Annotated in this window: 61 protein-coding genes (1 of these 61 running past the window's edge); 26 read left to right on the forward strand and 35 right to left on the reverse strand. The window is 39.6% G+C overall.

Annotated features, from left to right (window positions below):
• The first annotated feature begins 194 nt into the window (after positions 1 to 194).
• The 6 genes from Q0779_RS13475 to glnG all read left to right on the forward strand — a co-directional run bounded on the left by Q0779_RS13475 (position 195) and on the right by glnG (position 6,760).
• Positions 195 to 782 (forward strand): TetR/AcrR family transcriptional regulator, encoded by a 588-nt coding sequence (locus Q0779_RS13475; RefSeq protein WP_298773301.1) that lies wholly within the window; start codon positions 195 to 197, stop codon positions 780 to 782.
• 40 nt (positions 783 to 822) lie between these two features.
• The gene (locus Q0779_RS13480; RefSeq protein ID WP_298773302.1) at positions 823 to 1,980 is read left to right on the forward strand and encodes an iron-containing alcohol dehydrogenase; all 1,158 of its coding nucleotides are present in this window, start codon (positions 823 to 825) and stop codon (positions 1,978 to 1,980) included.
• A 197-nt stretch (positions 1,981 to 2,177) separates the two neighbouring features.
• The gene (locus tag Q0779_RS13485) at positions 2,178 to 3,410 is read left to right on the forward strand and encodes a nitrate/nitrite transporter (protein ID WP_298773304.1); all 1,233 of its coding nucleotides are present in this window, start codon (positions 2,178 to 2,180) and stop codon (positions 3,408 to 3,410) included.
• A 158-nt stretch (positions 3,411 to 3,568) separates the two neighbouring features.
• A complete protein-coding gene (locus Q0779_RS13490; protein WP_298773306.1) occupies positions 3,569 to 4,084 on the forward strand; it encodes a DUF4124 domain-containing protein in 516 nt (171 codons plus the stop codon).
• Between the two features lie 159 nt (positions 4,085 to 4,243).
• Entirely contained in the window at positions 4,244 to 5,284 is a 1,041-nt protein-coding gene (gene glnL / locus Q0779_RS13495) for a nitrogen regulation protein NR(II) (protein ID WP_298773307.1), read from the forward strand.
• Between the two features lie 69 nt (positions 5,285 to 5,353).
• On the forward strand, positions 5,354 to 6,760 hold the full coding sequence (gene glnG, locus Q0779_RS13500; RefSeq protein WP_298773308.1) for a nitrogen regulation protein NR(I): 1,407 nt from the start codon (positions 5,354 to 5,356) through the stop codon (positions 6,758 to 6,760).
• 49 nt (positions 6,761 to 6,809) lie between these two features.
• Here glnG and Q0779_RS13505 read toward each other — a convergent pair whose 3' ends face one another.
• The 4 genes from Q0779_RS13505 to Q0779_RS13520 form a co-directional block, all read right to left on the reverse strand.
• Positions 6,810 to 7,388, reverse strand: coding sequence for a porin family protein (locus Q0779_RS13505; RefSeq protein ID WP_298773309.1), 579 nt, complete (start codon positions 7,386 to 7,388; stop codon positions 6,810 to 6,812).
• Between the two features lie 164 nt (positions 7,389 to 7,552).
• Complete coding sequence (locus Q0779_RS13510) at positions 7,553 to 8,125, reverse strand: porin family protein (RefSeq protein WP_298773311.1); 573 nt, start codon at positions 8,123 to 8,125, stop codon at positions 7,553 to 7,555.
• 244 nt (positions 8,126 to 8,369) lie between these two features.
• Complete coding sequence (locus Q0779_RS13515) at positions 8,370 to 9,023, reverse strand: OmpW family outer membrane protein (RefSeq protein ID WP_298773312.1); 654 nt, start codon at positions 9,021 to 9,023, stop codon at positions 8,370 to 8,372.
• A gap of 413 nt (positions 9,024 to 9,436) precedes the next feature.
• Positions 9,437 to 9,931, reverse strand: a complete 495-nt coding sequence (locus Q0779_RS13520; RefSeq protein ID WP_298773313.1) for a Spy/CpxP family protein refolding chaperone — start codon at positions 9,929 to 9,931, stop codon at positions 9,437 to 9,439.
• A gap of 280 nt (positions 9,932 to 10,211) precedes the next feature.
• Between Q0779_RS13520 and Q0779_RS13525 the strand changes: the two genes are divergently transcribed.
• The 4 genes from Q0779_RS13525 (at position 10,212) to Q0779_RS13540 (ending at position 14,618) form a co-directional block, all read left to right on the forward strand.
• Positions 10,212 to 10,895, forward strand: a complete 684-nt coding sequence (locus Q0779_RS13525) for a response regulator (RefSeq protein WP_298773314.1) — start codon at positions 10,212 to 10,214, stop codon at positions 10,893 to 10,895.
• The gene (locus tag Q0779_RS13530; RefSeq protein ID WP_298773315.1) at positions 10,895 to 12,262 is read left to right on the forward strand and encodes an ATP-binding protein; all 1,368 of its coding nucleotides are present in this window, start codon (positions 10,895 to 10,897) and stop codon (positions 12,260 to 12,262) included. The genes Q0779_RS13525 and Q0779_RS13530 overlap by 1 nt, the downstream gene beginning before the upstream one ends.
• Positions 12,263 to 12,627: 365 nt before the next feature.
• Entirely contained in the window at positions 12,628 to 13,089 is a 462-nt protein-coding gene (locus tag Q0779_RS13535) for a tRNA (cytidine(34)-2'-O)-methyltransferase (protein WP_298773317.1), read from the forward strand.
• Positions 13,090 to 13,400: 311 nt separating this feature from the next.
• Positions 13,401 to 14,618, forward strand: a complete 1,218-nt coding sequence (locus Q0779_RS13540; protein WP_298773318.1) for a dicarboxylate/amino acid:cation symporter — start codon at positions 13,401 to 13,403, stop codon at positions 14,616 to 14,618.
• A gap of 45 nt (positions 14,619 to 14,663) precedes the next feature.
• Here the strand turns inward: Q0779_RS13540 and nrfF are convergent, their stop codons facing one another.
• The 3 genes from nrfF to Q0779_RS13555 are packed head-to-tail and all read right to left on the reverse strand — an operon-like array spanning position 14,664 to position 17,702.
• On the reverse strand, positions 14,664 to 15,140 hold the full coding sequence (gene nrfF / locus Q0779_RS13545) for a heme lyase NrfEFG subunit NrfF (RefSeq protein WP_298773320.1): 477 nt from the start codon (positions 15,138 to 15,140) through the stop codon (positions 14,664 to 14,666).
• 11 nt (positions 15,141 to 15,151) lie between these two features.
• Complete coding sequence (locus Q0779_RS13550) at positions 15,152 to 15,706, reverse strand: DsbE family thiol:disulfide interchange protein (protein WP_298773322.1); 555 nt, start codon at positions 15,704 to 15,706, stop codon at positions 15,152 to 15,154.
• 13 nt (positions 15,707 to 15,719) lie between these two features.
• A complete protein-coding gene (locus tag Q0779_RS13555; protein WP_298773324.1) occupies positions 15,720 to 17,702 on the reverse strand; it encodes a heme lyase CcmF/NrfE family subunit in 1,983 nt (660 codons plus the stop codon).
• A gap of 423 nt (positions 17,703 to 18,125) precedes the next feature.
• Between Q0779_RS13555 and ccmI the strand changes: the two genes are divergently transcribed.
• Positions 18,126 to 19,346, forward strand: a complete 1,221-nt coding sequence (gene ccmI / locus Q0779_RS13560) for a c-type cytochrome biogenesis protein CcmI (RefSeq protein ID WP_298773326.1) — start codon at positions 18,126 to 18,128, stop codon at positions 19,344 to 19,346.
• A gap of 62 nt (positions 19,347 to 19,408) precedes the next feature.
• On the opposite strand, the gene Q0779_RS13565 is transcribed toward ccmI, so the two are convergent.
• Positions 19,409 to 19,708, reverse strand: a complete 300-nt coding sequence (locus tag Q0779_RS13565) for a c-type cytochrome (RefSeq protein ID WP_298773327.1) — start codon at positions 19,706 to 19,708, stop codon at positions 19,409 to 19,411.
• A 501-nt stretch (positions 19,709 to 20,209) separates the two neighbouring features.
• Between Q0779_RS13565 and ccmA the strand changes: the two genes are divergently transcribed.
• From ccmA to ccmE, 5 genes are read left to right on the forward strand one after another with little or no spacing between them, the layout of a single operon-like run.
• On the forward strand, positions 20,210 to 20,881 hold the full coding sequence (ccmA, locus tag Q0779_RS13570) for a cytochrome c biogenesis heme-transporting ATPase CcmA (RefSeq protein WP_298773329.1): 672 nt from the start codon (positions 20,210 to 20,212) through the stop codon (positions 20,879 to 20,881).
• 8 nt (positions 20,882 to 20,889) lie between these two features.
• A complete protein-coding gene (ccmB, locus tag Q0779_RS13575; protein WP_298773330.1) occupies positions 20,890 to 21,576 on the forward strand; it encodes a heme exporter protein CcmB in 687 nt (228 codons plus the stop codon).
• Position 21,577: 1 nt separating this feature from the next.
• Entirely contained in the window at positions 21,578 to 22,324 is a 747-nt protein-coding gene (locus Q0779_RS13580) for a heme ABC transporter permease (RefSeq protein ID WP_298773331.1), read from the forward strand.
• Positions 22,324 to 22,524 carry a heme exporter protein CcmD gene (gene ccmD, locus Q0779_RS13585; RefSeq protein WP_298773332.1) on the forward strand — a complete coding sequence of 67 codons (201 nt, stop codon included), beginning with the start codon at positions 22,324 to 22,326 and terminating at the stop codon, positions 22,522 to 22,524. The genes Q0779_RS13580 and ccmD overlap by 1 nt, the downstream gene beginning before the upstream one ends.
• Positions 22,521 to 23,003 (forward strand): cytochrome c maturation protein CcmE, encoded by a 483-nt coding sequence (gene ccmE, locus Q0779_RS13590; RefSeq protein ID WP_298773333.1) that lies wholly within the window; start codon positions 22,521 to 22,523, stop codon positions 23,001 to 23,003. The genes ccmD and ccmE overlap by 4 nt, the downstream gene beginning before the upstream one ends.
• Positions 23,004 to 23,056: 53 nt before the next feature.
• Here ccmE and Q0779_RS13595 read toward each other — a convergent pair whose 3' ends face one another.
• From Q0779_RS13595 to Q0779_RS13615, 5 genes are all read right to left on the reverse strand, one after another.
• Positions 23,057 to 23,896, reverse strand: a complete 840-nt coding sequence (locus Q0779_RS13595) for a fumarylacetoacetate hydrolase family protein (protein WP_298773335.1) — start codon at positions 23,894 to 23,896, stop codon at positions 23,057 to 23,059.
• Positions 23,897 to 24,090: 194 nt separating this feature from the next.
• Entirely contained in the window at positions 24,091 to 25,623 is a 1,533-nt protein-coding gene (locus Q0779_RS13600; protein WP_298773336.1) for a hypothetical protein, read from the reverse strand.
• Positions 25,624 to 25,650: 27 nt separating this feature from the next.
• Positions 25,651 to 26,106 carry a type III secretion system chaperone gene (locus Q0779_RS13605; RefSeq protein WP_298773337.1) on the reverse strand — a complete coding sequence of 152 codons (456 nt, stop codon included), beginning with the start codon at positions 26,104 to 26,106 and terminating at the stop codon, positions 25,651 to 25,653.
• A 396-nt stretch (positions 26,107 to 26,502) separates the two neighbouring features.
• Positions 26,503 to 28,059, reverse strand: a complete 1,557-nt coding sequence (locus tag Q0779_RS13610) for an MFS transporter (protein WP_298773339.1) — start codon at positions 28,057 to 28,059, stop codon at positions 26,503 to 26,505.
• 106 nt (positions 28,060 to 28,165) lie between these two features.
• Complete coding sequence (locus Q0779_RS13615) at positions 28,166 to 29,425, reverse strand: sugar MFS transporter (RefSeq protein WP_298773340.1); 1,260 nt, start codon at positions 29,423 to 29,425, stop codon at positions 28,166 to 28,168.
• Between the two features lie 207 nt (positions 29,426 to 29,632).
• Between Q0779_RS13615 and Q0779_RS13620 the strand changes: the two genes are divergently transcribed.
• Genes Q0779_RS13620 through Q0779_RS13630 form a run of 3 tightly spaced genes read left to right on the forward strand, consistent with a single transcriptional unit; the run spans position 29,633 to position 32,127 of the window.
• Positions 29,633 to 30,853, forward strand: coding sequence for an AGE family epimerase/isomerase (locus Q0779_RS13620; RefSeq protein WP_298773341.1), 1,221 nt, complete (start codon positions 29,633 to 29,635; stop codon positions 30,851 to 30,853).
• On the forward strand, positions 30,850 to 31,824 hold the full coding sequence (locus tag Q0779_RS13625; RefSeq protein ID WP_298773342.1) for a carbohydrate kinase: 975 nt from the start codon (positions 30,850 to 30,852) through the stop codon (positions 31,822 to 31,824). Before Q0779_RS13620 ends, Q0779_RS13625 begins: the two co-directional genes overlap by 4 nt.
• 30 nt (positions 31,825 to 31,854) lie before the next feature.
• Positions 31,855 to 32,127 (forward strand): hypothetical protein, encoded by a 273-nt coding sequence (locus tag Q0779_RS13630; RefSeq protein WP_298773343.1) that lies wholly within the window; start codon positions 31,855 to 31,857, stop codon positions 32,125 to 32,127.
• Between the two features lie 53 nt (positions 32,128 to 32,180).
• Here Q0779_RS13630 and rarD read toward each other — a convergent pair whose 3' ends face one another.
• Positions 32,181 to 33,077: an EamA family transporter RarD gene (gene rarD, locus Q0779_RS13635; protein WP_298773345.1), complete on the reverse strand. Its 897-nt coding sequence runs from the start codon at positions 33,075 to 33,077 to the stop codon at positions 32,181 to 32,183.
• 394 nt (positions 33,078 to 33,471) lie between these two features.
• On the opposite strand from rarD, the gene Q0779_RS13640 reads away from it, so the two are divergent.
• The 4 genes from Q0779_RS13640 (at position 33,472) to Q0779_RS13655 (ending at position 38,338) form a co-directional block, all read left to right on the forward strand.
• A complete protein-coding gene (locus Q0779_RS13640) occupies positions 33,472 to 34,761 on the forward strand; it encodes a DEAD/DEAH box helicase (protein WP_298773348.1) in 1,290 nt (429 codons plus the stop codon).
• Positions 34,762 to 35,411: 650 nt separating this feature from the next.
• Positions 35,412 to 35,888, forward strand: a complete 477-nt coding sequence (locus Q0779_RS13645) for a CesD/SycD/LcrH family type III secretion system chaperone (RefSeq protein ID WP_298773349.1) — start codon at positions 35,412 to 35,414, stop codon at positions 35,886 to 35,888.
• A gap of 28 nt (positions 35,889 to 35,916) precedes the next feature.
• Positions 35,917 to 36,858, forward strand: a complete 942-nt coding sequence (locus Q0779_RS13650) for a hypothetical protein (RefSeq protein ID WP_298773350.1) — start codon at positions 35,917 to 35,919, stop codon at positions 36,856 to 36,858.
• 280 nt (positions 36,859 to 37,138) lie between these two features.
• Entirely contained in the window at positions 37,139 to 38,338 is a 1,200-nt protein-coding gene (locus Q0779_RS13655; protein WP_298773352.1) for a YbfB/YjiJ family MFS transporter, read from the forward strand.
• 344 nt (positions 38,339 to 38,682) lie between these two features.
• On the opposite strand, the gene Q0779_RS13660 is transcribed toward Q0779_RS13655, so the two are convergent.
• Both Q0779_RS13660 and tnpA read right to left on the reverse strand, forming a co-directional pair.
• Positions 38,683 to 39,396, reverse strand: coding sequence for an SDR family oxidoreductase (locus Q0779_RS13660; protein WP_298773354.1), 714 nt, complete (start codon positions 39,394 to 39,396; stop codon positions 38,683 to 38,685).
• A gap of 154 nt (positions 39,397 to 39,550) precedes the next feature.
• On the reverse strand, positions 39,551 to 39,955 hold the full coding sequence (tnpA, locus tag Q0779_RS13665) for an IS200/IS605 family transposase (RefSeq protein WP_298773355.1): 405 nt from the start codon (positions 39,953 to 39,955) through the stop codon (positions 39,551 to 39,553).
• A 153-nt stretch (positions 39,956 to 40,108) separates the two neighbouring features.
• On the opposite strand from tnpA, the gene Q0779_RS13670 reads away from it, so the two are divergent.
• Positions 40,109 to 41,014 carry a LysR family transcriptional regulator gene (locus Q0779_RS13670; RefSeq protein ID WP_298773356.1) on the forward strand — a complete coding sequence of 302 codons (906 nt, stop codon included), beginning with the start codon at positions 40,109 to 40,111 and terminating at the stop codon, positions 41,012 to 41,014.
• A gap of 56 nt (positions 41,015 to 41,070) precedes the next feature.
• Here Q0779_RS13670 and Q0779_RS13675 read toward each other — a convergent pair whose 3' ends face one another.
• From Q0779_RS13675 to Q0779_RS13685, 3 genes are all read right to left on the reverse strand, one after another.
• Positions 41,071 to 41,766 (reverse strand): YafY family protein, encoded by a 696-nt coding sequence (locus Q0779_RS13675; protein ID WP_298773358.1) that lies wholly within the window; start codon positions 41,764 to 41,766, stop codon positions 41,071 to 41,073.
• A 29-nt stretch (positions 41,767 to 41,795) separates the two neighbouring features.
• Positions 41,796 to 42,116 carry a hypothetical protein gene (locus Q0779_RS13680; RefSeq protein ID WP_298773360.1) on the reverse strand — a complete coding sequence of 107 codons (321 nt, stop codon included), beginning with the start codon at positions 42,114 to 42,116 and terminating at the stop codon, positions 41,796 to 41,798.
• A 464-nt stretch (positions 42,117 to 42,580) separates the two neighbouring features.
• Complete coding sequence (locus tag Q0779_RS13685; RefSeq protein WP_298773361.1) at positions 42,581 to 42,751, reverse strand: hypothetical protein; 171 nt, start codon at positions 42,749 to 42,751, stop codon at positions 42,581 to 42,583.
• A 532-nt stretch (positions 42,752 to 43,283) separates the two neighbouring features.
• Here Q0779_RS13685 and Q0779_RS13690 point away from each other — a divergent pair.
• Both Q0779_RS13690 and Q0779_RS13695 read left to right on the forward strand, forming a co-directional pair.
• Positions 43,284 to 45,467 (forward strand): S8 family serine peptidase, encoded by a 2,184-nt coding sequence (locus Q0779_RS13690; protein ID WP_298773362.1) that lies wholly within the window; start codon positions 43,284 to 43,286, stop codon positions 45,465 to 45,467.
• A 42-nt stretch (positions 45,468 to 45,509) separates the two neighbouring features.
• On the forward strand, positions 45,510 to 45,977 hold the full coding sequence (locus tag Q0779_RS13695) for a hypothetical protein (protein ID WP_298773364.1): 468 nt from the start codon (positions 45,510 to 45,512) through the stop codon (positions 45,975 to 45,977).
• A 345-nt stretch (positions 45,978 to 46,322) separates the two neighbouring features.
• Here the strand turns inward: Q0779_RS13695 and Q0779_RS13700 are convergent, their stop codons facing one another.
• From Q0779_RS13700 to rplF, 16 genes are all read right to left on the reverse strand, one after another.
• Entirely contained in the window at positions 46,323 to 47,315 is a 993-nt protein-coding gene (locus tag Q0779_RS13700; protein WP_298773365.1) for a transposase, read from the reverse strand.
• A 532-nt stretch (positions 47,316 to 47,847) separates the two neighbouring features.
• Positions 47,848 to 48,534: a hypothetical protein gene (locus Q0779_RS13705; RefSeq protein ID WP_298773367.1), complete on the reverse strand. Its 687-nt coding sequence runs from the start codon at positions 48,532 to 48,534 to the stop codon at positions 47,848 to 47,850.
• A 3-nt stretch (positions 48,535 to 48,537) separates the two neighbouring features.
• Positions 48,538 to 49,641 carry a hypothetical protein gene (locus tag Q0779_RS13710; RefSeq protein WP_298773368.1) on the reverse strand — a complete coding sequence of 368 codons (1,104 nt, stop codon included), beginning with the start codon at positions 49,639 to 49,641 and terminating at the stop codon, positions 48,538 to 48,540.
• Positions 49,634 to 50,614 (reverse strand): hypothetical protein, encoded by a 981-nt coding sequence (locus Q0779_RS13715; protein ID WP_298773370.1) that lies wholly within the window; start codon positions 50,612 to 50,614, stop codon positions 49,634 to 49,636. Before Q0779_RS13715 ends, Q0779_RS13710 begins: the two co-directional genes overlap by 8 nt.
• A gap of 969 nt (positions 50,615 to 51,583) precedes the next feature.
• Positions 51,584 to 51,976, reverse strand: coding sequence for a 50S ribosomal protein L17 (rplQ, locus tag Q0779_RS13720; RefSeq protein ID WP_298773372.1), 393 nt, complete (start codon positions 51,974 to 51,976; stop codon positions 51,584 to 51,586).
• Between the two features lie 39 nt (positions 51,977 to 52,015).
• On the reverse strand, positions 52,016 to 53,005 hold the full coding sequence (gene rpoA, locus Q0779_RS13725) for a DNA-directed RNA polymerase subunit alpha (protein WP_298773374.1): 990 nt from the start codon (positions 53,003 to 53,005) through the stop codon (positions 52,016 to 52,018).
• 24 nt (positions 53,006 to 53,029) lie between these two features.
• Positions 53,030 to 53,650 carry a 30S ribosomal protein S4 gene (gene rpsD, locus Q0779_RS13730; RefSeq protein ID WP_298773376.1) on the reverse strand — a complete coding sequence of 207 codons (621 nt, stop codon included), beginning with the start codon at positions 53,648 to 53,650 and terminating at the stop codon, positions 53,030 to 53,032.
• A 35-nt stretch (positions 53,651 to 53,685) separates the two neighbouring features.
• A complete protein-coding gene (gene rpsK, locus Q0779_RS13735; RefSeq protein ID WP_012153476.1) occupies positions 53,686 to 54,078 on the reverse strand; it encodes a 30S ribosomal protein S11 in 393 nt (130 codons plus the stop codon).
• A gap of 17 nt (positions 54,079 to 54,095) precedes the next feature.
• Entirely contained in the window at positions 54,096 to 54,452 is a 357-nt protein-coding gene (gene rpsM, locus Q0779_RS13740; protein WP_012153475.1) for a 30S ribosomal protein S13, read from the reverse strand.
• Between the two features lie 112 nt (positions 54,453 to 54,564).
• Positions 54,565 to 54,678, reverse strand: a complete 114-nt coding sequence (gene rpmJ / locus Q0779_RS13745) for a 50S ribosomal protein L36 (protein WP_006083579.1) — start codon at positions 54,676 to 54,678, stop codon at positions 54,565 to 54,567.
• Between the two features lie 23 nt (positions 54,679 to 54,701).
• Entirely contained in the window at positions 54,702 to 56,042 is a 1,341-nt protein-coding gene (gene secY / locus Q0779_RS13750) for a preprotein translocase subunit SecY (RefSeq protein ID WP_298773385.1), read from the reverse strand.
• 7 nt (positions 56,043 to 56,049) lie between these two features.
• Positions 56,050 to 56,484: a 50S ribosomal protein L15 gene (rplO, locus tag Q0779_RS13755; RefSeq protein ID WP_298773386.1), complete on the reverse strand. Its 435-nt coding sequence runs from the start codon at positions 56,482 to 56,484 to the stop codon at positions 56,050 to 56,052.
• Position 56,485: 1 nt separating this feature from the next.
• Positions 56,486 to 56,668, reverse strand: coding sequence for a 50S ribosomal protein L30 (rpmD, locus tag Q0779_RS13760; protein ID WP_298773387.1), 183 nt, complete (start codon positions 56,666 to 56,668; stop codon positions 56,486 to 56,488).
• A gap of 6 nt (positions 56,669 to 56,674) precedes the next feature.
• Complete coding sequence (gene rpsE / locus Q0779_RS13765) at positions 56,675 to 57,178, reverse strand: 30S ribosomal protein S5 (protein ID WP_298773389.1); 504 nt, start codon at positions 57,176 to 57,178, stop codon at positions 56,675 to 56,677.
• A gap of 12 nt (positions 57,179 to 57,190) precedes the next feature.
• Entirely contained in the window at positions 57,191 to 57,541 is a 351-nt protein-coding gene (gene rplR, locus Q0779_RS13770) for a 50S ribosomal protein L18 (protein ID WP_298773391.1), read from the reverse strand.
• A gap of 10 nt (positions 57,542 to 57,551) precedes the next feature.
• Positions 57,552 to 57,671, reverse strand: partial view of a 50S ribosomal protein L6 gene (rplF, locus tag Q0779_RS13775; RefSeq protein WP_298773393.1) — the 3' end only. 414 nt of this gene lie beyond the right edge of the window; only the last 120 of its 534 coding nucleotides appear in the window; the start codon falls outside the window, past its right edge; it ends in the stop codon at positions 57,552 to 57,554.

Below are 57,671 nucleotides of genomic sequence, written 5' to 3' on the forward strand. Positions count from 1 at the left end.
AGCCCTCAACTCAATGCCTTGCCTAAACGCGTTTTAATTCCAGCTGAATCCTGCATCTTCAAGTGGTTTGGGTATAGCCGCCTCTTCTCAATTACTCTGAATAACTTCACAAGCAAAAGTCATCGCCATAATACGTCATTATTGAGTAAAAAAAAACACTAGACGACCGGTCTATTTTTGACTAACCTAACTCAATGAAAAAAACATCGCTTTCGACAAAACAGCAAATTATAGACTCTGGCTATGCCTTATTTTCGTTAAAAGGCTTTACCCATGTCGGTTTATCTGAAATTTTAAACGCTGCTAACGTACCAAAAGGTTCGTTTTACCATTACTTTTCATCAAAAGAGCATTTTGGCGAAATGGTCATTCAGCAATACTTCAAAGACTATTTGCACTCAATTGATGCCCTTTTTAATACTGTTAATAAAAGTGGCTACCTTCGATTGAATGACTATTGGCAACGATGGCAAGACGCTCAAGCCCCAGCACACCATTCTCAGCAATGCCTTGTTGTCAAGCTCAGTGCTGAAGTGGCTGATTTATCAGAACCTATGCGACTCGCCCTTAAAATAGGCGCGGATGAGGTGATAAGACGCCTTACTCGTTGTATTCAAACTGGCATACAAGATGGCTCGGTTAATCCAATCGATCCATCAAGCACTGCCAATATGTTGTACCAAATGTGGCTTGGAGCAAGCTTGCTCAATAAGCTATATCGAGATGGAAGCACAATAGATAAGGCTATGGAACGCACTAAAAAAATATTAAAACAAGAATAAGACATACGGCAATAATCAAATTTTAAATAGAGGATGTAGCATGCTAGATTTCGAATATTGTAACCCAACCCATATCAGCTTCGGCAAAAACAAAATTGCGGAATTAGATAAGCTGATCCCAGCTGATGCGCGAGTATTAATCTTATTAGGGGGTAATAGCGCTAAAAAAACAGGTACCTTAGATGAAGTAATCACGGCTTTAGGGAATAGAAACATTACCGAATTTAGTGGTATTGAAGCTAACCCAACGTATGAAACTCTCATTCAAGCAATTGACATAATAAAAGAACAAGACATCGACTTCCTCCTCGCTGTTGGAGGTGGTTCTGTTATTGATGGCACAAAATTCGTTGCCGCAGCGGCCTTATTTGAGGGAGAACCTTGGGATATATTACTTAACTGGGGTAATAACATCACTCAAGCTTTACCTTTTGGTAGCGTGTTAACTTTACCCGCTACGGGTTCTGAGATGAACAGTGGCAGTGTCATCACCCGTAAAGATATTCAATCCAAACGCTCTTTCATGAGCGATCATGTCTTTCCAAAATTCTCTATTTTAGATCCCAGTAAAACTTTTACGTTACCTGAAAGACAAGTGGCTAATGGCGTTGTTGATGCATTCGTTCATATTATCGAACAATATCTGACTTACCCCGTTAACGCACCAGTCCAAGACAGATTCTCTGAAGGTTTATTACAAACGTTAATTGAATTAGGGCCACAAGCCCTCAGCAACCCCAAAGATTATGATATAAGAGCTAACCTCATGTGGGTAGCAACCATGGCACTTAACGGCCTCATTGGCCGAGGTGTCCCTCATGACTGGGCGACTCATATGATAGGTCATGAGCTCACAGCACTTTATGATATCGATCATGCAAGAACGCTCGCAATTGTCTTACCAGGTCTACTAGACTGCCAACGTGAATCGAAAAAAGAAAAATTATTACAATATGGTGAACGTGTTTGGAATATCACTCAAGGCACAGAAACACAACGCATTGATGATGCTATTGCCAAAACTCGTACTTTTTTTGAAGATATGGGCATTAAAACACGTTTAAGTGATTACGATCTTAATTATACTCACGTGGAAGAAATTATTAAGAAATTAGAATATCATGGAATGACAGCATTAGGCGAACACCAAGACATTGATCTCGAAAAGAGTCGCCATATTCTAGAACGCAATTTGTAATAATAAACTGATACAACTCATATCCAAAGTATGCGACTCTCGAGCTACTTTGGATATTTTCTTTTCTAACAATCAATGTTTAGAAATAAAATCTAACCCAAGTGACTCAATAAACTACCTCTCAATAGGGATATTAAAATGCACTTATTTTACATAGGATCAAAACAAATGTGATTCATGGAAGATAAGGAGATGGCATGATTTCAGACAATATGAAAAAGGGGCAAGTTTTAGCCTCAAGTACCGCCGCTTTTACTATTTGCTTTATGATTTGGATCATGTTTGCTGTACTCGGGATCCCCATCAAAGAGATGCTTTCTTTAAATGAAACACAATTTGGCTTACTCGCAGCCACCCCTATATTGACAGGATCATTAACCCGCTTACCTTTAGGGGTCTTAGGTGATCGTTTTGGAGGAAGAATCGTATTATTACTCCTCATGCTAAGCACAACGGTTCCTATTTACCTTATTTCATATGCAACTGAATATTGGCAATTCCTATTATTAGGATTATTTGTCGGTCTAGCTGGAGGATCATTTTCCGTCGGCATTGCTTATGTAGCAAAATGGTTTGATAAACAACATCAAGGCTTTGCAATGGGAGTCTTTGGCGCTGGAAACGCAGGTGCTGCGTTAACAAAGTTTGTTGCTCCTGTCATCATCGTCTCCCTTGGCTGGCAAATGGTGCCAAAAATCTATGCGGGTATTATGCTTATTATGGCCGTACTGTTTTGGCTTTTTAGCTTTGACAACCCTAAACATAAGATCAATTCAAATACCTCGTTAAAACAACAGTTACAGGTTCTGAAAGATCCACAAATCTGGCGATATTGTCAATACTACTCCTTTGTCTTTGGTGGCTATGTCGCCCTTGCACTCTGGATGACTAAATACTATATAGGTGAATATGGTTTTGATTTAAAAACAGCCGCTATTTTTGCTGCTGCATTCTCACTGCCAGGCGGAGTCCTTAGAGCCTTAGGCGGTTGGCTCTCCGATAAGTATGGAGCTCATTGCATTACTTGGTGGGTTATGTGGGTCTGTTGGATCTGTTTATTCATCATGTCTTATCCAGAAACTGAATTTATCATAAAAACAGTACAAGGCCCTAAGACCTTCAATATACATCTAAATGCATCCATTTTTACAGCACTGCTTTTCACCATGGGGGTTGCTATGGCTTTTGGTAAAGCGTCTGTTTATAAATATATCTCTGAAGCCTACCCGGATAACATGGGCACAGTATCAGGCATTGTTGGACTGGCTGGCGGTTTAGGAGGATTTGTTTTACCTATCATGTTTGGTGCTTTACTAGATTTAACCCAAATTCGCACTTCAGCCTTTATGTTAATGTATGCCATCACTTGCGTTTCTTTATTACTGATGTATTTTACTGAAATAAAGCGTGCCCATATTATAAGTTCATAAATCTCCCATAAAATCAGTCAACTTTAAGATAAATATATATTTCACTCAATTATCATTAGCTTATGATGATTGAGTGAAAAAAATATCTTCAACTCCCTGCTTTTTTTGGATAAACAAGCTAAGCTACTCAGTATTCGAGTTTTGGGGACCATAATCCAATGCGATTATTCAGCCTATTTCTACTGCTCTTATTAAGCTCAATGGCTAATAGCACAGTCTACAAATGGGTCGATAAAGATGGGCAAATACATTACACCGACAAGCCTGTTAATAATGCTAACCCTGTAGAGTTTAAAGCTAATACCAACAACCATGTTAGCCTTCCTCCCGTTCCCGCCATCTCCACGAACACCCCACCTCCATCTAAGCCTGTTCAATACCAGCTCACTATCACTAAACCTATCGAAGAAGAAACAATACGCAACAACAACGGTGACTTATCCGTTATTGTCCAAATTAAGCCAAGGTTTCCATCAACATCCAGACTACAGCTCCATTTAGACAACCAAATACTCGGAAAGCCACAAACCTCCACAATGTTTTCACTGAAGAACATCGATCGAGGCGAGCATAACATCATCATTAAATTAATCGATAAAAACGGCAAAATACTTGCATCAAGTCTCCCTAGAACCTTTTTTTTACACCGAAGTATTAAAAATAAACCATCATAAGTTTACATAACTCTGTTATTGATTTGTATTCAATAGATTAGTCCTACATAAGTAGCAATCTATTATTATGTGGAGGCTTGCGTGGTGCACCATTATGGTGCATTATCAAAACGTAACCGCCAAATGCACTTAAAAAGGGCAATGAATTGGGCACTTTAAATGGATAATCACAGATTACTCAACCATCTCGTCACAGCAGTCGTTGTTATCAATCACGAGCTGAAACTGCTCTATGCTAATAATGCCGCCAAACAATTATTCAAAATTAGCAATAATCGATTATTTGAACACGCATTAACTGAACACTACCAATCTATCGGTATTAATCCTCAGCTATGGCAAAATGCCATCAAAAATCATCAAGGACTCACAATTAATAGTGTCTCACTCACAACACTTGATGGAAAACAACACACACTTGATATTAGCTTAAGCCCTTTTGAAGAAGAAAAAAGCTCAGCCTTATTAGAATTAAGACTGGTGGATCAACAGCAAAGGATCCATCAACAATTATCTCAAGATGCGCAACAACAAGCCGCTCAATTTTTAGTACGTAATCTTGCTCATGAAATCAAAAACCCACTTGCCGGCATAAGAGGAGCTGCACAATTACTATCGAGAGAATTGTCGGACAGTACACAAAATGATTTTACCGATCTCATCATTGAACAAGCAGATAGATTACGCAATTTAGTGGATCGTTTATTAGGCCCCCAACGGCCAACAGAGCATGGTATTTTTAATATCCATGAAGTGATTCAAAAAGTACTCTCTCTTATCAGTATTACACTGCCAAACAATATTCAAATACAACAAGATTACGATCCTTCGATCCCCAGCTTCAACATGGATCCTGAGCAGCTCCAACAAGCATTACTGAATATTGTTCAAAATGCCGTTCAAGCCCTCAAAGGTAAACAAGGAAAAATTCACATAAGAACCCGCACCCAACACCAAGTCACCATAGGTAATAATAGACACAAGTTGGTTTTAGCATTGAGCGTCACCGATAATGGCTCCGGTATCAACCCAAATCTAATCGACACCCTTTTTTATCCTATGGTAAGCGATAAAGAACATGGGTCAGGACTCGGCCTCTCTATTGCTCATAATATAGCTCGCCTCCATGGGGGAAGAATTGACTGCAACAGCAGCCACTTAGGGACAGAATTCACTTTATTACTGCCAGTGCTTCAATAAAGTAATGCATAACAGGACAACTGAACATTTAATCAATCTATAAGATCTCAGTAACATTAAGGCACAAACATGACAGAACAAGTTTGGATATTAGATGATGACACCTCAATACGCTGGGTTCTTGAGCGAGCCATACAAAGTATACCGCTAACTTGCACTAGCTTTGCCGCCGCTGAATCTTTATGGCAGGCACTCGAAATAAGCCAACCAAAAGTCATTGTGTCTGACATTCGTATGCCTGGTACAGATGGCTTAACCTTGCTCGAGCGACTTAAAAGCCATTATCCTCATATTCCAGTTATTATTATGACAGCACATTCAGACTTAGACAGTGCCGTCAGCGCCTATCAAGCAGGGGCATTTGAATACCTTCCAAAACCTTTTGATATTGATGAAGCAACCGCATTGGTTGAACGTGCCCTGAGTCATTCAAACGAGCAAGAACATAATAAAAAGCAACAAGAAAGTATTATTGACACACCTGAAATTATTGGTGAAGCACCCGCAATGCAAGAAGTGTATCGCGCTATTGGTCGCTTATCTCGCTCTTCTATCAGTGTGCTCATTAATGGTCAATCGGGCACAGGAAAAGAGCTCATTGCCAGTGCACTACACAAGCATAGCCCAAGAAAAAAGCAACCTTTTATTGCCATTAATATGGCTGCAATCCCCAAAGATTTAATTGAGTCAGAACTCTTTGGCCACGAAAAAGGCGCTTTCACTGGTGCACAGGGGATCCGCCAAGGTCGATTTGAACAAGCCAATCTTGGCACCCTGTTTCTTGATGAAATTGGTGATATGCCAGTCGATGTCCAAACACGCCTATTAAGAGTCCTTGCTGACGGTCAATTTTATCGTGTTGGCGGCCATGATCCCGTTAAAGTCGATGTACGTATTATCGCTGCAACCCATCAAAATTTAGAACAAAGAGTCACAAACGGTGAATTTAGAGAAGATCTTTTCCATCGTTTAAATGTCATTCGTATCCACCTTCCCACTCTGTCCCATCGTCGAGAAGATATTCCACAATTGGCTCATCACTTTCTCCATAACGCGGCTAAAGAAATGGGCGTCGACACAAAAGTCTTAACGGAAGAAGCCGCAACACAATTGTCTCAACTCCCTTGGCCTGGTAATGTCAGGCAATTGGAAAACACTTGTCGATGGTTGACGGTAATGGGATCAGGACAAGAAATATTACCTCAAGATCTACCACCAGAATTGCTAGACAAAACGGTCAATGATACGACAAATAATATCACTCATGATTGGGAACAGGCATTAACTCAACTTATCGATGAACGTTTAAGCCATGGAGACAGTGATTTACTTACTCAAATACAACCCACATTTGAACGTATATTACTGACGACCGCCTTAAAACATACCCATGGGCACAAGCAAGAAGCCGCCAAACGATTAGGCTGGGGCCGAAATACATTAACGCGAAAATTAAAAGAATTATCGATAGAATAAAATGGCGCAACACAAAAAGGGATCATTGCGATCCCTTCAAGTTTAAGCTTTAAAACTGATAATGCATGCCAACACTGAATTGCGATAAATCTGTGCTGATATCATCATAATAATAAAAGTCATGCTCAAATTCGAGATCGCCTGATGTTTTCTCATAAGCGACACGTAAGACAAGATTATCAGACACGGCCGCATTCACTCCCGCGCCGAAAACATAACCTACACCACTTAAATCATTAGTATAAGTGCCATAGACGGTATCAACTTCATTTGAAATAACCATGTATGCAAGCCCTGCTTTAACGTAAGCAGAAAAAATATCATTAAATGCTAACGTTAATTTTGGCGCAATAGAAAAAGCCGATGCATGACTATCAAAGTCACTATCATTACTATAATCACCGGTACCAAAGAGATGCCCTTCAACACCAAACCAATCATTAAAATGATAGCCGCCATACACACCGACACTGTATTCGGCGTCATGGCTTACTCCGCCATCAAAATCTAATTCAGTAGAACCAATATCACCACCAACATAAAAACCTTCTCTGTCTGTTTCAGCAACAACAGAAGCGGATCCTAAAAGACCCATTAACAACAAAGCTGAACCACAATATTTATTCATTACAACTACTTAAATAAAAAACAAATGACAATGTTAACATATTGAGCTAAATGTAAAAATAGCAATACATAGTGAAGGTTGTAGTGATACTAAATACAGACAAATACACTAAAAAAGCAACAATAATCGATTCATCATGCTGCTTTTGAATATGCCATATTCATTTAAAAAAGATAATGCACACCAAGACTAAATTGAGAAAGGTTCGTTTGATAGCTGTTATCATAGTAAAAATCATTATTATCAAACTCTAAATCACCTGAAGTAAATTCATAAGCTACACGAATGACAAAATGATCAGATACCGCTGCATCCACTCCCGCACCCAGTACATAACCCACACCGGTTAAATCATTGTTATAAGTCCCCCAATAAGTGGTGTCACGTTCAAAACGAATATCGATAAAAGATATCCCACCTTTTAAATAACCAGAAAACATATCATTAAAATTAAGCGTAAAAGTTGGCGTAATAGAGAACACTCCGGCATTCACATCTTCACCGCTCACATCACTATAATCTGTTGTACCATATACATGTCCTTCAATGCCAAACCAATCATTGAAGTTATAACCACCATATGCACCAAAACTAGCAGCTGAATCACTGCCGCTGAAATCATCAAAACTTATTCGCGTTGTTCCAATATCCCCACCCACATAGAAACCTGGATATTGAGGCTTAGCCAAAACGAAGAGGGGGAATAGGCATAAAGTTAATAACAGTATTTTTTTCATCACAACTCCTTGTGTCATAAATAAGATCATCAAAGGTACAGTAGGTTAAACTTGAAAGAATGTCGACTTTAATGCTAATTTCAATCTAGTCACTAGAATGAAAACAATCAAAAATAACGTCAATTTTTTTAATAAGAAATAAAAAAGCCGAAAAAAACACCTGTTTTCTTCGACTTAATATTTCACTAGCAACATATACTATGACTTAACATTTAAGGCATCGTAATATATGACCTGTGTTGCTTTAAAACTGGTAATGCAGACCTAAACTAAATTGAGATAGTTTGGTATCGTCTAAATCAATATTTTGTTTAGCCGACAACCCCATCACATTGACATTAACATCACCATCAATATCAGCATTCATGTATTCATAACCTAAACGAACAACTAAATGTGGTGTAATAGCAGCATTCACACCAGCACCCAATACATAGCCCCAACCATCAAAGTTTGCTGAAGTATTGATATTGACCCCGTTAGCAACGACACCAATCTCTGTATCAACTTTCATGTAGCTCAGACCCGCTTTTGCATAAGCAGAGAAGATTTCATTGATATGCCAAGTCACTTTTGGTGCAATAGTTAATCCAGAAGCAGACAGTTCTGTTTTCGTCACAGTAATTGTATCGCCATTAAAAGTTCCACTTTGCCCTTCAAGACCAGTATCATAATCGCCCGTCCCAAAAACATGACCTTCAACCGCAAACCATTCATTGAAGTTATAGCCACCATAAACACCAAGACTTGCAGCAGAGTCACTTTCACCCTGAATTTTTAGTTGAGTTGAACCAATATCACCACCCACGTAAAAACCATTATCACTGGTTTCAGCCATAACTGTATTGATACTGCCTAGAGTTAATAATAATACCGCAGCACTTGGAAAAGCTTTCATAACGCATCCTATAAAAAACAATTTAATTCTAAGGCGGCGGAGATTAGCACTGAGAAATATAAATAAATAGGCTATACCGACTAAAGCACTAGGGTAAAAATAATAAATAAAAGTGAAAAAAAATAAAATTAACAACATAATTAAAAAAGAAAAACTTTAATGTAAGCCAGTGTTTTAAATGTTATAAAAAACAAAGCTGAACACAAGCTTAATAGAGGGGGTGTTTATAGAAAATAAGTTGATGTTTTTTATAAGATGATGATATTAGTTATTAAATTTAAAGTTCAGTTTAATTGGATTGAAAAGACATTAATTTTTATTCATTAAAAATCTTAACCAATTAAGCTTGCATATAAAATAAACCCCACTGATAAAATCAAATGGGGTTTATCGCAGTCAAACAACTTGGAAAATTACCGAGTCGGCTGATGTGGCACTTTATTCATTCGATGTGGTTTATCAAAATTTTCTTTAAACTTCACTTTTTGCTCTGGCGTTAAAATTTGATAAACCTCATTTTGTAGTTTCAGCATATTCACTACACCCATTTCACGCTTAGACTGCTGTGATGCAATGAGTTCTTTGGCTTTTGCTTCATCAAAAGTAGGCGCTGAAATAAGACTATATATCTGTGCTTTCATTGCTTGACGTTCTTCATCTGAAGCTTTATTTTCCTTCTTAGCGGCTTTGCTAGCCTGAACGAGACTTTTCACTTGCGCTTTTTGTGCATCAGTTAAATCTAAATTATGCAGCATGCTCTTTAATTTACGATCTGGACCATGATCGCCTTTCATCCGCTTTTGCTCAGTTGATGTATTGCTACCATCTTCCGCATTGACTACACTGGACATCAAGGTAGTCGTTGCTAGAACGGCTATTAGGCCTGCTGTTACTGTTTTTGACTTCATGTTTATAGCCTCTTGGTTTATGTCACTTTACAAATTAAAAAATGAGCTGTCTTTATCTGTTATCTAGTATAGTCAGCTCTTTTGTCAATGTGGGAATAACTGAGGTAAAAGACTGTAAACATTACGGTATGCACTCTATTTTTAATTGCTCTAAACAATCTTGATTTCAATATTTACATATACTTACACAAGAAAACTACAATTGACACCCAACACAGTATACTGAATCACATCTCCGTCCATTTAGTAACTTGGGCAGTGTCAATATTAAGGGAGACATATGAACCGTATTTTATTAATTGATGATGATTTAGGTCTATCAGAATTACTGGCACAACTCTTAGAGTTAGAAGGTTTTCAACTTACGCTAGCCCATGATGGACAAATAGGATTAGATCTTGCTATAGAACAAGATTTTGATCTTATTTTATTGGATGTCATGCTGCCAAAACTCAATGGTTTTGAAGTATTGAGAGCATTACGTCAAAAAAAGCAAACGCCAGTATTGATGCTTACTGCTCGAGGAGATGAGATTGATCGTGTGGTCGGCTTAGAAATAGGCGCAGATGACTATCTACCAAAACCTTTTAATGATAGAGAGCTAGTGGCTAGAATTCGTGCAATTATTCGCCGCACCCACTCTCTTCCCCAAGATAATCCAAAAAGCATTCAAGAATTTGGCGACTTACAGCTCGATCCAGCAAGACAAGAAGTGTATTGCCAGGATGTATTAATTTTACTCACAGGCACAGAATTTAGCTTACTCTCTGAGCTCGTCCAGCATGCCGGAGAGCTTGTCAGTAAAGAAACATTAAGTGAAAGCGTTTTGGGAAAAAAACTTATGCCATTTGATAGAAGCCTTGATATGCATTTATCCAATTTACGTAAGAAAATGCCTGAACGTAAAGATGCAAGACCCAGAGTTAAAACGATCCGTGGTAAAGGTTATATCTGGCTCCCCTAATGAAAACAATACCCAATAGTCTATTTGTCAAACTGTTACTGAGTTTTTGGATTTGCAGCTCCCTTATTATAGCCACTGTTGGGATCTTACCTTTAATTCAGCAAAAACATGATGCTGGCGTACCACTCCCTCCACCACTGCATCATATGTTAGTTACGGTTGCCAATCGGATTATTGATAACCCTGAATTATTAAACTCACAGCAAGCTTGGCGTGGCATTAATCGCTTTCGTGATCCTCAAGGTAAGCCCGTTCGTTTATTTGTCGTCAACGAGCATGGTAAACTGTTAAATAATGCAAAAAACTCTAGAATGTTAAGGCGATTCGTCTTAATGGCTGACGGCTCAGATCACCCCATTAAGTACCAATTTAAAAATGAGCTCATGTTTGGCCCATATCAATTCTATGTTGCAGGCGAACAATACTCACTTTACGGTCATGCCCCTGATCATCGACCACAGCCTTGGTTCTTCTTTTTTACCGACAATAAATTATTGACCTTAAGTCTCGCTATTTTTCTTTCCGGTCTACTATGTGGACTCTTAGCATGGCATTTAGGTAGGCCATTACGCTCATTGAAGTCAAGCGCAGATGCGTTAGCCAGTGGTGATTTAAGCAGTCGTGTCAATGTTGAAACAACGTTGCGTCAAGATGAATTTGGACAACTTGCTAAGGCTTTTAATGGGATGGCTGATGCCGTTGAAGACATGATAAAAACTCAGCAACGACTCATTAGTGATATTTCGCATGAATTACGCACCCCTCTTACTCGGTTGCAATTATCACTTGCTCTGAATCGAAAAAAAGGCCAAGAAACCCAAGAAATGATCCGTATTGCCTATGAAGCTGAACAATTAGAAAAAATGATTGCAGAATTATTAGAGCTCTCACGTGTCAAACTCAACACGCAAGAGAGAAAAACCTCGTTAGAATTAGCAGAAACACTCGGCCAAGTCCTTGATGATGCTGAATTTGAAGCAGGACAACAACATAAACAATTAAATATTGAAATTCCAGAATCGATAACCTTACCCATTCATCCTAAACCTTTATCTCGCGCAGTTGAAAATTTATTGCGTAACGCCATACGATATGCAAAAAACAGCATTACCATTTGCGCAAAACAGCACAAGCATTTTGTTGAAATTGAAATATTTGATGATGGCCCAGGGATTACTAATGAGAGTGATCTAGAAGCCATTTTTAAACCCTTCTATCGCCCTCAATCAGCAAGAGAAAGAGAAACGGGTGGCTGGGGATTAGGCCTGGCAATTACGCAAGCAGGCATAACCGCCCATGACGGTCACATAAAAGCTGAAAATATTAAACCCCATGGTTTAAAAGTCACTATAAAACTGCCCAAATAACGTCACTTTGTGTCTTATACCCGTGATACTTGAAGATGCAGGATTCAGCTGGAATGAAAAGCCTTTTAGGCAAGGCTTTGAACAGCGTGCCTAGTCATTCTAAGCTGATGTTCAATAACGCAGTATAAAAGGCTTTGCTTTTACATATAAAGAGGCCAGCCCTTTGGGAGTCTGTAAAATCACCTACATCGAAGTTGTATCACCTTAAAAGGCAATAAGCATTCTTGCAATAATACGCCTTGAATTAGGCACTTTTACAGGCTCTGAAAACAGGCATCTTCAAGTATCACGGGTATAAGCGAGTTGTTTAAAATTGATGACACTATTGCTATAATCACCTTCCAATTTTTAAGAGTTAAGTTGTCATGTTCCATATTGCGCTCTATGAACCAGAAATCGCCCCTAACACTGGAAATATCATTCGCTTAATCGCTAACAATGGTTGCCAGTTACACTTAATTGAACCTTTAGGGTTTGATTTAGAAGAAAAAAAACTCAGGCGCGCAGGCTTAGACTACAGCGATTTAGCTAATATTACTCGCTATGCTAATTTCGATGCTTTTTTAACGGCCATGGCGGGTAAACGCATCATGGCTTGTACCACCAAAGGCAGTCGTCCTCATTCTGACATTCGCTTTAAAAAAGACGATGTTTTTCTCTTTGGCCCAGAGACTCGTGGCCTCCCTATGGACATTATTGATGCTACGCCTTTAGCGCAACGTCTTCGAATTCCTATGATGTCAAATAGCCGAAGCTTAAACCTCTCTAATTCTGTCGCTATCATTAGCTATGAAGCTTGGCGCCAATTAGATTATGACGGGATATAATACGTTTCCAAAAACATGAAGTATGATGTCTTAATACAGCGACATCATACTTCATGTAAAGCCCAATGCCCCTTTCATTACACCTTAGCAACCTCAACCATTTTCATATTTTCCAACTATCTAACGTTTATAGCTAAATATAGAAACAATATCAAAAGCCATAAAAACATTAACTATCATTAACATAGTAATGATTTTTTAAGATAATTACTATATTAATCAAATGCATGATTAGCTTTACAGACAAAAAACTATTCATTCGCTTGAAATGCTGGCAACGTATAAAAAATAGAGAATAAACGAGGTCTATTATGCAAATGTGGCTAAAAATATTAATGAGTGTTTTTCTTGGTGCCTTAGTGGGGTATTTAGTCGGTCCCCCCATTGAAATGATAAAGCCAATCGGCGACATTTTCCTTAACCTAATCAGAATGCTCGTTATTCCTTTAGTTTTTAGCTGCATTATTACCGCCATTACCGCTAATAAAGACTTATCCAACCTAACCCATCTTGGCTTACGCTCTGTTTCTCTTTATATTTTAACAACATTAATGGCGGCCTTAGTCGGACTCACATTTGCTTTAGTCTTCCATGTCGGTGACTTAGGCAATGGTTTACCTCTCATCAATGCTACTAATAATGACAATATGACTCCTCCTTCCATTATCAATATGTTAATTGATATCTTTCCCACTAACCCTATTGCGAGTATGGCTGAAGGCAATATGATCCAAACAATTGTATTCGCTATTTTTATTGGTATCTCTATTAATTTGAGCGGTGAAAAAGGTGAAGCATTTAAACGCGTCATTAATTCAATGGGCGATATCATGCTAACCTTGATGCAATTAATCATAAAAATTGCACCTGTGGGGATTTTTGCTATTATTGCAGTGATTGCAGGCACTCAAGGCGTCAATGTACTCACGCCACTCATCAAGCTTCTCCTTCTCGTTTACGTCGCTTGCTTAACACAAATTTATGGCATATATGCAATATTGCTGACATTCTTTGCTAAAATTTCCCCATTGCCTTTTTTCAAAAAGGTGATTAGCGCGCAACTTATGGCTTTTTCATCAAGCAGCAGCGTCGCCACTTTGCCCATGACACTCAATGTCGCTAAGGAGCGATTAGGGATATCTAAAGCAACAGCACATTTTGTCCTGCCTTTAGGCATGACGATCAACATGGATGGCTCATCACTAAACTATGTATTAAGCAGTATTTTTATCGCTAATATCGCAGGCATTGACTTATCCACATCACAATACATTCTCATTATCTTCGTCTCTATTATCACTTCAATCGGCGCTGCAGGCGTACCAGCAGTAGCCATGTCAGGACTTTTTGTAGTTGTCGCCACATGTGGGCTGCCTATCGAAGGAATAGCCATAGTATTAGCCATTGATAGATTAATGGATATGATACGAACGGCCACCAGTGTCACGGGAGATTTAGCCGTTGCGACGACTGTCGATAGCCTAAACCATTCTCTCAATAAAACACATTATTACAGTAAGAAAATATAATCAATCATGCAAAAGAGGAAGTTCATTCCTCTTTGTCATTATCACTCACTCTGACGCTTTATTTTGTTTGAGCAGCTCAGCTAACCTTGCCTGCTCTTCTTCAGTCATCGTTTGAGCAGTATTCACTTTCGCGCTATGCCTACGGATAAACATAAACCCAATCAAGAAAGCCATAATCAGCAAAAGAGAGGGACCCAACCAGAGTAAATAGGTTTTAGGCTCCATTTTAGGTTTATAAAGGACAAACTCACCATAACGGCTAGTCATAAATTCAATAATTTCACGATCACTCTTACCCGCATCCACCATCTTAAAAACGACTAAACGCAGATCCTGAGCAACAGGAGAATTTGAATCGATCAAATTTTGATTTTGACACTGTGGACAACGCAATTCATTGGCAATTGACAATGCACGAACTTGATTCACCTCTGATTGAAATTGATAAGTATCAACTGGGGTAGCCTGTGCCAACGTACTCACACCGAAAAAAAGCATCAAGCTCAGCACTAAAGATCTCATATTGAACACCATCATAAACGCTGTGCCTCTTTCGCCTCAGCTTGAAGCCGCTTCACCATGGGCAATAAAGTGTCAGTCCAAACCTGATTGTCAATGGGGCCAGCAAAGCGGAAACGAATAATGCCTTTATGATCCACCAGAAAACTTTCTGGCGCGCCATACACTCCGAGATCTAAGCCTAAACGTCCTTTATCATCAAACAGATTCAGTACATAAGGATTACCGTCTTTTGCGAGCAACTTTATCGCCGCCTCTCGTTCATCACGATAATTAATGCCATAAATAGGTAAAATATTTTGCTTTGCTAAACGCATTAAAAATGGATGTTCATACATACAAGAGGGGCACCAAGTTCCCCATACATTCAGTAAAGCAACTTGCCCTTGAATATCATCATTAGTGAGTAACTCATCAGGACTGTCTAAATCCTGTAACTGAAAATGCGGAACGGGCTTCCCTTCCAGTGCAGAATCCAGCTTTTGCGGATTTAAAAATAATCCGCGATATAAAAGAACGCCCATCACTAAAAATACGGCTAATGGAATAAATAATATTAATTTCTTCATCTCGCCTCACCTATTATACTGTCACTAATTCATTATCAATTGGGGCCGCTTTTTTTGCTTGAGCCACTGTTTTACGTTGACGATAACGCTTATCCAATGCTGCTAACAAACCACCTAATGACATGAAAATGGCACCAAACCATAACCAACGAACAAAAGGCTTATAGTTTAAACGAACCGCAAACTCAGTGCTATTTATCGGATCGCCCATGGTAATATAAAGATCGCGAAATATTCCCCAATCAATACCCGCTTCAGTCATGCTCATAACCTGAACCGTATATTGGCGTCTTTCTGGTTGCAATAATGCCACCGGATTACCGTTCTTTGATACCTGAATTTGCCCTTGCTGCGCCATGTAATTTGGCCCAGGAACCTGTTTTGTTTCAAGATAACTAAACTCATAACCCGCAAGCTCTTTAGTGATCCCAGGCCCCATACGCACACTTTTCTCAATGGAATAATTCGACACCATGGTCGCACCAACAATGGATACCGCTATTCCAATGTGTGCTATCAACATACCCCATTGGCTACCCGTTAAACGGCTAAATTGTAATTGCCCTTGGCTGTTTGTTAGTAAATGATACCCCGCCTTTAATGTAGCAAGCGTGACCCAAGTCGCGGCCGTGATACCTAACATCACCCAAAGGTTAAACGCGCCGCCAGCAATGAAAGGCACTGCGATACCAGTCAATAAAGCAACAACTGCAGGCAGTAATAACTGCTTTTTTAATTCACCTGCTTTGGATTTTTTCCAGCGGATAATGGGACCTATCCCCATGACGCCAAATAATACCAATACGATAGGCACAAATACGGCATTAAAATAAGGTGGGCCCACTGAAATTTTCCCCATCCCTAAACCATCAATAATCAGTGGATATAAGGTCCCTAATAATACTGTTCCACATGCAACGGTGAGAATTAAATTACACGCCAATAACATGGTCTCTTTTGAGTTTAATTCAAATCTTGCAGGGCTTTTCATATTACTTGCTCTAAACGCAAATAAGGTTAATGAACCACCAACCGTGATCCCAAGCAAGAGTAAAATAAACATGCCACGACTAGGGTCGGAGGCAAAGGAATGCACCGAGGTTAACACTCCAGAGCGGACAATAAAGGTGCCTAATAAGCTTAAAGAAAATGCAAAAATCGACAATAACACCGTCCAATTTCTAAAGGTGCCACGTTTTTCAGTCACAATGAGAGAGTGCACTAATGCCGTGCCAATTAACCAAGGCATAAACGATGCATTTTCAACCGGATCCCAGAACCACCAGCCCCCCCAACCCAATTCGTAATAGGCCCACCAAGACCCTAACGCAATACCAGCAGTTAAGAAAACCCAAGCCGTTAAGGTCCATGGACGCGTCCAACGAGCCCATGCAGAATCCAGTCTTCCGCTCATTAACGCGGCAATAGCAAAAGCAAAGCTTACCGAAAAACCGACATAGCCTAAATACAGCATAGGCGGATGAATAATCAGGCCCACATCTTGCAACATAGGGTTTAAGTCACGCCCTTCCATTGGCATGGGAAATAAGCGTTCAAAAGGATTTGATGTGAGTAGCATGAAAAACACAAAACCCGCGATCACTAGGGCCAAAATCGCCAGCACTCGCGCAACAAAAGCCGCTTCTAAATTCCGGCTCAATAACGCCACAGCAACAGTCCAAACCGATAAAGCAAACACCCAAAACAGTAAAGAACCTTCATGGCCGCCCCAAACGGCGGCTAATTTAAAGAAAAAAGGCAATAAAGAGTTAGAATGGTTGGCGACATAAGCAACAGAAAAATCATCGACAGCAAAACTATAACCTAATGCTAAAATAGCAAAGCTAATAAATGTAAACATGCCATAGGTTAAAGGGCGTGCGTAACCGACAAGATATTGATCTTTTCGGGCGACACCCACTAATGGGACTGTCGCCAATAGCAAGGCAAACGCCAAGCCTAAAATCAGCGAAAAATGTCCAAGTTCTGGGATCATGCTGTTACCTCTTTCATTTTGAATAGTCTCTGCTCAACAAAAGATGACCAATCGACATCCGTCATTATCGCTTCCCACTTTCTTATTTATGTTGCGGCCAATAGAGTAAATGCTTAAACAACATTATGTTACTCAATAGTTAACCAAAAAAGGTTATACTCTTTCGACTCGTTAACGATTTAGCGCGGGTGTTAATTTGCGCTATTTTAGTGTTTGTCACGCCCTATGTCTGCTTATTTCGCAAAAAACTGCGTGATCCGTCTCATATCAATATCGAAATGACGGTGATTTCCACTTGAAAATGTGAAGCAAAACTCAAGACTGAGAAATTAAGGTTATATTAGTGTGTAATGAATGTATAATCGGCAACCAATTCAGCGGTACTGCCGCCTTTGATCACTCAAATTTAAGCGAAATAAAATAATGACCACATTATGGATTTTTTTAGCGTTATTCATATTAGTCAGTATCCTATTGATCTGGTTACCCCATTTTCGTCAATCGACGCTATTGAAAACACAAACAAAAACCGTCCGTAACCAAACTAACCTCACTTTGTTTAATCAAAGAATACAAGTATTAGAGCAAGAATTAAAAGATAACTTATTAGATCAACATGAATTTGATTCTCTCAAACAAGAGCTTGAAATAGGGCTATTGCAAGACATTAAGCAAGGCGAAGACGAAGCATTACTGCCCCACACTCAAACTAAAGGCCTGTTTTGGCCTAGTTTAATGACCCTCATCGTGCTTGGAATATCGGGTTACCTTTATTCCTCCATTGGCGCCTATCAAGCCCTTGAATGGGCTAATTCTGTTCAACACCAGAAAAAAGGCCCTTTGAGCATGATGGACCGCATTGAAATGATGCAAGCACAAGCTAAAGTGCAACCTGATAACAGTCAATTATGGTTCAGTCTAGGTCACGCTTATATGGCAATCAATCAATATAAAAATGCCATCCATGCCTTTGATAAAGCCATTGCATTGGCTGGCGTTCATGCTGAATTACTCGGCCCAAAGGCCACGGCAATGTACTACGATGCTCAGCAACAGCTCACCCCTGAAGTTCAATCACTCATTAAACAGTCTTTAACGCTTAACCCGACCGATCCTTCAACCTTATTATTAGTGGGAATGGACGCTTTTCTCAATGGACAATATCAAGCAGCCATTGATGCATGGCAACTTATTCTCGATACCAACCAAGATAATATTGATAGAGAAGCTATCACTAACGCCATTAATAATGCCAAGGCACAACTTGAAGAAAATCATCCCCAAGTCACAAGTGAAAATGCTGCCGATACGTCACTGACAATCAATATTAGCGTAGATAAGGCATTACAAGCTCACGTAAACGCAGATGATACGCTGTTTATTTTTGCTCGCACCCTAACGGCGCCTAAAACCCCCTTAGTGGCCACAAAAATTTCAGCAAACCCACTGCCTGAACAAGTGATATTAAGCAACAATGATAGGATTGGTAAGCGAGCACTCACAAAAGGTGAAACACTTGAGATCATCGCCGTATTATCAAAACATAACACACTCCGACCTCAACCGGGGGATCTCAAAGGCCAGGTCATCAACGTACAAGTAAGTGAAACTGTAAAACTCACACTGGATACGCTGATAAAATAGAAAGTCAGGAACAAAAAAACCGGCAATTGCCGGTTTTTTAATGTAAAAAAGCAATCAAAATATTATTTTGCCTTAGACATAAATTCGATGGCATTTTTGTAATCTTCATCGGTACAATCCATGCACATTCCACCTGGTGGCATCGCATTTTTACCCGCTTTCACAGTCGCGATTAATGTTTCCATACCTTGCGTCAAACGAGGTTCCCATGCAGCAACATCATTCACTTTTGGTGCGCCTGCAACGCCCATACTGTGACATACTTGACATGCCTTGTTATACACTTCTTCGCCTGTTTGGGCGAAAACGCTAGCGGACAAGGTTAATGCTGCTACAGCAGTCATAGTTAACCGTTTTTTCATGATTTATGTTCCTAATGCAAATACATACAAAGCCCAACGCCGCTTTTTATTATAAAATTTGGGTCTTTCGATCCAATGAAGCGGACTCTTTTTTAGCGCGACAAGCCTACTACAAAAGGTAACAAATCTCACCTTTTTGTGACTAAAATGCCACCTAGATCTCGATTTTAGTACAAAAATAGCGCTATAATTGCACATTAGCTATTGCTGAATAACAGATGTGAACGCAATATAGCGCTCTTGCTTTAAGACACTAAAAGTCAAAAATGTGAAGTGTAATTAAGATACCCAGATCAAATATTCGACACACAAAGTTAACCAATACTAAACCCCTTGGCCTATTTATGTTAATATCGCCCACGGTTGAATACGCTAATGATTCGATATGCTGCGTTAACACAATCAATAAAATGAAATAGAGACACAAGGTCAATAAACAATTTCAGGTTTTATATTCACAATATGAATTAAAGCCATGAAATAAATAATAATATAAATGACATGATTGCATTAGGTGATAGCGTGGTAGTACCGACAAAACATAAAACACTCCTTAGTGCTACAGATCTCACCTGTATTCGTGAAGAACGTATTTTATTTGATGAGCTCAGCTTCGATATTAACAGCGGTGATATCGTTCAAATCGAAGGCCCAAATGGTGCAGGTAAAACCAGCCTATTACGCATTTTAGCAGGCCTATCACGCCCCTATTCTGGTCAAGTTCTTTTTAAACAGCAACCTATTACATCTTGCCGCGATGATTACCAAAATGACTTACTTTATTTAGGGCATTTACCCGGTGTTAAAAGTGAACTGACTGCAACAGAAAACCTCAACTTTAACCTCACACTAATGGGTTATTATAACTTTGACTCTGTTGATATTTTAAACAAAGTGGGCCTCTTTGGTTTTGAGGATAGTTTGACCGGACATTTGTCGGCAGGACAACATCGGCGCACCGCTTTAGGACGCTTATGGCATAATAATGCCAATATTTGGATTTTAGATGAGCCTTTTACTGCCATTGATAAAAAAGGCGTCTGTCAGTTAGAAAGCTTATTTATTGAGCATGCTAACCGAGGAGGATGCGTTATTTTAACGACACATCAAGATATGAATCTTATCGATTCACAGACACTGAAAAAAATCCAACTCGATTATCATATGCTATGAGAAATGTTATGCAAAAAAACATGAGTTATTCCCGCGCATTTCTAGCCGTCCTCTTACGTGATTTACATGTTGCGGTGCGTCATCGTAATGATATTTTCAATCCTCTATTATTTTTTATTCTAGTGATCGTGTTGTTTCCATTGGCCATTGGCCCAGAGCCACAAACATTAAGTAAAATAGCACCGGGATGCATTTGGGTCGCCGCTTTATTATCTTCAATGTTATCACTCGAGCGGCTGTTTAAGGCCGATCACCTTGATGGCAGCCTTGAACAAATGCTACTCAGCCCACACCCGCTAACCTTATTAGTTTCAGCAAAGGTCATTGCACATTGGATCCTGACAGGGATCCCGCTCATCATTATCGCCCCTTTATTGGCGCTATTGTTACACCTTGAGCCTCAAAGTTATAGCGCATTATTCATCACGTTAGCACTTGGAACACCGATTTTAAGCTTATTGGGTGCCATTGGCGCTGCATTAACAGTAGGACTTCCCAAGGGAGGCGTACTGCTCAGCTTACTGATTTTACCCTTATATATTCCTGTTTTAATTTTTTCAACCAGCGCAATAGACGCTGCAAGCATGAATTTAGTTTATAACGGGCAGCTCGCCATTATCGGCGCAATGCTAATAACATCATTGATTTTGGCCCCTTTTGCAATTGGTGCCTCATTAAGAGTGAGTATTAATTAATATGTGGAAATGGTTACATTCATATGCCGATCCTCAGAAGGCATACCGTTTATCAAATACCTTGCTACCTTGGTTTAGCTATTTGGCCTTAGTGTTTATTAGTGTAGGGACGATTTGGGGTCTACTTTTCGCCCCCAGCGATTATCAACAAGGTGATAGCTATCGTATTATCTTCATCCACGTGCCTGCGGCCTCCATGTCCATGACAGCCTATATTGCCATGGCCAGTGCCTCTTTTGTGGGCATAGTCTGGCAAATAAAATCGGCTGATTGGGTCGCCGCCTCTATCGCGCCCGTTGGTGCAGTCATGACGTTAATCGCTCTAGTGACTGGCGCTGCTTGGGGCAAACCTATGTGGGGCACTTGGTGGGTTTGGGATGCCAGACTGACATCAGAGCTCATTTTACTCTTCTTGTATTTAGGTGTCATTTCACTTTACGCTTCATTTGAAGACAAAACCCTTGCAGCGAGAGCCGCGGGTATTTTAGCCATTGTCGGTGTTGTGAATATTCCAATTATTAAATATTCTGTCGATTGGTGGAGCTCACTGCATCAACCATCAACTATTAAAATCACTGAAGAATCAACAATGTCTAGTGACATGCTCTATCCGTTGCTTATCAATATTGTTGGTTTTGGGCTGCTCTTAGGCGCTATCACATTACTGCGTTTTCGCACTGAGATCCTCACCAGAAACAGTATGCGCCCTTGGGTCAGAGAACTTGCTCAAATAGAAGGATCCCATTAATGCAATTTGACAGTATTAGCGATTTTTTCAACATGGGAGGCTATGCATTATATGTATGGTTATCTTATGGTATCACTTTGGCTTGTTTTGGATTATTGATCATCCTAAGCCGAACAAAAAAGAAACTCTTGTTTAAACAGATCAATCAAAAAATACAAAGAGAACAATTATTAAAAGCCAGACGGAGTAATAAACAGTGAATTCAAGACGCAAAAAAAGACTCACATTAGCCGTTACGCTTATTGCAGGGGTTGCAGCAGTCACTTCTTTATTGTTATATGCATTAAACAGTAATATGAATCTGTTTTTCACCCCGTCAGAGATTTTACACGGTAAACAAGATACCGGTATCAAACCCGAACTTGGTCAACGGATCCGTGTGGGGGGGATGGTCACTATGGGCTCAATGAACAGGGATCCAGATAGTCTCTATGTTGAATTTGCCATACATGATGGTTCAGGTGGCGAAGTGATCGTCACCTTTGATGATTTATTACCCGATTTATTCAGAGAAGGCCAAGGCATAGTCGCACAAGGGGTGTTAATTTCACCAAATCGCGTGGAAGCTACCGAAGTGCTTGCCAAACATGACGAAAATTACATGCCACCAGAAGTCGCTGAAGCCATGGGAAAAAAATATAAAAAAATCGATTATAGTAATGAACAGTTAAATCAATAAAAATGAATAAGCAATGCCTCAATGGTCTTCGATAAGCCATTGAGGCTATTCATCTAACTATAACAGCGTTGCTCTAAATGACCTAAACCCTCAATACTCGCAGTAACAATATCACCTGCATGCAAAAATTGTTGCGGTGTTAAAGAATAACCTATCCCACCAGGCGTACCTGTACAAATTAAATCTCCCGCTTCAAGTGACATAAACTGCGAGAGATAGTGCACTAGTTGAGCCGGGCTAAAAATAAGTTGCTTAGTATTACTGACTTGCTTAACTTGATTATTAACTGACAGTGAAAGGGTTAAGTTATCAACTTGCACATCTTCTTTAAAAGACATCCACGGGCCAACAGTACAAAAACCTGGGTAAGACTTGCCTTTGGTCCACTGACCTTGCCTATCAAATTGCCAATACCTGTCGGTAATATCATTGACTATGGTATAGCCTAAGATAGCATCCTCAGCCTCGGCAAGATTATTGAGATTAAAGGCGTCTTGACCTATAACTATCCCTAACTCTACCTCCCAATCCACCTGCTTAGCATGAGGAGGAAGATAAAGATCATCAAACGCCCCTGCAGTAATATTATTCGCCTTAAAAAAAATCAATGGTTCATCTGGGGGGGTTAAGCTTAACTCGCGTGCATGATCTAAATAATTTAACCCTATTCCGATTAACTTCGGCGGCCTAGCAACACAAGGAGCTCGACGCACTGTATCGCCAATCTGAACCAATTTACCTTGTTTAACCTGTTGCAATATTGCCGTTCGGTCAATCTTTGATAAGGTTTGGCCTTGCCAGTCATCCACTAAAGATGAGCAGTCATAAGCTTTATCATCAATGATCACACCAGGCTTTTCTTGACCTTTTTGGCCAAATCGCATTAACTTCATTCAGCTTTACTCCGATCAATATAGATCTTAAGTATTGTTCATCATTGATCGCGGTAACAGTTAATTTTCATTTAGTTTTGTAAGTTCTAATGGTGTTGACAATAAATAAATTAACACTAGTTACATTTAGCAGTTCTCTTTTTATAAGAGATACCTAACAATAAGCACCTCTTAAGGGATCACACTCATAAAATTTAGTCTTCACTCTCGCTATCACTTTCAAATAAATTGGAAATGACAGAATCATCTTCACTTTCATCTTCTTGAGTAACAGTCTGATTAACAAGAACCTGGGATACTGCTCGTTCTATCTCTTGTTGTAGTTCTCTCTTTCTATCTTGCAAATCTTCGAGCAATGAATGCCAACCATCCGGATAAGCATTAACATCTTCACTCAATATATCATTAATATTTTGAGTAATTGAAGCATAGTTAGCTTGCAAATCAGGGTGCAATAACTCCACCGCGCCCGCATACTGCTCCACTTCAGCTTGGCGGCTTGCTAATTGATCTATACTTGATTGTATTAAATTAATTTTATTTTGAACTTCCGATATATCAGTCAAGCGACTAATCTCAGGCAAGGTAGGAAATCCTAAAGATAATTGCTTAATATCGTTATTGACTAACAAGCTTAAACGATGAAGAGATGCAGCATCAAGTCCATCGTTATCAGGCTTCAGTGTTGTGGCAACTTCAAAAGCAGGCAATTGGGCAAGATGCTCAGATCGAAGACCTTCTGTTATTGTGCCTGTAACTTCATCATCACCAACTCGTCTATGAGGTAATATAATACAAGCATCGGTAAACTCATATGGGATCACCATTTCTATTTCTTTCTTCATTTGGTAATCACTTGAACGTGCCTCTAACATACCTGTTTTTTGCTCTAAGTGACCCTTACCTATTGTTCCCCAGCCCGTCATCTTCTTTTCTAATGCTTTAGGGATCCAAACTTCTAATATTTTCTTGTCGTTACTATCTCCATAACTATCATAAATTCCATCTCTTCCTTCAATATATTGACCGATATAGAATCCTGGTCCACGCTCGTCACCACCACCAAACGCATTGCTGATTCCATCGCTGACCATGGCATTCATTCCAGCTTGCCCAGTCCCATGGCAGCCTAACATCACATAATTATTTTGCACTAATGCTTCTCTAGAAGCCTTAATCGTTGCTTCATCTCTTGCAAGTAATTGTGGAATATCAAATCGAGCTCGGATCTGCGTAGCTTTTTCTGATAAACTATTAAACCTAAAGAAATCAGACATAACTCCCACCGAATGTGATCTCTGCAATCCACTTCCTAGTTTAGGAAAAGAACTATGCTGCATGATTTCTTCCTGACTATTTTGACGCGCTCGTAATTCAGGCTTCATTTTCACGTCTTTATACTTAGGATCTTCCAAAGCCGCTCTATTTGTTCCAATTTGCATAGGTAATCGGTATGCACGATTAAACATAGCCGTTTTTAAGTTATTGACTTTATTGATACTATATTGTTCAGTATGATGTATTGGCATCACATCTGTCACTCTAGGCTCAACGATTGAAGTATGACTAGATGAAACCTCTCTCATAGGCGTCATTTGTGTCTGTAATTGCTCACTCGCAGGACGTAATTCTATTTGATGCCCTTGTATATTAGTCGATGTATTTGCATTAGCACTTACTGATAAGCTGGTATTCGTACTTTGTGATCCTGAAAGAATTTGTGGCATTTTAGGCTATTCCCAATAAATAGTAAGTTAGGCAAACTGCATTGCATTAGATGTTAACGTTGGCATTCTGTTGGCTACTGAATTCATACTGAATTCTTTTATGTTTTGCTGCCACTGCGCAACCACTTTAGAAAAGCTAATAAGCTGTTCTAAAAATGATTCATGATTCTCGTATGTTAAACTTATTGAATGAGATAGCATCACAGCGTCTGCATCAGCATTTAAACCAAAAAAATATCCATTCGTTTCTCTTCCTAAATATTGAGCTTGCAATAGCTTGGAATAAAATTCTTCCGTAGTAGTGAGGTCCAATAACTCTGCCAAAACTGACGAAAAATGGACTTTACAACCGTCTTCATTTTGTTGTGAAATATACACCTCAACACTATTATCGAGCCGAATAACAAAACCATTATTACTGTCTAATGGTGGAATGACTAACCCGTAATGTTTAGATAGTTTATCAACAAAAATATCTATCATAATAATATCTAACTCACCTTATAAATTGAAACTGATTAAAAACAGCGGGGCATAATATATAAATAAAAAACAATGTCAAAAATAAATACGTCATAAAAATATACGTAAAAAGCAAAAAACATGATTAATTAAATCACATTGTAATAATAAAAGTTAAATTTAGCTCTAAATTAAACCAACCGACTCAAAATTCAACCAATTAGTTTGCGAAGTGTATTAAAATAAAACTAACATCATAATGAAAAACATAAATATATATTTTTTTCTATCATTAAAATAAAATACTTATATAAAACCTACTAAATTTAACAAGCTAAAATATATTAACCTTACCATTAAAATAGACCAACTAACTTAACTTTACCATGATAAGTCAATCAAGATACCAACCATTTCTTAGTCACCATGTAATAAATGTGACGTGTTCTTAAAAAGTAAACTGGCACACAATCCAATGAAAGATAAAAATAGATAAACCAACATTAGCGCATGAAACCCACTATGAAAAGCAGCCTTTCCCCATTCAAGAATGGGCGTATCAGCAGGTGTATCATGAAACAATGGTAAAATTTTATCTAAAGGCTGAGCACCTGTGATAAAAGGCAGTATACTTTCAACGCTTGGTGCTCCCGTTTGCGTCATCAAATCCCCCGCCAACCCCAAAAAGGTATTAAGCGTCACTGTACTCAATAATATACCCGCTCCAGCAATCCCACAGGCATACCATAAATACGTATGAGAAATAAACAAACCATAAGCTGCCCCTTTTTCACTTTTAGGCGCAACTTGGACGGCAGCTAAATTCGTTGATGCATACATTAACCCGACTGTAATTCCAACACATACCATTCCTGCAATTAAATATAACCAAGATAATGTTTCTGGCATTGAGACTAAAAATATCGCCCCTAAAAAACCAATAAACTGAGCAACAACGATGGAGGGTAACGGGCCAAAACGACTATTACATTGGCCCGCAACAATAGAAGCTAAACATAAAAAGCCTGTCATAATCAACATTACCAGACCAGCAGTTGCAGGGGTAAAGTGCAAAATGTTTTCTAAATACAGAGGTAAAATAAATAAAAATGAACCAAATAAGACTTGAAAACAAGCACGTGTTATTAACAAGCCTAAAAATAGCTTTTGCCTAAAAAGGGATAGATTTATCAAAGGCTGAGGCAAAAGCTTTTGCCAATACAATGTACTTGCAAGCACAATACAGCCAAGAATAAGTGTGATTAAAAAAGGGGAACTCAACACTCCAGTCATAGAGACAATATTAAAAGCATATAAAATCAATAAAAAGGCAACTAATACAAAAAAACTCGAAGGCAAATGAACATTAACTTGTCTGTTTCCTTTATCGTGTCTTGCTGTCAGAAACACAATAAGCAAACATAGTAAACACACTGGCACATTGATCAAAAAAGCCCAACGCCAGCCCCAATGCTCAACGATTAATCCACCAAGCGTTGGTCCTAATGATTGGGCTACCGCCGTAAACACAACCATGATACTCACAGCTAAGCCTTGCTGATGCTTAGGGAAATGCCCTGCCGCAATGACAAAAACCATACCGAAGGTTCCCGCCATTCCCACACCTTGTACAAATCTGCCTATAATGATGGTCCAGAGGTTAGGCGCAAAACTGGCCAATAAAGAACCCACAAGAAAAATGGTCACACCGAGCATCATGATCAATTTATGGCCAAAGCGGTCTCCCAACTTGCCCGTCGTGACCATTAAGCCACCCATTGCAATCAAATAAATATTATTAATCCATTGCAACTGAGACAAAGTCGCTGAAAAAACATCACCAATAACAGGCAAGGCCAAATTAATAATCGTGACATCAAGATTAATGATCATCAAGCCCAAGCCTAAACCTGAAAGCAACCACCAACGATAACGAAATGCATCGATGTCTTTACCGGTAACACGTGTCGTCACATTACGCCTACTTAAACTCAGCACTTACTTGACACTTAGTGTAGTTGACTGGAAAATTCATGAATAGAAATTGTACTGGCACACATGAAAAGTGTGCCCGAAAAGGTTAATTCACTTTTAACTGACGCCATTTATCCACTAATTTAGGGGCTTTAATCGCAAAACCAATAATCACTAAATAACTCAATGCAGGAACAATGAAACTGGCTTGCACATCTGTCATATCCGCGACACCTCCTTGAACTAAAGGCATAATAGCACCACCCACAATCGCCAAGCAAAGCAAACCAGAACCTCGACTCGTATGCTTCTCAAGCCCTTTAATCGCCAGTGAAAAAATCGTCGGGAACATAATAGAATTGAATAACCCTACAGCTAAAATAGACCACATAGCAATATAACCATGACTATTCATGGAAATACATAAGAGTAAAATTGCCATAGAACCATTAAACATGAGGGCAAATTGAGGTTTAACGACTCGTGTCACCACGGCGCCGATAAAACGACCAATCATAGCGCCTCCCCAATAATATCCAACAAAATGGGCTGCTTTTTCTGCTGGTATATTACCAATATGATGTAATTCAAAATAATTAATAAGAAAACTACCTATCCCCACTTCAGCTCCCACATAAAAAAAGATCGCGCACGCTCCAAAAAGCGTTTGTTTCGCTTGCCATATGCTTCTACCATCGTTGACCTCGACGATATCAACATCGTGATTTATTTCTGGTAACTTCAATGATTTGACAACAAAGGCGGCAATAATAAGAACGCCTGCCAACAGCAAATATTCCATCTTCACCGCCGCTGCGCCGGCAGCCACTCCAGCAGTCGACAGTAACATCATTCCGGCAAAAAATGGCCCAATTGTCGTGCCAAGCGAATTCAATGCTTGTGCTAAATTGAGTCGACTCGACGCCATACGTTCAGGCCCTAAAGCAGCCACATAAGGGTTTATGGATACCTGTAAAATTGTCAGTCCACTAGCAAGTACAAATAAAGCCAGTAAAAAGAATCCATAAATATGTAAAGAAGCGGCCGGATAGAAAAGTCCACAGCCTAATGCGGCTGTCAATAAACCTATCACAACGGTTTTTTTATACCCGACATTATGAACTAAGAAACCTGCAGGCACAGAAACAATAAAATAAGCACTAAAAAAACAAAACTGAATGAGCATTGCTTGGGTATAATTTAACGAAAACATTTCTTTTAAATGTGGAATTAACACATCATTTAATACGGTAATAAAACCGATAAAAAAGAATAAAACACACATAGAAGCTAATGGAAATCGATAATTAACCAATCTAGGTTCTTGAGACTGAGCAGATGATGAGAAAGTAGGAATTCCAGCCACAAGCATACCCCTTTGTATCAATGAATTAATGATAGATTCAGACTTGATAAGAAGCCATTATTTTTTGTTAACTAACGCACACTAGCAATTTAGACTATGATGTCAAGCTAATCAAAAACCATTTAAATAATGAGAATGTACATGAGTTAATCATTAAAACACACATTAACTTTGACAAAGAAAGCGAGTAAAATAATGAATAAACAAATGGATACATCCAAAAGCACACCCACTCCAGATTTTAAAAACTTACACTTTCTTAAAGATCACATTAAACAAACAATGGCCTTTTACCACCCCAAATGCATTGACAAAAACAATGGTTTTTTTCAAAATTTCACTATAGACGGTAACATATACAACAAAAAAGACCGCCATTTAGTTTCAAGTTGTCGATTTGTTTTTAACTATGCCATGGCAGCAATTGAATTTAATCAATCAGAATATCTTGAAGTAGTTCAACAAGGCATTGATTATATTGAAACCGTACATAGAAATCCCAAAACCGGTACCTATGCATGGCAATTATCTGATGACATCGTAATTGACGATACTAATCACTGCTATGGACTCGCCTTTGTGTTATTAAGTCATTCACTCGCCTATAAAGCGGGCATCACTTCCTCAAAAGCTAAACTAGAACAAGTATGGCTGCAACTCGAAGATTACTTTTGGGATGAAAAGTTTGGTTTATATCGAGATGAATATAATGTTGATTTTACCCAGCTTAGTGATTACAGAGGTCAAAATGCCAATATGCATATGTGTGAAGCTATGCTCACAGCCTTTGAAGTCACATCCGATCACAAATTTTTACAGCGTGCGTATTTAGTCGCCCGTAACATCACTGTCAGGCAAGCCACTATGAGTGATGGCCTCATCTGGGAGCACTACACTTCAGATTGGAAAATTGATTGGGACTATAATAAAGACGATCCTCATAATTTATATCGTGCTTGGGGTTATCAACCCGGACACCAAACTGAATGGGCTAAACTACTGTGCATTTTATACCGGCACCAACCTGAAAACTGGATGATTGAACGTGCAGAGTTTTTATTCGAGACGGCGTTGGAAACCGCATGGGATGATCTTAATGGGGGGATTTTTTATGGTTTTGCTCCAAACAAAGATATTTGCTATAACGATAAATATTTTTGGGTACAAGCAGAAAGCTTTGCAACGGCCGCCTTACTTGCCCTTACTACAGGGAAAGATAGCTATTGGGACTGGTACCAAAAAATTTGGTCTTATTGCTGGAAACATATGGTAGATCATCAGTATGGCGCTTGGTATTTCATATTAGATGCCCAAAATAATCATTATAATGATATAAAAAGCCCTGCAGGGGGTAAAACAGACTACCACACCATGGGCTCCTGTTACGAAGTTATCAAAGCTATACAACTAAAGGAACAAGCATTATGAGTTTACTTGCATTTGGGGAAGCCTTAATTGATTTCTTATCTAATGGCGATACACCAGAAACCTTTACCAAATACCCAGGAGGTGCTCCCGCAAACGTCACTGTTGCATATGCTAAATTAGGCGGAAAAAGTGCTTTTTGTGGTATGTTTGGACAAGACATGTTTGGCGATTATTTGCTAACATCACTCACCGAGCATCAGGTGGATACGCGTTACTGCTTGCAAACCTCCAAAGCCAAAACAGCACTCGCTTTTGTCTCTTTAGATGCTCATGGAGAGCGAAGTTTTAGCTTTTACCGCCCCCCCGCTGCAGATTTATTATTCCTTGCCAGTGACTTTACCCCACAAGCCTTCATAGATAATCGTTTATTTCACATCTGTTCTAATAGTCTCACCGAAGAAAGCATCTATGAGTCAACCATACATGGGTTAACCTTGGCAAAAACACATCAATGTTTACGCAGTTTTGATGTTAATTTACGCTTAAACTTATGGGAAAGCGATGTATTAGCCTTTGAACGAATATGGCAATGCATTCATCATTGTGACATCTTAAAACTGTCACAAGAAGAGCTGGATTTTTTATTATCACACAGGCATGAACAGCAAGAATCTGACTTTATTCAGCAGTGTTTCAAACAAGGTGTATCGATCATTATGATCAGTAACGGTCACCTACCTGTTCGCTATTACACTGCCAACTTTCATGGTGAGTGCCAAATACCAACAATCCAAGTTGTCGATACGACTGCAGCGGGAGATGCATTTGTCGGAGGCATGCTCTTTAAGTTGAATCAATATCTCAATGAAGAAAAGGTATTAAACCAACTAGTACATGAACAAAATAAGCTACAACATATCATTGATTTTGCAACTTTATGTGGTGCTTTTGCTTGCACCCAAAAAGGAGCCTTCCCTTCACTACCCACAATGGAAGATATCACACTTTTTAGCCAAAAAAGAGTATCATAAGTTAGATAATAAAATAGAGTAATAAAACACATGAGCAGTGACAATGAAACCTTGATGACTGGTGACGATTTAAAACAAATTGTCGAAAATCAACTCTCTGATAATGATCCCATTAAAGTTAAAAGCACACTCATGCGCTTAATGATGACGGGGACACCTCGTGATGAAGCGATTGAATTAATCGCCTGTGCTTTATCTGTTGAAGTCCTTGATGTGATGCAAAAACAAACATCTTTCAATTTATCACGCTATGAGTCTCATTTAGATATGCTTCCCGATATCTCTTGGTTAGAGGGGGAATAACATTGACTTCCCCTTTCACCTTCAAGTGGACGGGGGAAGCAAAAAGGCTAATATTAGGATTTCACACTCAGGTTTTGACGATTCCATATAAGCGGTCGTTTAATCATGCAACACGCGAGTCCCAACCAAATAAATGAAAAAGTAATTAACCTATGTATATCTAATACTTCACCAAATATCCAAGTGGCCAAAATAAACTGTAAACTCGGCTCCAGATATTGAATAAGACCAATTGCCGTCAATGAAGTTCGCCTCAGCGCCAACGAAAACAAGATCACAGGCACTAATGTCACTGGTGCCGTCAATATGAAATAAAACTGGGTCACTGGCGAACTGTGCATAAACACACTTGATCCTGTTGCGATTTCATATGTAACAAATCCCAATGCAAAGGGAAACAGTACAACAGACTCCACCATCACAGAAGTCATCGCATCATAACGAACCTGTTTTTTTAACACACCATACAAGGCAAAGAAACCTCCCATTAATAATGCAAGAATAGGTAACTTTCCTGTGGTTAATATCAAATATCCCACCCCTACAACACTCAACACAATCGCTAAAGCTTGCCCCGTCGTAGGCTTTTCTTTGAGTAATACAATACTGAGTGCAATGGTGATCAATGGATTAATAAAAAAACCTAAGCTTGCCGTTAACACTTGCTTATGTGTCACAGCATAAATAAAGGCATACCAACTCACACACATGACCGAAGCTGCTAGAAAACTATAAAATAAAGACCGTTTGTCAGCCAAAATTTGAATAAAATCAAAACGAATATTCATCAAATAGCCGAATAAAAAAACCACAGGCACAGACCAAATAATACGATGCGCGAGTAATTCAAACGTATTTTGACCGTCGAGCACGCCATAAAACAATGGCGTTAACCCCCACACAGCAAAAGCGGCAATCGCAATCAAGTTACCTTGCAAAGAACGATTCATAGCAAACTTCTCATAGCAAACTTCAATCCATAAAACCACAACATAAAAAAGCTTTTACGCTTACCAGGATGACATTGCAAGTCTATTTTTGTACAAAATCATCATTTATAGATTATTTATTGTTAATGGTTTTATTCATATTAAAAACATAGTGTTACAGCCATAATTACGAACCAATAAATAACAAAAACCATACAGATCCGACCATTTTCGCAACATAACCTTCTCCAGTGAGATCTATGCTTCGAATTCAAATCACCTATAAATTAATGTATAAAAATATTTATTACTCACTTACTGATATAATATGCCTACAATGCGGCTTTTGTACCTTAACGATGCAAATAGTCAGATATGTTAACGACTTACCATTAAATAACCTATTGAGATAAAAATGCCTTTTTCTAAACTGGGATTAAGTGATCCAATCATCACAGCCATTACTAAACAGGGTTACACCACACCCACTCCCATTCAGGAAAAAGCCATTCCTGTTATCTTATCGGGTAAAAATGTCATTGCAGCCGCGCAAACAGGAACAGGTAAAACAGCCAGCTTTGTTTTGCCCATACTCGAAAAATTGTGCACTGCAGAAACAATACGAAAAAAACGCGTGCGTGCATTAATTATCGCTCCCACACGAGAGCTTGCAGTGCAAGTTGATATTAATGTAAAAAAATACGGCTCTGCACTTAATCTCACCTCTTTAGCCATGTACGGTGGGGTAGATATCAAGCCACAAAAACAAGCGCTGATTGAAGGCGTTGATATTTTAGTGGCGACTCCAGGCCGTTTGCTCGATATGTACACCCAAAGAGCTGTTCATTTTGACGAACTGGAAATGTTGGTTTTAGATGAAGCCGATAGAATGCTCGATATGGGCTTCATTGAAGATATCAATAAAATCATGGATAAACTGCCTGCAAATAGGCAAAACTTGTTATTTTCAGCGACCCTTTCTCATCAAGTTAAAGCACTAGCCAAAACAGCAATTGCAAAACCCATCGAAATTTCAGTGGTGAATAAAGCCAATGGTCCACAAATCGATCAATGGTTGATCACCGTTGATAAAGATAAAAAATCAGCCTTATTAAGCCACCTTATTAATGAGTACAATTGGCAACAAACATTGATTTTTATTGAAACAAAACAAGGTGCAGCGAAACTTGTGAGTCAGCTAGAAAAACGTGGAATTAAAGCCGACTGTATACACAGTGGTCGTAGCCAAGAAATACGTGAAAATATTTTAGCAAACTTTAAAACCGGTAAAATAAACCTACTCATTGCAACAGGCATTGCAGCTCGTGGAATTGATATTAATGACCTACCAAGAGTTGTCAATTATGATTTACCTTACCCTGCTGACGATTACATTCATCGCATAGGCCGAACCGGACGCGCGGGTAATCAAGGGGAAGCGGTTTCACTAGTGTCAAAAGATGACTTTAAAAACTTATGCGCTATCGAAAGTAAGTTAGGTCACCTCATTATCCGTAAAGAAGTTGATGGTTTTTCACCTAAAAAAATGGTTCCCATCTCAATTTTAAATTATGTGCCAAAGCACAAAAAAGTCATCACTCAAAAAGAGAAAACCGCACCAAAACAAACATCGTCTTCAGCAAAGAAAAAGACAAAAAACAATCAAGCCCCCCTCCCGATCAACCCTTGGGGTAACAAACGTTAACTCACACTTTTTAAAAGGCACCAATAATTACATTGGTGCCTTTTAAAAATAATATTAATAAAGCTCACTGTAACCGTTATGACCTTTAGACACCAAACTAAAGTCTATACACCTAAAGACCCATTCTTACACTAAAGATTATTATTCTAAAGTCGCAATAAAATTGCGATAATTAAAAAAAACGTATATGAACACCTTAAATGATACAGAACCAAGTACTTCACCTTATATCTAAAAATATATAATACACTTTATGAATAAAATTATTTCAGGTGCAATAAAATGACAAATTACAATACAAAATTAAAAACATAAACATTACCACCAATATCATATACGACTCAAAGCTACAGTCATTTATTCATCAACTTAAGCCAAATTATTATACTAAAGCAGAATAACTTAAAAGTCTGGTACGATGAGATTCTTTTTATTTATCCATAAATATGATAGCTACCCATTCTCGCTTTTTTGTATCATAGATTTTACTCTTGAATAGTATTCCATCATCCGATGTCTATTTTCCAAATAATACCATATCGTATTTAAGTAAACTGCACTAAACCTAACGCTGAAAAAATAAAGCATAAAATAAAAATCACCAACATCTACATTATTATTTGTAACGCTAAATACATAAAGGAATTAAAATGTCTCCTCCCTCAATAACACCTGAACTTAAGCAGCTAGCCAATGCGATAGAACGCGTCATTGACGGACACCAATCACTAGCAGAGCATAACGGTGTAACAGAAGATGAACTCAACAATATCTATCAGGATGCACTGACATATTATCAGCAACAAGATATGCAGTCAGCTCTGAGTGCTTTCACTTATTTAGTCATGAACAACTCATGGAGACGAGAATATATCTTTGGCTTTGCCTCTTGTCTGCACGCATTAGAGCAATATGAAAATGCATTATCTTTCTATGGTTATGCCGCTTTAATGGATGCTTGTGATGCTGGTGTCACTTTTAGAATTGCTCAGTGCTATTACTCAATAGGAAAGTCTTCAGAAGCAATCGAGGCCTTACAAACCAGTATCGAGCAAAGTTTTATCGAAAATGTTCAACCTGAAATAAGAGCATTAGCTCAAAGCCTGCTCCAAGAAATAATTAACTAACTTTATATCGAATTACATAAGGATACTTATGCCTAAAATTCAGGGCCAATCATCACAAATGAATGTGAGATCAAGCTTAGCTCCACTTCAACAGATCCCAGCATATAAATTTGATATTAATCAGGTTCCCCTTGAATGTGAAGCCACCATTGAGTCATTAGATCTTGCGGGGACAAATAAGGCCTTTTTTCAACGCCCTAAAAACAAAACAATCGAAAGTTTAGATCTCGCAGTCAAGAGCGGTAAAACATTTAAATCAACGACTCACATTGAACGAGCACAACAGCTTGAGCAAAAAGCGAAAGACAATGGTATTGAGCTTGCCAAAAAAGCATTCTTTAAAGCAATATTCAATGTTGCTTTGGCCGGATTAGGGTTAGGCCTCGCTATCGCTGCAACAGCATTCACTAACGGCGCGGGCATTCCAGTACTCGCCGCAACAGGCGTCGCTTTTGCACTTGTTGTCTCAGATGCAGGTTGCGCATATGCCGACTGGAGTAGTAAAGCAAGGGGAAATGATGGCCTTAAAATGGGCTCAGATACCATAGCCAATGCGGTCCATTCCATGCTTGATAATATGGGCGTAAACAGTAAAAACTCGACCCATTGGGCCAATACTACATCCGTTATATCAAGAACAGCACTTACGCTTGGTACATTGTGGTGTAGCGTCACTTCTACGGCCAAAGTACCAGGCACAATCGGCAGCACTCTGTCGATGTTAAAATTAGGGAAAAGTATCACCAATAGGATTGGAGGTATGGGGCTGGATGTCGGCATTTCAACTCTAAAAAAACAAACAAATAAAATAAAGGATGACACACACAAGAATAACTTATTCCAGCTTCACCTTAATGTTGCCGAAACTCAACGTAGCCTTGATCTACTCCTTCAAAAAGGTCAAATAAGCCTTGAAGCGGCAAACATATTACGTGGCACGATGAATGTGGTTCCACAAGCTAGCTCTTAAGAATAAAGTCATTGAAATGGTGCTCTTAGTATTATCTTATTGAATTACATTAATCAATAACCCACACTAGCAGAGCATCATTGAACAGTGCCCCCAATAAAAGTAAACATTGAAGTGTAAATAAACTTATCGAGAGGTCAAGTTGGAACCAGAAACATATTTTGTAATAGTAAATATATTGTATATTTTTTAATTTTAGACAAGTTTTATAAAGCGTTAACATCGCACAAAATAGTCAAACCGACTATATTCAATGATTATTCATTATTAAAATCAATTTATGTCACTTTTTCAATCTAAAACCAATGTTTACAATATATTTGCTGGTTTTTGTCTCTTTTTACTGGCATTAGGCATCAATCGTTTTGCTTATACCCCTGTCATCCCTTTTTTGATTAATGAGCACTGGCTCACCAATGCACAAGCGGGTTATATTGGAAGTGCCAATTTTTTAGGTTACTTCTTGGGCGCTCTCATCGCTCCAAGGCTAAATATAAGATTTAACACATCGAATCTAATGTTAGGTCTAACAGTCCTATCCCTTATCGCTGCGACTTTATGCATCGTTAAATTAGGCTTTTGGTGGCTAACAACATGGCGATTAATACTAGGTTTTAACGGAGGCGCCATCATGATTTTGGCGCCCAGTTTAATTTTGTCTCACTTACCCGACAACCACAAAGCTATCGTCAGCGGTTTTATTTTTGCAGGTATTGGTACAGGCACCGCGGTAAGTAGCATCAGTATTCCTTATTTTTATTCACAAAATAATGTTTTCGGTATTTGGGCAGGCTTAGCAGGAATAACATTGATTTTAGTGTTATTAACTTGGGCTAAATGTCGACATGCCACATCACAGACACCTATTCAGCAGCGGCAATCCATCCAGTTGAGTGCTGTTCAACGCAAAACATTCGCTATAGCACTCATAGGCTATGGACTATATGGTATTGGCCTTACACCCAGTTTACTGTTTCTTTCTGATTACGCCCACCGTAGTTTGCACATGAGCTTGCATACCAGTAGTGAACTTTTTGCCTTATTAGGTTTAGGTGCTGCTGTTGGTGCCATATTAGCGGGTATTTTACACCACAAATTTGGTAATTATTGGGCCATTATTATTACCGCACTCATTGGGATCATTAGCTTAATTTTTATTGCTTGGTTTCCCTCTTTACTTTTTGTGGCTATCAGTGCCTTTTTGTCAGGTTTTTATTTAATCGCTTTAGTCACCTTAATGTCACTCTTTATTGGTCACTTGGTCTCCATGCAGCACCATGCAAAATATTGGTCGTATATGACATTGCTTTACGGTGGCTCCCAGTTTATTGCCAGTTACGCCTTCTCATACGGACTCAATTTCAACCTCAGCTACAACACCATGTTTAAAATCGGCACCTTGGCTTTAATCTTGTCTTTACTGTGTTATTTATGCCTTCCAAAAATAATAAACAAACAAAATAATCATAGAACAACATAATTCCTAGCACATTAAAAAGGCGGTTTAATTGAATACAAGTCGCCTTTTATGACTCCTGTGATGATTTATTTTTTGATACTCATAAACACAGCTTGAATAAGCATATATGAAGAAAAAGCCACTCTATGATCATGGCGCATTTTCCGTACCTTTAAGAAACATTTATTCAACCACACCACAAACATTAATCGTTCAAGAAACACAAACTAAAACAATAAAAAACACATAACAAACAGTATTAAAATGAAAACATCATTTAACAAACAAGGAAAACGAGAGTGGAAAACAAAAAATATTAATTAAACCCAAAAATAAAATCAATCACTTAGCTATATTAAAGGTAATTATTGAGCGCTATAGCCACCATCTATGGGGATATCAACACCCGTTAAAAAAGAGGTATCTGACTCAATAATAAATGTAATATATTGCGCGATTTCATCAGGAGTAGACATTCTTTTAACTGGCTGCATATTCTCAATATAATCTTTTCCAACCCGTTGTTTTAACAGTGTCAAAAAATTTGTGTCGACAGCGCCTGGTGATAATGTATTAATTTGAATATTTTTTTGTGCATACTCTATTGCCAGAGACTTAGAAAGGGCAACCACAGCGGCTTTTGAAGCTGCATAAGCTGAACTACCAGCAAGACCACACCGTGCCAAAACAGATGCTATATTCACAATTCGGCCTCCACCTAGTCTGTCCATCATCGCAATTTCATGCATCATCATTAATGCCGTTCCCCGTAAATTAGTGCCTATGACTTTATCAAAGTCTGCAATTTTGGTTGCCGAAAAAGGTTTATTGGGACCTGGCACACCAGCAGCATTGACTGCATGACTAATAGCAATTCGCCTTGATTTTAAATCCTCAAAAATAGCTATGACGTCATTTTCATTAGATATATCACACTGATAACAAATAACACTCCTGTCATTCAGGTCAATATTCATCTTATCGACTAAAATAATATTTGAGTAAATATCATGGTTTATCGCATTATAGGTTGACCTTCCTATGCCGCTGGCGGCACCACTGATTAAAATATTTCTCATAAAACCTCGCTAAAAATATCTTGATGTCTCTACTTTTCACTACACCACATGATGATAGCAATTGTCATTATTGCAACCAAATCCTATTTCACCTTTAAAATTAAACCATATCGACGAATACTCCTATTAAAAACTCGGCCGCAAACGACCGAGTTTAGAAGAGCCCAAGCTGATCTGAATTTGTCTCTTTTCGATCTAACTCGAGCAACTGGTTTTGAACATATTTACGAATGCTTCCTTCATTTGCATTACCAATTGTTTCAACAAAGTAACTTTGAGTCCAAAGCTTACTTCCCCAAAAATAACGTCTTTTGATATCTGGATAGCATTTGAGAAATTCTCGGGCTGAGATGCTTTTGATAACCTGTATTATATGACTTGGTGATATCTTAGGCTCACTTCTCACCACCATATGAATATGATCTTTTGGGATTTCTAATCCTACAATATCAATGTCGTAATCAAAACCGACTTTATGAATAATCCTTTTCATCATTTCGCGGTAAGGTTCAGAGAATACTTTTCGTCGATACTTTGGTATCCACACAAAGTGATACATGAGCCTGACCAAAACTCGGCACTCAATGCATTAGATATTCAGCAAGACTCAATTCACAGATAGGGGGATTTGTATTGGTACAAGCAATTGATTTACTTGCACTCATTATGCTATTTCGCGATACTTTCACAGACTAGTATTCTGGATGTTAATATGAATAAATGGATAGGAATAGAAGAGTTTGTTGCAACCATTAAAACAGGTTCCTTATCTCAAGCCGCCATCGACTTGAGCACTTCAAAATCAAACGTCAGCAAAAAGATAGCCCAATTAGAAACACGCCTTAACACTAAATTGGTGTATCGACATAAACAAAAAATTGCCCTCACTTCAATAGGGAAAATATATTTTGAGCAAGCTATGACATTACTCGATGCCCTCAATCAGGCCGATGCAAGGGTGAGTAATGAGCAAGACCTTATGGTCGGTGAAATCAAGTTACTCGTCCCACCAGGCGTAACCGAATCTGTCTTAATTCCTATCATGCACAACTTTCGTCTACAATATCCACAAGTCACTTTTTCTTTCATTTCAAGCGTAAAATCAAGTTGTTTGTTAGAAAATCAAGCCGATTTAGCTTTCCGATATTCGCAGACTATCGAAGAACATTTAATTGCAAGACCTTTATTTAGCAGCACATATCGCCTCTGTGCTAGCCCTGAATTTATTCATAGACACGGACATCCACAGCACCCTAATGCATTAGCGAGCCTAGACTGCCTCAATTATGCAAGTCAGCTCACCACACAGGCTGCACAATGGACTTTTCAGCATCATAGTAGCTTAGAAAAGGTAACGGTCTCGCCTAAAACCGTTTTGCAATCCAATAGTGTCGATAGTCTCGTTAAACTATGTCAATTAGGGAGCGGGATCTTATATTGCTCAAATATTTTTGTGCAGCAAGCCCTTAACGAACACAGTTTACACTCACTGTTAGATGACTGGATTAACGAAAGTAATCAATTATGGTTAGTTTATGTCGACAGGCAAGCTCAGAGTAAACGGGTTAAAACCTTCATTGCATATACGCTCTCTCAAATGCATTTATTGGGGCTTTAGTTTCAGCCAATATGACAATGATGCGGCAGAGTGTCATGGGGATCATTCTAACTGTCTCACCTCTTTTGCTGACGTGTATAATCTTCTAGCGACTTAGTGGCATTTGTCTCAAATACTTCATTAAGCACGTCAATTGCCTGTATTCGATCGACTCGAAAGTGTCGATAGGCTTCTCTCAGTTCACACCAAGCCACTAAGGTCCATATGCTCTCGCCTGAAAAATGCCCCCAAAAAATCTGCCCCAAAGGCTGCAAACAACGAGTCGTCACACGTTCATTCGCATCAATATAATGCACCTTGACCTTTAAATAACCATCGATAGCATGCCGTAAGGTTTTGCTGATATGCGCAGTATTGGATTTAACAAAGCCCTCTGGCACCACGAAAGTGAAGCTTTCCACTTGCTGCTTTAATCTATCGGGTAATATTGATACTAATTTATTGGACGCACTCTTGGCAGCAGTGGCAAGCTCATCATCGGACCAAGCCCTTACCATACGCATGCCAAGCTCTAAGGCAACTAATTCTTGATCGGTAAACATCAAAGGCGGCAAGTGTGAGCCCGATTGCAATAAGTAACCCACACCCGCCTCACCTTCAATGGGCACGCCAGTGTTCAACAAAGATTGAATATCACGGTAAATAGTGCGCTCGCTGACCGCGAGTTCAGCCGCTAACGCCGCCGCAGTGACCGCATAACGTTTTGAACGTAATAATGTCAATAATGCCAATAATCGTTCTGATTTCGTCACAGCTCAGCTCCACGGCTTTCTTGAAAATGTTATTGATACTTTTCGGCTAACGCCGACATTTTGATCTCTTGATGCTCAATATTAATGGTTTTGGGATCAATCAATGCCATAAAGGCTTGGCAATCCGGGTGTGCTTTAAACTGCTCACACGCTTTCATGGCACTGTCCATACTGTCCCAATAAATGACATCTGTCCACGTTTGAGAGTCTAAATGATAGCTCAAGGAGCGGTATTGAAAGCCATCAAGCGTTGCAATAAAAGTTTGACTGCATTGGGTGGCTGTGACGAGATCCGCTTCCGTCGTCCCCGGAAGCACAGTAAAACATACGATTTCAATGACACTGTTCATCTTTTTTTCCTTGTATTGTTGATTCTGCTTGCTATAAACAGAATACAAAGAAAGACTGTCAGGATCTGTCAGTAGTGATGAGAAATAGCAAATGCTTACTCAATCAATTTTAGTTAGCCATTACAGATGTAAAATTGGAAAGCTTAAAGCATGCTTATTGATAATGGCTTTTTATATCATCGATAATTATCAGTCTAAAGTTATGTCTGAAGGGAGCAATCAAGTACAACAACCTCAATGCTTCCTTTATCAGATCCATGAATTAATCCTTTTAAAGAATCTTGCATTTCTTTAGCAGTTGTTGGTTACACAATACCGTTGAAGGTTTAGGAATACTTCCTTTTCGATGATCACCGAACCAAAAAACGGCAAATATCCCATATCCACTGGCCATAGGATCAATTGTATATTGCTTTTTTTACTGTGACAGAATTGCCTCCCATACTTTTGGGTGTATGTCTCTTTTAAGTTCCAATGGAAGTTAAAAAAAAGCTATTTTGTACCACAATATCTGCAAGTTTGTGGTTTTTCATATCAACTTCTCGTTTGGCGCACAATGCCAGAGCAGACAGTTTAGGCCTTAAAATATCGATTAATCTATCGCGACATAAATCCTCTACATCTGGTTCGATCATCCCCCTAACACCATGCCTCCAAAAGCGTTTATGAAGATCAATATTGGAACCTGTAAGCTCATCTTGAATAGAAATTAAGTGTCAGATAAAGTTAGACTAGAACAGAGTCTTTTTTAATTAGTAATAATAGCCTAAAAGTGACTTAATGATATTAAGTTCACCCATTTAATAATTCCAAAAAACACACCATATTATAAAAAACCAAACTAATTACTGGTTAAAAATAATAAATACCTAACATTTTTAATGTAATTTATTACAAAAAAATATCAATTATTTGATAATCACCTTACCAACAAATTCAAAATAAACAAATTTTCTTATAACATAATAGGTATGTTTTAAATGATGTCAGCCTAGATACAAGACTAAAGTTTAGATGAATGAATATATCAACAAATTTATAATCCCTATTACAATCAATATTACAGACATTAAACACAACCTTTTTTATACACATCAACAAGAAAATACAAAGCTTGTTTCCTTTAAGACTATTTTTTCTTGTGACATTATTACAGAGTCATAATTAATGAAATTGCTAGTTGAATTTTTTCATCGACATTTAAAAAAATACGTTCCTATTGTTTTCCTATTATTTATTATACCTTGTAAAGGGAATGATATTGAAAACAAAAGCTGCCAACAAGAAGAAGTTTCCTCTAACCCAGTTACCGGCAAAACATCAAACTCTATGAGTAATATAGGGTTTGGTATTAATAATTACTTTAGTGTTAAACAATCTGTTTATTTCCATGGAGTGTTAAAAAGTAACAAAAAAGATGATGTCACCTTTTCGCTTGATGTTAACTCACGAGCCAAATATGGCAGTTTTAAAATTATTGATACAAAAACAGGTCTATTTGAATATCTAGCCACACAGCATCAAGGTACCGAAAATCTCCTTTATCAAGTAGAAAGTGACGGAAGATCAGAATTATTCAACTTAGTGATTGAAATTGACGCAGGCGATCCTCTTTATCAGTATCAATGGCATTTACATAATACAGGGCAAAATAACTTTGCTCAAAAAGGTGGAACTGCAGGCGAGGATATGAATCTCAATGAAGCAATAGCCCAAGGTTTTCACGGACAAGGAGTCACAGTTGCAGTTATTGATGGTGAGATCGACATCTCTCATCCCAACTTACAAAACAATGTAATATCAGGAGGCTCGTTAAACCTTGTCACGGGAAGCAACGATCCTACATCACATGACGCATCAAATTCACATGGCACAGCCGTGGCAGGGATTATTGCAGCTGAAGGTTGGAATAATATTGGCGGCCGTGGCGTGGCACCTAAAGCCAATATTATTGGCTTCAACTATCTCGACAGTAATCAAACGTTCACTGACTTCTTACTCAGTCATGGTAAAGGAGAGCAAAGCAAGCATGCTCAAATTTTTAATCAGAGTTATGTTAGTGTGCAGCCTTTTCCAACAAACATTAATCATGCTGAGGATGAGGTATACAAAGAAATAACAACTCAATCATTTTCAGGCAGAGGCAGTTTGTTCATTCAAGGTGCTGGTAACTCTTTTACTCATATCCGCACTGACGATGCAGAACTGAGCCCTGCAACTGAAAAATCAAATTATGGTTTACCCTTTCACAATGCCAACATGACCCCATCCGCCACTAATTTTTATAACCTCACTGTCAGTGGACTCAACGCTAAGGGACAACGCAGTAGTTACAGTAGTGTTGGTGCAAATATCTTTGTGAGCGCACCAGCTGGCGAATATGGCGTCACACAACCTGCCATTTTAACGACAGATCAACAAGGCTGTCAGAGCGGATATTCTAATAGATTTGCACAACTGGACTTATTGACACCCTTTGACGATGGGAGTCATCCACTAAACAGTGACTGTGATTATACCGCACACATGAATGGTACATCTGCCGCAGCCCCTAATGTCAGCGGAGCAATCGCCGTCATTTGGGGGGCCAATCCATCATTAACGTGGCGTGATATTCGTCATGTACTCGCCTCAACAGCAACACAAGTGGATAAAAACATTCAACCAATAACAATACAAATTGATCCAACTGGTCATAATGATACCTATATTGCGATCCCTGGCTGGACCACTAATGCCGCAGGTTTTCACTTTCATGATTTTTATGGCTTCGGTCGCGTAAATGTCAGCGATGCTGTGGCAATGGCAATAAATTATCAAGAAGATCTAGGACAATATCGTGTATCTGACTGGAACACTGTTTGGAATATTGATAAAAAAATTCTAGATGGCGATATTAATGGTGTCAGTAGTACCATTGATGTAGATGATGATTGGCTTATTGAAGGTGTACAAATTAAATTAACCGCAAAACACTGGCGTCTCCCCGATCTAGCAGTAGAGCTCATTTCCCCCTCTGGAACAAGAAGTGTCATCATGACACCATATAATGGTTATGTTTATCAAGGTGATAGTTATGATTTTGATTCATATATTAATGGCTATGAAGAGACGCCAATGTTATCAAATGCATTCTACGGAGAGTCTACTAAGGGAAAATGGACCCTCAGACTCATTGACGTGAATAATGGTGACTTATATACCAGAGTGGACAAACACGAACCAAGATTTTTAGATCATGTTTGGGATTACCTCTTCGGCGGTACAATGGAATATTTCCCCAATGAAGATAATGGCAAATTCAGGCATTGGTCTATTCGCTTTCATGGCCATAAATCAACTAGCATCTAGAGTCGATTGAAATTGTTATCCATTCACCTATTAAGAAATATAATGAAAAAATTGATAAAAACATTAGCTTTTCTCACCACTATAATAACATTCATGCTTGCTGCAGATGAAGTGGATACCACACCCAATACACATTTTTTGTCTACAGGTAAACTAAAAGCGGAATATGAAGCCGACCGTTTAAGTGCATTTACTGTCAACGAACAAGGTACACTGCCTAAAACCATCAATAAAAATAGCCAACAATCTGATACCCGTTTACTGACCATCAAAGACACAGTATTAACAGGTAACCTAATAATAAAATTAAAAAAAGATGTCAGCAGTACGGAGTTCTTATTCCAATATGATATCGAGCCTGAATGGGAAAGTAATCAATTGCTCCTCGCCTTTGTTCCACAACATACAAATTTAATTGACTTTTTTTCTCTCCGCGATCAAATAAAACAAGATAGCAATGTTATATGGGTACAAGTCGATAAAACAAAAAGGCATCATATTGCCAACTAAGTCAATTTATCGAATAAAGTAGCATCAACAAAATAGCCTGTATTGCATTAATCAGGCTGTTTTGTTACACCTACTCTTCAATGGCGAACCCAACTCGCAAGTGCAACACCGACTCTCTTTTCTAAACCCAAGTGTGTCGGTTATTATGCCAATCTACGTTTATCTTGTTTGCGATAAACAGCTGTTATAAAACCTTGTTATAACCAGCTGTTATAGAAAGCTATTGCAAACAGCATACAAAAAAAGCCTGTCAACTATCTTGAAAAACTCAGTGTCAGTAGTGATTCCATAGGGATAGTAGAGAAATGAGGTTAATGGCTAGAACTTAGTACTCATCAAATCCAATTAAGCACTATCAAGCCAACGATGACAATTACCCGCGCCTTGCCGTCGCTTTCGAGCTAAATGAGCACAATAAGCATCTAATTCTTGTAAGCTGCCAACAGGGCCTTTAAATAAACGCATAAATTCTGTGGCCAGTTTCAACCAATTTTCTGAAGGAATATTAAGTCTATTGAGAATGGGTATGGCTAACTCACTGATAGCTCGGCGCTTGTCATCTCGACTCTCATTGTAAATAATTAGGCCTGTTTCATCCACTAATTGTAAATAATCATCCAAATGAAATGCTAATCCTTTAGGCATTTCTCGCCTTTCATTACCTACAAACGCTATTAAATTGGTGGGTTGCTCACCTTTTAACGCCGCCTTTATTCGCCTTTTAATACTCGTAAAATCTGAATCTTCAGGTGTCTTCGTCATTTTGGCGCGGATAGGATTCAAATCCACATAGGCCATACAAGCCAGCACTGCCGCTTCATCCAATAATGCCTGAGATTTAAAGCGGCCTTCCCAAAAACGGCCGCTGCATTTATCTTCTCGATTTGCCTTTCTTGCAATGGGCTCATTCAATGCCCGCATAAACCAGCTCATATCGCTTAACCGACCCCGATACTCTGCTATTGATTTAGATAATAAAATCGTTTCAACATCGTCCAGTGACACGCCTTTAATAAACTTTCGAGTTATATCGGTACCGTTAAATAACTGATGCCAGCGCTGAACCACTTCCAGCTCAGACCAAGCATTCGCCTCATAAATATCGACACACAATACTAAATGCAGATGATTCGACATCACAGCATAAGCACAAATATCAATGGCAAAGACTCGCCCAAGTTCAAGAATACGTTCTTCAACCCACTCTCGTCGATGTTCATAAGATTGACCCGTATAGTCATCCTTACCGCACAAATAGGCTCGCCTAACGCAACGAGAAATACAATGATAATAGGGCGTATCCTCAATGCTCACAATGGCTTTTCTTGCAGTTGGCATTTCATAACCCAGTCTTTCCAATCAATAATAAAAGCCTATTTTATGAACGGTGAATGAGCAAATAATTCTGGGTGTCTTAGTTGTTTTATTAGTTGTTTTAGTTGTTATTCTATAACCAGCTGTTATAGAAAGTTGTTGCAAACAGCATACAAAGAAAGCCTGTCAGGACCTGTCAGTAGTGTTTAAATAGGAATAGTCAGTAGTGATGATTTTGTAGGGATAGTCAGGAGGAATAGTAAAGTACCGCTAACAGCGCGATAGCGAATGCCGATTGAGCCTAATGGACTGTATTCATCTCGACTTGATCTGACGTTCTTATTTATGTTGAGTGACCGTTGTAGCATGACTGATTTTTGAAATTTTTACGTAATGAGACTAAATTTTGGGCAGAAATTACTGAGCTTTTGAAATCTAAACCACAGACTTCAAATAAGTTGAGTTAGGGCAAAGTCAACAGACTCAGTGGCTATACAACGCCGTATTTGCATGTTAGTCGAAGTAGAGGGAAGCAGTCGTCTTCCATCACGCCCTTCTAGTAATTGTGAACTGTCGATTTTTCCAGTGAGTTCCTAAGCTTTTCAAGGATGAAGCTCAGATTAAGTGACTTTAACCTACAAACACCTGACTTAGTAAGCTCACCTTTTACTGTCATTCCTTCGAAGTCAGCTTCAAACTTAATGCTATCGATCTGGTAACGTTTATCAGAAATCAGCTCTGCAAAAGCCTCTCGGACATCAGCGGTACCAGAAACAGCTATTTTTGCTGTTGAGTTCAAGGAAGTACGAATGCCATACGAAGATATCTGGATAATTTTTAAATTGTCAGCCTCCTCCTCAATAAGCCCCAACCAGCGCTCAGGAGCTACATTTAACTCAGATAAAACTAACCCAAGACCAGTCAGGCCATGAAGCTTATTGGAAAACTTCCTCAGCGAGCGTGGAGGCTCCGAAATATACATAAAGCTTGATTCAGCGATCCAGTTGAACTGACACGTGTAGTAGTTAATTGACTCGATCTCGGAAATCCTACCAAAGGGATCTTCTACTGCGTTTGTCAGGATTACTTTCTCAATGTATTTACCTACAAGCTTTGTAGATGTCGAAGCGGAAAGCAAAAAGCCAGAGCCAGAACTCTCTGTATATTGATGTTCTTTCATTAATGCTGAAAGCTCACCAAGAGGAATTGGGATCTCTGAATATAGCCACTTTGCTTTCATCATTTGTTATACTCCATATTTATTGACAGCCATCTTCAATGCTTTTTCCGATGCATCCCTAAGCTTCAAATTATATTTGTCGTTCTCATGTGGTGACGCCCCCTTCCTAGTCACATTATACTCAACGGTACGGCTGTTGTATGGGTATAAACCTCTTACCGTATACATGAATTCAGTGCATGAATCAGGCTCCCCAAATTGTGCTTCAAATTCTACTTTAGGTCCTTCAAACGATTTATCTACAGCGGTCCAAATTATTCTATATATGTAAAACCCACGAGTATGTAGTTGATTAAACTCCGTAGACTCAAGAACTCCCTCTCCAGCCAAAGCAGCCTTATTTATATAGGATGCCAGCCTTGCTTCAGCTCCTTCCTCTTCAAACTCGTTCAGTAATCCCTGCTCTAAATGATAAACGTCTACACTGGATACATTATCGAACTCAAAACCATCGACATTTCTAATCAAGAAGTCAAAGAACTGGCTTCGTATTGCTGCATCAGGCAAGGATTCAAGAGAAATGCAAAACTCCTCGAGCTCCTCACCACTATCCTTGATTACCTGTGTCTTCAGGGCTGTTTTAAGTTGCTCAGTAATCTCCTTCGCCTTTTTCGTTGATGGAAGCTTCATGACCACTCCATCTTTACCTTTCTCAATCTGTATCTCACAGGTTTTGACGGTACGTTGTCGAAGCTCTGTCTTGGTGAAGTCTTGATCAACGTAGGTAACTGTTAACGTCGTTTTATTTCCCGACTTGGTCACTTTGACAGAATCATCGCCATGAGCAGATAAATTAGCTTTTACTACAGAGCAAGCTCCAGTTATCTGCTTATCTTCAACATCTCCTTTGAGGTTGGAATGAGTAGTTTTGTCTTTGCGATTAGGGTTTTCCAAAAGCCTTCCAACCCACTTGATGTCAGTATAGCTCAATGTTAAAGAGCAAACTTTCTCAATCAGTTCCTGTTTTGAAGCTCCTAGAGCAACAAGGATCCCCCTCTTACGGAGAAAAATAAGAAGCTCGCCTTGGGTGACCTTCTTATGCTGAAGAGCATCAAAGATGTTCTTGTCAGTAGGGATATAAATCGATGGACCAGCATTAACTTTAGACATCTTCGCGCATTCCTATTTCCATTGGGTTGAAGCTTTTAGTGAAGTTTGTTATGCGCTGTACCTCCAAGCTATCCATCTGCCTCCTACGCCCCTCATCATCTCCCCACATCTTCAAGTACTCATACTTGGCTTTTTCGAAGTTTGCATTTGCATTACCAGAAGCAGCAGTGAATCGAACTCGTATTGAGTAGTCACTGCTAAACATCTGGTAGTGAGACATTGCGTCTATCAGATAGATAAACTCATCTACTGTTTCGCCACTTTCATGGTAATAGATGATGAAACCGCCCTTAAACGCAAGCCCACCACGATGCTTGATAATCAACCAAGGAGATGTGAGAGCTTCAATAGTGGCGGGCTTATCCCACTCATCACCACACCGGCGAGCGCGAATAAGATCCGGATAAAAGAATGTGTACTCGTTTTGGCCAGGAAAAATGTCTTCGGCTTTCAGCATCTTCATGTCACTAACGACATCACATAGCCTTCGAATCAGATCAGGCCCTACAACTACTAACTCATTCCCATCAGCAACAACAACCTCTTTTAACTCAACTTTTTCAAGCTCAACCTGAAAATCCTTGTCATACTCACTGTCATGGTTGTAGATAAAAAGCATACCAGACACTTCACCAAAGCCTACATTATTCAAGAGGAATTTGTTTTGCCAACTATCACTGATGTTGGCGCACTCGACAGACATAGCCAGTGTTTTCAATGCTCGAGTAATACTGCTTCTGGTGATGCTTCCAGCTGCGTAGCTTTTCAAATCTGTATTGAGGTACTGGGTTTGCCCTGTGTAAGGGTCTTCATAGTAAAACACCACGTCTGATGGGTGAGTGTTCTTTCCATGATGATCTGATTCACAACTCCAGTCTTCATCTTTGGGGGCACAAGTTCCCCATTTAAACCACTTGAAGATGTCTTTAGAAACCAACTTAGCTAGAGTTTCTATATTTCCTGTTTCCGACATTACTCTTCCTTATTTGGCGAAATATGAGGTATGACAACTACAACTTTTAATATAAGTCAATTATATTACAGCAAAAAAACCTGAGCAATCGTTAAAAAAACACTTTTCTCAACCCAGCAGTAAAGCTGTATACTCTTCCCCCTTCAATTCAGATAATAAGTGCGATATTTTATAGGACTATGTTTATTACTAATTGGAGCTTTAGATAGCGTAGAGGTATAACTAATATATCCCGCAATATGACTTGAAAGCAGCACGTACTACGCAATATGAATGGATAACTTTTTGTAGGACAAAATCGCATAAACAAGATGTCAATGAGTAATTACACTAACTTACAATCACATGAATTAATTAGATCAATCTTCCAGATCTGATTAAACCTTGAAGTAAACATTTAGCTAAAGAGTAACTTATTCTGTAACAGTCATTGATATCAATAGGGAAGCCAATAAAATATAAATCGAAGAAACACCCTGCTTGTGCTTTTAAGATCCCCACCGGAGTAACTTTAACTTTTCGATAAAAAATATTGTGATTGAGACAGGATGTCGAAAATAGCCTTAGTTGAGCCAAGGACGGCGAATATGAGACGATAAATATTTTTATCCATCAAAAATTGAAGTGCTTCTACTCCGTATGTGCGTCATGATGGATATTGGAGGGCGAAGGCCATAATAATGGCCTCTCTGAGTGAGAGATAAGGACATCGAACTGGCTTTTGGATAGGGATATACTTAGGACGAGCAGTCCTTCTTGCCCCAGTGTGGATGGGAATCCACGACCTTAGCCTGCCGCAGGCAATTAATTACCATGAAAGTACGGCGAATATACACATATTATTAATACCAAATAAATTCGCTCATCGCACAATAAAAAATGTGATTGACCTTCATTTGAAAGTAAGCCACATTTTGGGCATAAAAAAAGGCCGAGCATTGCTCGACCTTTTTTAGAATGAATTCCTAGTTACTCAGCGACTTCAACGTCAGCTTCAGCAACATCAGCACGACCTACTAGTTCAATATACGCCATAGGCGCTTTATCACCAGTACGTAAACCGCACTTAAGGATACGGGTGTAACCGCCAGGACGTTCCTGGAAGCGTGGACCCAATTCATTAAATAGCTTACCTACGACTTCTGCGTCGCGAGTACGAGCAAACGCCAAACGACGATTTGCAACGCTATCACTTTTAGCAAGTGTTATCAGAGGCTCAACTACGCGACGCAGTTCTTTCGCTTTAGCTACAGTAGTTTTGATCACTTCGTGACGAACTAATGAGCTAGCCATGTTACGAAACATAGCTTGGCGATGACTGCTGTTACGGTTTAGTTGACGACCACTCTTACGATGGCGCATGACCTAATCCTTATTACCTAAATCTGTACAAATCTGGACTTAAAGGTCGTCTGCTAAACTGGCTGGAGGCCAGTTTTCTAGACGCATACCTAACGACAGTCCGCGAGACGCTAATACATCCTTAATTTCGGTAAGTGATTTCTTACCCAAGTTAGGTGTTTTAAGCAGCTCAACTTCAGTGCGCTGTACCAGATCTCCGATGTAATGAATCGCCTCGGCTTTCAAACAGTTAGCCGAACGTACAGTTAGCTCTAAATCGTCGACAGGACGCAACAGAATCGGATCGAACTCCGGCTTCTCTTCCTTCTCAACTACCTCAGTGACATCACGAAGTTCAACGAACGCATCTAGCTGTTCAGCTAAAATAGTGGCTGAGCGACGAATAGCTTCTTCAGGATCAAGAGTACCATTGGTAGTCATGTCGATCACAAGCTTGTCTAAGTCAGTACGCTGTTCAACACGAGCCGCTTCTACATTGTAGGCGATACGTGCAACAGGAGAAAACGAAGAATCCACCAACAAACGGCCGATAGGACGATCATCGTCTTCAGTTTGTGCGCGAGCTGATGCTGGCACATAACCGCGACCACGTTCTACACGGATCCGCATGCTGACATCATTATTACCTGTTAAATGACAGATAACATGGTCAGGATTCATGATAGTGACATCACCATCATGCGTGATATCTGCTGCAGTAACAGGGCCTGCGCCTGACTTACTTAACGTAAGCATAGCCTCGTCTTTCCCTTCGATCACAACAGCTAAACCTTTCAGGTTTAGAAGGATCTCAAGGATATCCTCTTGCACGCCTTCCTTGCTGCTGTATTCGTGCAGTACACCATCTATCTCTACTTCGGTAACCGCGCAGCCTGGCATTGACGACAATAGGATACGACGCAACGCGTTACCTAAAGTGTGTCCAAAGCCGCGTTCTAGAGGCTCCAGTGTCACTTTGGCACGTGTTGGATTAACCTGCTCGATATCAACGAGACGCGGTTTAAGAAATTCTGTAACAGAACCCTGCATTGTGTCCTCTCTTTTGTGTTAACTTTACTTAGAGTAAAGTTCGACGATCAGCTGTTCGTTAATATCCGCAGACAAATCACTACGCTCAGGAATGCGCTTGAAAGCACCTTCCATCTTAGTGGTATCTACTTCAACCCATGTTGGCTTTTCGCGCTGAGCCGACACTTCTAAAGCAGCCTTAATACGGGCTTGCTTCTGTGACTTCTCGCGAATGCTCACGACATCATTCGCAGACACTTTGAATGATGGAATGTTGACAACGCTGCCGTTAACCATAATAGACTTATGACTAACTAGCTGACGTGATTCAGCACGTGTAGCACCGAAACCCATACGATAAACAACGTTATCTAGACGAGTTTCCAAAAGTTGTAACAGGTTTTCACCTGTATTGCCTTTAATACGTGCAGCATCTTTGTAGTAGTTACGGAATTGCTTTTCTAGCACACCGTAAGTACGACGAACTTTTTGTTTCTCGCGTAGCTGAACGCCATACTCAGACAAACGGGTCTTACGAGCGCCGTGTTGTCCAGGTGCAGTTTCAAGCTTACACTTCGAATCAATTGCTCTCACACCGCTTTTTAGGAAAAGGTCTGTACCTTCTCTGCGGCTGAGCTTGAGCTTGGGACCCAAGTATCTTGCCATGTTCTTTCTCCAACTATCCTAATAATTGTGGCGTGTTATACGCGACGTTTCTTAGGAGGACGACAACCATTGTGAGGGATAGGCGTCACATCGGTAATATTGGTAATTTTATAACCAACCGAATTGAGTGCACGAATCGCTGATTCACGCCCTGGACCTGGACCCTTCACAAAAACCTCTAGGTTTTTAACACCGTAGTCCTGAGCAGCAGTACCTGCGCGCTCAGCAGCAACCTGTGCAGCAAACGGAGTAGATTTACGTGAACCACGGAAACCTGAACCACCTGATGTTGCCCAAGACAGTGCATTACCTTGACGATCGGTAATGGTGATGATTGTGTTGTTGAAAGACGCATGGATGTGCGCCATACCATCAGCAACCTGTTTACGTACGCGCTTACGCGGAGAACGTGACGGAACTTTAGCCATATTGGTTTACCTTCCCGTTACTTTCTGATTGGTTTACGTGGACCTTTACGCGTACGCGCATTGGTCTTAGTACGTTGCCCACGAAGGGGCAGGCTACGACGATGGCGAAGGCCACGGTAACAACCAAGGTCCATAAGACGCTTGATGTTCATGGAAACTTCACGACGTAAATCACCTTCTACAATGTAGTTGGCGACTTCTTCGCGTAGAGTATCAATTTGAGCTTCGCTCAATTCCTTGATCTTAGCATCTTCAGCGATTGAAGTAGCCGCGCAAATAGCTTGTGCGCGAGTACGACCAATGCCGTAGATAGCAGTCAATGCAATGACTGTGTGCTTTTGATCAGGAATGTTAATGCCAGCGATACGGGCCACTATGCACTCCTCAAGTTAAAGGTCATCTGTGAAAAGCCCGGTAGGATACTCGACAGACGACAATTTAGCAAATAATATTTGATCAGCCCGAACAGGGCTGACCAATTTTTTTTTAGCCTTGACGCTGTTTGTGTTTAGGTTCAACACAAATCACGCGAACAACGCCACTACGCTTTACGATCTTGCAATTACGGCAGATCTTCTTCACGGAAGCTCGAACTTTCATTACATCACTCCGTAAAAGCTAGCTTATCGACCAAAGCGATCTAAGTTCGCTTTGTTCACTAGGTTAGCTTTCTTCATTACAGAATCATATTGATGAGACATCATATGAGTCTGAACTTGAGCCATGAAGTCCATGATTACGACTACCATAATCAGTAGTGAAGTACCGCCAAAATAGAACTGTACTTTCCACGCAATTAACATGAACTCCGGAATTAAACAGATAAAGGTAATGTATAACGCGCCTGCTAATGTCAAACGAGTCATCACTTTATCAATGTAACGCGAAGTCTGTTCTCCAGGACGTATCCCGGGAATGAACGCACCACTCTTCTTCAAGTTATCTGCTGTTTCGCGTGGGTTAAACACCAACGCAGTATAGAAGAAACAGAAGAAAATGATTGCTGTCGCATATAATAATGAGTACAGCGGTTGTCCTGGTGACACAGCCAGTGAAAAATCACTTAACCATGACATGGACTCATTTTGACCAAACCACTGAGCCAGTGTGCCTGGGAACAAAATAATGCTGGACGCAAAAATAGGGGGAATCACACCCGCCATATTTAATTTAAGTGGTAAATGCGTACTTTGTGCGGCAAACACCTTACGGCCTTGCTGACGTTTTGCGTAATTAACAACGATACGACGTTGTCCACGCTCAACGAATACCACAAAGTATGTTACAGCGAAAACAATCACTGCAAGTAACAACAATACGAGTACATTCAAGTCGCCTTGACGCGCCTGTTCAGCCGTTTGGCCGATAGCAGATGGTAGACCGGCAACAATACCTGCGAAAATCAATATCGAGATACCATTCCCTATGCCTCTCTCGGTAATTTGCTCACCTAGCCACATCAGGAACATGGTTCCTGTCACTAGACTCACAACTGCTACAAAGTAAAAACTAAAGCCTAAGTTTACCACTAAACCTGGGACTAAGTTTGGTAACCCTGTCGCAATACCAATTGCCTGGAACGTGCCCAGAACCAAGGTACCGTACCTCGTATACTGACTGATTTTTTTCCGTCCAGACTCGCCTTCTTTCTTAAGCTCAGCGAGTGCAGGATGAACCACAGTCAATAATTGCATGATAATCGATGCCGAAATATACGGCATAATACCCAATGCAAAGATAGAAGCACGTTCAAGGGCACCACCTGAGAACATGTTAAACATGCCTAAGATGGTTCCCTTTTGCTGATTGAACAGCTCTGCTAATACAGCGGCGTCAATACCAGGAATCGGTACAAACGATCCCGCCCTAAAGACGATTATTGCACCAATCACGAACAGGAGGCGAGCTTTCAGTTCTGAGAGTCCACCCTTCGTGCTTTTTGTATCAAGTCCTGGTTTTGCCATCGACGTATTATTCCTCGATCTTACCGCCGGCAGCTTCAATCGCTGCACGAGCACCTTTAGTTACCTTAAGACCTTTTACGGTCACTGGGCGTTCAATGGTACCTGAAAGAACGATTTTAGCAAACTGTATGTTGCGAGTAACTAAATTCGCATCTTTCAGCGCATTAAGGTCGATAACATCACCGTTAACTTTTGCCAATTCGCTCGTGCGAATTTCTGATGTTACTAACGCTTTACGCGAAGTAAAACCAAATTTAGGCAGACGGATTTTAAGTGGCATTTGACCACCCTCAAAACCGACACGAACGCCGCCACCTGAGCGAGACTTTTGTCCCTTGTGACCACGACCGGCTGTCTTACCTAGGCCAGAACCAATACCGCGACCTACACGCTTAGCTGTGGATTTTGCACCTGCAGCAGGTGATAGAGTATTTAGACGCATCTTATTCCTCCACCGAAACCATGTAGTAAACCTTATTGATCATACCACGAACAGAAGGTGTATCTTCTAATTCAACAGTATGATTAATACGGCGTAAACCAAGACCTGTTAAAGTGGCACGATGCTTAGGCAAACGTCCAATTGAACTTTTAGTCTGAGTTACTTTTAAAGTTTTAGTAGCCATGGTGTATTAACCTCGAAGTTCATCAACATTCAGGCCACGCTTGGCTGCGATTTGTGATGGTGACTTCATGTGCACCAACGCATCGACAGTTGCGCGAACGATGTTGATCGGGTTAGTAGAACCGTATGCTTTTGACAGTACGTTATGAACGCCTGCTACTTCCAATACGGCACGCATAGCACCACCGGCAATAATACCAGTACCGTCAGATGCAGGTTGCATGTAAACACGCGAACCAGTATGACGCCCTTTAACAGGGTGGTGCAAAGTTCCACCATTCAATTCAACGTTAACAATGTTACGGCGAGCCTTTTCCATTGCTTTTTGAATTGCGGCAGGCACTTCACGCGCTTTACCATAGCCGTAACCGACTTTACCGTTACCGTCACCCACTACAGTTAATGCAGTGAAACTGAAGATACGTCCGCCTTTTACAACTTTAGAAACACGATTCACTGCAACTAATTTCTCTTGCAGGTCGTCTTTCTGTTGAGCTTCAAATTTAGCCATTCTTATAACCCCTTAGAACTGGAGGCCAGCTTCACGAGCGGCATCAGCTAAAGCTGCTACACGACCATGATACTTGAAACCGGAACGATCGAAAGCGACGCTAGTAACACCTTTTTCAACGGCGCGCTCAGCAATAGCTTTACCCACTACTTTAGCTGCATCAACGTTACCGGTGTACTTTAGTTGCTCTGTTACCGCTTTTTCAGCAGTAGAAGCTGCCGCCAAAACCTGTGCAGTAGGACTAATGACCTGTGCATAGATATGACGTGGTGTACGATGTACAACCAGACGATTAACGCCCAGCTCTTGGATCTTCTTACGGGCGCGAGTCGCGCGGCGTAAGCGAGATGTTTTCTTATCCATATCGCGTTACCTACTTCTTCTTAGCCTCTTTACGGCGTACTTGTTCGTCAGCATAACGAACACCTTTACCTTTATAAGGCTCTGGTGGACGATAGCCGCGAATGTTAGCAGCAACCTGACCCACTAACTG

The sequence above is a fragment of the uncultured Shewanella sp. genome, from assembly GCF_947491715.1.
GTDB lineage: Bacteria > Pseudomonadota > Gammaproteobacteria > Enterobacterales > Shewanellaceae > Shewanella.

Excerpts from the sequence above, each read along its gene's own strand:
- Q0779_RS13475 (WP_298773301.1), top strand. The coding sequence starts at position 195 with ATGAAAAAAACATCGCTTTCGACAAAACAGCAAATTATAGACTCTGGC.
- Q0779_RS13480 (WP_298773302.1), top strand. The coding sequence starts at position 823 with ATGCTAGATTTCGAATATTGTAACCCAACCCATATCAGCTTCGGCAAA.
- Q0779_RS13485 (WP_298773304.1), top strand. The coding sequence starts at position 2,178 with ATGATTTCAGACAATATGAAAAAGGGGCAAGTTTTAGCCTCAAGTACC.
- Q0779_RS13490 (WP_298773306.1), top strand. The coding sequence starts at position 3,569 with ATGCGATTATTCAGCCTATTTCTACTGCTCTTATTAAGCTCAATGGCT.
- glnL (WP_298773307.1), top strand. The coding sequence starts at position 4,244 with ATGGATAATCACAGATTACTCAACCATCTCGTCACAGCAGTCGTTGTT.
- glnG (WP_298773308.1), top strand. The coding sequence starts at position 5,354 with ATGACAGAACAAGTTTGGATATTAGATGATGACACCTCAATACGCTGG.
- Q0779_RS13505 (WP_298773309.1), bottom strand. The coding sequence starts at position 7,388 with ATGAATAAATATTGTGGTTCAGCTTTGTTGTTAATGGGTCTTTTAGGA.
- Q0779_RS13510 (WP_298773311.1), bottom strand. The coding sequence starts at position 8,125 with ATGAAAAAAATACTGTTATTAACTTTATGCCTATTCCCCCTCTTCGTT.
- Q0779_RS13515 (WP_298773312.1), bottom strand. The coding sequence starts at position 9,023 with ATGAAAGCTTTTCCAAGTGCTGCGGTATTATTATTAACTCTAGGCAGT.
- Q0779_RS13520 (WP_298773313.1), bottom strand. The coding sequence starts at position 9,931 with ATGAAGTCAAAAACAGTAACAGCAGGCCTAATAGCCGTTCTAGCAACG.
- Q0779_RS13525 (WP_298773314.1), top strand. The coding sequence starts at position 10,212 with ATGAACCGTATTTTATTAATTGATGATGATTTAGGTCTATCAGAATTA.
- Q0779_RS13530 (WP_298773315.1), top strand. The coding sequence starts at position 10,895 with ATGAAAACAATACCCAATAGTCTATTTGTCAAACTGTTACTGAGTTTT.
- Q0779_RS13535 (WP_298773317.1), top strand. The coding sequence starts at position 12,628 with ATGTTCCATATTGCGCTCTATGAACCAGAAATCGCCCCTAACACTGGA.
- Q0779_RS13540 (WP_298773318.1), top strand. The coding sequence starts at position 13,401 with ATGCAAATGTGGCTAAAAATATTAATGAGTGTTTTTCTTGGTGCCTTA.
- nrfF (WP_298773320.1), bottom strand. The coding sequence starts at position 15,140 with ATGAGATCTTTAGTGCTGAGCTTGATGCTTTTTTTCGGTGTGAGTACG.
- Q0779_RS13550 (WP_298773322.1), bottom strand. The coding sequence starts at position 15,706 with ATGAAGAAATTAATATTATTTATTCCATTAGCCGTATTTTTAGTGATG.
- Q0779_RS13555 (WP_298773324.1), bottom strand. The coding sequence starts at position 17,702 with ATGATCCCAGAACTTGGACATTTTTCGCTGATTTTAGGCTTGGCGTTT.
- ccmI (WP_298773326.1), top strand. The coding sequence starts at position 18,126 with ATGACCACATTATGGATTTTTTTAGCGTTATTCATATTAGTCAGTATC.
- Q0779_RS13565 (WP_298773327.1), bottom strand. The coding sequence starts at position 19,708 with ATGAAAAAACGGTTAACTATGACTGCTGTAGCAGCATTAACCTTGTCC.
- ccmA (WP_298773329.1), top strand. The coding sequence starts at position 20,210 with ATGATTGCATTAGGTGATAGCGTGGTAGTACCGACAAAACATAAAACA.
- ccmB (WP_298773330.1), top strand. The coding sequence starts at position 20,890 with ATGCAAAAAAACATGAGTTATTCCCGCGCATTTCTAGCCGTCCTCTTA.
- Q0779_RS13580 (WP_298773331.1), top strand. The coding sequence starts at position 21,578 with ATGTGGAAATGGTTACATTCATATGCCGATCCTCAGAAGGCATACCGT.
- ccmD (WP_298773332.1), top strand. The coding sequence starts at position 22,324 with ATGCAATTTGACAGTATTAGCGATTTTTTCAACATGGGAGGCTATGCA.
- Q0779_RS13595 (WP_298773335.1), bottom strand. The coding sequence starts at position 23,896 with ATGAAGTTAATGCGATTTGGCCAAAAAGGTCAAGAAAAGCCTGGTGTG.
- Q0779_RS13600 (WP_298773336.1), bottom strand. The coding sequence starts at position 25,623 with ATGCCACAAATTCTTTCAGGATCACAAAGTACGAATACCAGCTTATCA.
- Q0779_RS13605 (WP_298773337.1), bottom strand. The coding sequence starts at position 26,106 with ATGATAGATATTTTTGTTGATAAACTATCTAAACATTACGGGTTAGTC.
- Q0779_RS13620 (WP_298773341.1), top strand. The coding sequence starts at position 29,633 with ATGGATACATCCAAAAGCACACCCACTCCAGATTTTAAAAACTTACAC.
- Q0779_RS13625 (WP_298773342.1), top strand. The coding sequence starts at position 30,850 with ATGAGTTTACTTGCATTTGGGGAAGCCTTAATTGATTTCTTATCTAAT.
- Q0779_RS13630 (WP_298773343.1), top strand. The coding sequence starts at position 31,855 with ATGAGCAGTGACAATGAAACCTTGATGACTGGTGACGATTTAAAACAA.
- rarD (WP_298773345.1), bottom strand. The coding sequence starts at position 33,077 with ATGAATCGTTCTTTGCAAGGTAACTTGATTGCGATTGCCGCTTTTGCT.
- Q0779_RS13640 (WP_298773348.1), top strand. The coding sequence starts at position 33,472 with ATGCCTTTTTCTAAACTGGGATTAAGTGATCCAATCATCACAGCCATT.
- Q0779_RS13645 (WP_298773349.1), top strand. The coding sequence starts at position 35,412 with ATGTCTCCTCCCTCAATAACACCTGAACTTAAGCAGCTAGCCAATGCG.
- Q0779_RS13650 (WP_298773350.1), top strand. The coding sequence starts at position 35,917 with ATGCCTAAAATTCAGGGCCAATCATCACAAATGAATGTGAGATCAAGC.
- Q0779_RS13655 (WP_298773352.1), top strand. The coding sequence starts at position 37,139 with ATGTCACTTTTTCAATCTAAAACCAATGTTTACAATATATTTGCTGGT.
- Q0779_RS13660 (WP_298773354.1), bottom strand. The coding sequence starts at position 39,396 with ATGAGAAATATTTTAATCAGTGGTGCCGCCAGCGGCATAGGAAGGTCA.
- tnpA (WP_298773355.1), bottom strand. The coding sequence starts at position 39,955 with ATGTATCACTTTGTGTGGATACCAAAGTATCGACGAAAAGTATTCTCT.
- Q0779_RS13670 (WP_298773356.1), top strand. The coding sequence starts at position 40,109 with ATGAATAAATGGATAGGAATAGAAGAGTTTGTTGCAACCATTAAAACA.
- Q0779_RS13680 (WP_298773360.1), bottom strand. The coding sequence starts at position 42,116 with ATGAACAGTGTCATTGAAATCGTATGTTTTACTGTGCTTCCGGGGACG.
- Q0779_RS13685 (WP_298773361.1), bottom strand. The coding sequence starts at position 42,751 with ATGATCGAACCAGATGTAGAGGATTTATGTCGCGATAGATTAATCGAT.
- Q0779_RS13690 (WP_298773362.1), top strand. The coding sequence starts at position 43,284 with ATGAAATTGCTAGTTGAATTTTTTCATCGACATTTAAAAAAATACGTT.
- Q0779_RS13695 (WP_298773364.1), top strand. The coding sequence starts at position 45,510 with ATGAAAAAATTGATAAAAACATTAGCTTTTCTCACCACTATAATAACA.
- Q0779_RS13700 (WP_298773365.1), bottom strand. The coding sequence starts at position 47,315 with ATGCCAACTGCAAGAAAAGCCATTGTGAGCATTGAGGATACGCCCTAT.
- Q0779_RS13705 (WP_298773367.1), bottom strand. The coding sequence starts at position 48,534 with ATGATGAAAGCAAAGTGGCTATATTCAGAGATCCCAATTCCTCTTGGT.
- Q0779_RS13710 (WP_298773368.1), bottom strand. The coding sequence starts at position 49,641 with ATGTCTAAAGTTAATGCTGGTCCATCGATTTATATCCCTACTGACAAG.
- Q0779_RS13715 (WP_298773370.1), bottom strand. The coding sequence starts at position 50,614 with ATGTCGGAAACAGGAAATATAGAAACTCTAGCTAAGTTGGTTTCTAAA.
- rplQ (WP_298773372.1), bottom strand. The coding sequence starts at position 51,976 with ATGCGCCATCGTAAGAGTGGTCGTCAACTAAACCGTAACAGCAGTCAT.
- rpoA (WP_298773374.1), bottom strand. The coding sequence starts at position 53,005 with ATGCAGGGTTCTGTTACAGAATTTCTTAAACCGCGTCTCGTTGATATC.
- rpsD (WP_298773376.1), bottom strand. The coding sequence starts at position 53,650 with ATGGCAAGATACTTGGGTCCCAAGCTCAAGCTCAGCCGCAGAGAAGGT.
- rpsK (WP_012153476.1), bottom strand. The coding sequence starts at position 54,078 with ATGGCTAAAGTTCCGTCACGTTCTCCGCGTAAGCGCGTACGTAAACAG.
- rpmJ (WP_006083579.1), bottom strand. The coding sequence starts at position 54,678 with ATGAAAGTTCGAGCTTCCGTGAAGAAGATCTGCCGTAATTGCAAGATC.
- secY (WP_298773385.1), bottom strand. The coding sequence starts at position 56,042 with ATGGCAAAACCAGGACTTGATACAAAAAGCACGAAGGGTGGACTCTCA.
- rplO (WP_298773386.1), bottom strand. The coding sequence starts at position 56,484 with ATGCGTCTAAATACTCTATCACCTGCTGCAGGTGCAAAATCCACAGCT.
- rpmD (WP_298773387.1), bottom strand. The coding sequence starts at position 56,668 with ATGGCTACTAAAACTTTAAAAGTAACTCAGACTAAAAGTTCAATTGGA.
- rpsE (WP_298773389.1), bottom strand. The coding sequence starts at position 57,178 with ATGGCTAAATTTGAAGCTCAACAGAAAGACGACCTGCAAGAGAAATTA.
- rplR (WP_298773391.1), bottom strand. The coding sequence starts at position 57,541 with ATGGATAAGAAAACATCTCGCTTACGCCGCGCGACTCGCGCCCGTAAG.